This is a genomic window from Paenibacillus sp. J22P90 (assembly GCF_059692195.1).
On sequence record NZ_JCAUAY010000014.1, the window covers coordinates 115,343 to 163,461 of the forward strand.

The 48,119-nt window shown below is 46.8% G+C and carries 33 protein-coding genes (1 of these 33 cut by a window edge); 28 read left to right on the top strand and 5 right to left on the bottom strand.

All coding sequences use genetic code 11. From position 1 onward, the window contains the following. On the top strand, positions 1 to 2,244 hold the 3' portion of the coding sequence (locus tag AC58UX_RS30380; RefSeq protein ID WP_497259816.1) for a golvesin C-terminal-like domain-containing protein. Its footprint begins 633 nt before the window's first position; 2,244 of the gene's 2,877 nt are visible here — the last part of the coding sequence; its start codon lies beyond the left edge, outside the window; it ends in the stop codon at positions 2,242 to 2,244. On the opposite strand, the gene AC58UX_RS30385 is transcribed toward AC58UX_RS30380, so the two are convergent. Both AC58UX_RS30385 and AC58UX_RS30390 read right to left on the bottom strand, forming a co-directional pair. After that, positions 2,241 to 2,546 carry a magnetosome magnetite crystal formation protein family gene (locus AC58UX_RS30385; RefSeq protein WP_497259817.1) on the bottom strand — a complete coding sequence of 102 codons (306 nt, stop codon included), beginning with the start codon at positions 2,544 to 2,546 and terminating at the stop codon, positions 2,241 to 2,243. The genes AC58UX_RS30380 and AC58UX_RS30385 overlap by 4 nt on opposite strands. A 117-nt stretch (positions 2,547 to 2,663) precedes the next feature. Further along, on the bottom strand, positions 2,664 to 3,638 hold the full coding sequence (locus tag AC58UX_RS30390; protein ID WP_497259818.1) for an aldo/keto reductase family protein: 975 nt from the start codon (positions 3,636 to 3,638) through the stop codon (positions 2,664 to 2,666). A 188-nt stretch (positions 3,639 to 3,826) separates the two neighbouring features. Here AC58UX_RS30390 and AC58UX_RS30395 point away from each other — a divergent pair, with 188 nt between their 5' ends. Then, a complete protein-coding gene (locus AC58UX_RS30395; protein ID WP_497259819.1) occupies positions 3,827 to 4,708 on the top strand; it encodes a TolB family protein in 882 nt (293 codons plus the stop codon). A 321-nt stretch (positions 4,709 to 5,029) separates the two neighbouring features. Next, the gene (locus AC58UX_RS30400) at positions 5,030 to 5,533 is read left to right on the top strand and encodes a hypothetical protein (protein ID WP_497259820.1); all 504 of its coding nucleotides are present in this window, start codon (positions 5,030 to 5,032) and stop codon (positions 5,531 to 5,533) included. Positions 5,534 to 5,820: 287 nt separating this feature from the next. Here AC58UX_RS30400 and AC58UX_RS30405 read toward each other — a convergent pair whose 3' ends face one another. Together AC58UX_RS30405 and AC58UX_RS30410 are read right to left on the bottom strand one after the other, a co-directional pair. Further along, positions 5,821 to 6,432, bottom strand: a complete 612-nt coding sequence (locus AC58UX_RS30405) for an SGNH/GDSL hydrolase family protein (RefSeq protein ID WP_497259821.1) — start codon at positions 6,430 to 6,432, stop codon at positions 5,821 to 5,823. 20 nt (positions 6,433 to 6,452) lie between these two features. Next, complete coding sequence (locus AC58UX_RS30410) at positions 6,453 to 7,853, bottom strand: FAD-dependent oxidoreductase (protein WP_497259822.1); 1,401 nt, start codon at positions 7,851 to 7,853, stop codon at positions 6,453 to 6,455. Between the two features lie 151 nt (positions 7,854 to 8,004). Here AC58UX_RS30410 and AC58UX_RS30415 point away from each other — a divergent pair, with 151 nt between their 5' ends. From AC58UX_RS30415 to AC58UX_RS30500, 18 genes are all read left to right on the top strand, one after another. Further along, complete coding sequence (locus AC58UX_RS30415; protein ID WP_497259823.1) at positions 8,005 to 9,048, top strand: LacI family DNA-binding transcriptional regulator; 1,044 nt, start codon at positions 8,005 to 8,007, stop codon at positions 9,046 to 9,048. 117 nt (positions 9,049 to 9,165) lie between these two features. Continuing rightward, a complete protein-coding gene (locus AC58UX_RS30420; protein WP_497259824.1) occupies positions 9,166 to 10,782 on the top strand; it encodes a response regulator in 1,617 nt (538 codons plus the stop codon). A gap of 17 nt (positions 10,783 to 10,799) precedes the next feature. Then, on the top strand, positions 10,800 to 12,659 hold the full coding sequence (locus AC58UX_RS30425) for a sensor histidine kinase (RefSeq protein ID WP_497259825.1): 1,860 nt from the start codon (positions 10,800 to 10,802) through the stop codon (positions 12,657 to 12,659). A 223-nt stretch (positions 12,660 to 12,882) separates the two neighbouring features. Next, on the top strand, positions 12,883 to 14,376 hold the full coding sequence (locus AC58UX_RS30430; protein ID WP_497259826.1) for a carbohydrate-binding protein: 1,494 nt from the start codon (positions 12,883 to 12,885) through the stop codon (positions 14,374 to 14,376). Between the two features lie 97 nt (positions 14,377 to 14,473). Beyond that, positions 14,474 to 15,340 (top strand): AraC family transcriptional regulator, encoded by an 867-nt coding sequence (locus AC58UX_RS30435; RefSeq protein WP_497259827.1) that lies wholly within the window; start codon positions 14,474 to 14,476, stop codon positions 15,338 to 15,340. A 112-nt stretch (positions 15,341 to 15,452) separates the two neighbouring features. Beyond that, the gene (locus AC58UX_RS30440; protein ID WP_497259828.1) at positions 15,453 to 16,712 is read left to right on the top strand and encodes a hypothetical protein; all 1,260 of its coding nucleotides are present in this window, start codon (positions 15,453 to 15,455) and stop codon (positions 16,710 to 16,712) included. A 25-nt stretch (positions 16,713 to 16,737) separates the two neighbouring features. After that, complete coding sequence (locus tag AC58UX_RS30445) at positions 16,738 to 17,631, top strand: sugar phosphate isomerase/epimerase family protein (protein WP_497259829.1); 894 nt, start codon at positions 16,738 to 16,740, stop codon at positions 17,629 to 17,631. Positions 17,632 to 17,695: 64 nt separating this feature from the next. Beyond that, positions 17,696 to 18,970, top strand: coding sequence for an FAD-dependent oxidoreductase (locus tag AC58UX_RS30450; protein WP_497259830.1), 1,275 nt, complete (start codon positions 17,696 to 17,698; stop codon positions 18,968 to 18,970). Between the two features lie 459 nt (positions 18,971 to 19,429). Further along, complete coding sequence (locus AC58UX_RS30455) at positions 19,430 to 20,395, top strand: ABC transporter permease (protein ID WP_497259831.1); 966 nt, start codon at positions 19,430 to 19,432, stop codon at positions 20,393 to 20,395. A 15-nt stretch (positions 20,396 to 20,410) separates the two neighbouring features. After that, entirely contained in the window at positions 20,411 to 21,286 is an 876-nt protein-coding gene (locus tag AC58UX_RS30460; RefSeq protein ID WP_497259832.1) for a carbohydrate ABC transporter permease, read from the top strand. Positions 21,287 to 21,362: 76 nt separating this feature from the next. After that, positions 21,363 to 22,934: an extracellular solute-binding protein gene (locus tag AC58UX_RS30465; protein WP_497259833.1), complete on the top strand. Its 1,572-nt coding sequence runs from the start codon at positions 21,363 to 21,365 to the stop codon at positions 22,932 to 22,934. Positions 22,935 to 23,075: 141 nt separating this feature from the next. Continuing rightward, on the top strand, positions 23,076 to 24,860 hold the full coding sequence (locus tag AC58UX_RS30470) for a cache domain-containing sensor histidine kinase (protein WP_497259834.1): 1,785 nt from the start codon (positions 23,076 to 23,078) through the stop codon (positions 24,858 to 24,860). Continuing rightward, positions 24,857 to 26,353, top strand: a complete 1,497-nt coding sequence (locus tag AC58UX_RS30475) for a response regulator transcription factor (RefSeq protein ID WP_497259835.1) — start codon at positions 24,857 to 24,859, stop codon at positions 26,351 to 26,353. Before AC58UX_RS30470 ends, AC58UX_RS30475 begins: the two co-directional genes overlap by 4 nt. A 162-nt stretch (positions 26,354 to 26,515) precedes the next feature. Further along, positions 26,516 to 27,409, top strand: coding sequence for an ABC transporter permease (locus tag AC58UX_RS30480; RefSeq protein WP_497259836.1), 894 nt, complete (start codon positions 26,516 to 26,518; stop codon positions 27,407 to 27,409). 21 nt (positions 27,410 to 27,430) lie between these two features. Beyond that, positions 27,431 to 28,300, top strand: coding sequence for a carbohydrate ABC transporter permease (locus AC58UX_RS30485; protein WP_497259837.1), 870 nt, complete (start codon positions 27,431 to 27,433; stop codon positions 28,298 to 28,300). 64 nt (positions 28,301 to 28,364) lie between these two features. After that, entirely contained in the window at positions 28,365 to 30,083 is a 1,719-nt protein-coding gene (locus AC58UX_RS30490; protein ID WP_497259838.1) for an extracellular solute-binding protein, read from the top strand. A gap of 53 nt (positions 30,084 to 30,136) precedes the next feature. After that, positions 30,137 to 32,398 carry a glycoside hydrolase family 30 protein gene (locus AC58UX_RS30495; RefSeq protein WP_497259839.1) on the top strand — a complete coding sequence of 754 codons (2,262 nt, stop codon included), beginning with the start codon at positions 30,137 to 30,139 and terminating at the stop codon, positions 32,396 to 32,398. A 94-nt stretch (positions 32,399 to 32,492) separates the two neighbouring features. Next, positions 32,493 to 36,131: a 3-keto-alpha-glucoside-1,2-lyase-like domain-containing protein gene (locus AC58UX_RS30500; RefSeq protein ID WP_497259840.1), complete on the top strand. Its 3,639-nt coding sequence runs from the start codon at positions 32,493 to 32,495 to the stop codon at positions 36,129 to 36,131. Between the two features lie 136 nt (positions 36,132 to 36,267). Here the strand turns inward: AC58UX_RS30500 and AC58UX_RS30505 are convergent, their stop codons facing one another. Then, positions 36,268 to 36,522, bottom strand: coding sequence for a transporter (locus AC58UX_RS30505; RefSeq protein ID WP_497259841.1), 255 nt, complete (start codon positions 36,520 to 36,522; stop codon positions 36,268 to 36,270). 241 nt (positions 36,523 to 36,763) lie between these two features. Between AC58UX_RS30505 and AC58UX_RS30510 the strand changes: the two genes are divergently transcribed. The 7 genes from AC58UX_RS30510 (at position 36,764) to AC58UX_RS30540 (ending at position 47,682) form a co-directional block, all read left to right on the top strand. After that, positions 36,764 to 39,049, top strand: a complete 2,286-nt coding sequence (locus AC58UX_RS30510; RefSeq protein ID WP_497259842.1) for a helix-turn-helix domain-containing protein — start codon at positions 36,764 to 36,766, stop codon at positions 39,047 to 39,049. A 248-nt stretch (positions 39,050 to 39,297) separates the two neighbouring features. Beyond that, positions 39,298 to 40,266, top strand: coding sequence for an ABC transporter permease (locus AC58UX_RS30515; protein ID WP_497259843.1), 969 nt, complete (start codon positions 39,298 to 39,300; stop codon positions 40,264 to 40,266). 12 nt (positions 40,267 to 40,278) lie between these two features. Next, positions 40,279 to 41,166 (top strand): carbohydrate ABC transporter permease, encoded by an 888-nt coding sequence (locus tag AC58UX_RS30520; protein ID WP_497259844.1) that lies wholly within the window; start codon positions 40,279 to 40,281, stop codon positions 41,164 to 41,166. A gap of 57 nt (positions 41,167 to 41,223) precedes the next feature. Continuing rightward, entirely contained in the window at positions 41,224 to 42,861 is a 1,638-nt protein-coding gene (locus AC58UX_RS30525) for a type 2 periplasmic-binding domain-containing protein (RefSeq protein WP_497259845.1), read from the top strand. Between the two features lie 105 nt (positions 42,862 to 42,966). Next, positions 42,967 to 44,850 carry a heparinase II/III domain-containing protein gene (locus AC58UX_RS30530; protein ID WP_497259846.1) on the top strand — a complete coding sequence of 628 codons (1,884 nt, stop codon included), beginning with the start codon at positions 42,967 to 42,969 and terminating at the stop codon, positions 44,848 to 44,850. Between the two features lie 43 nt (positions 44,851 to 44,893). Continuing rightward, positions 44,894 to 45,568, top strand: a complete 675-nt coding sequence (locus AC58UX_RS30535) for a hypothetical protein (protein ID WP_497259847.1) — start codon at positions 44,894 to 44,896, stop codon at positions 45,566 to 45,568. A 62-nt stretch (positions 45,569 to 45,630) separates the two neighbouring features. Next, the gene (locus tag AC58UX_RS30540) at positions 45,631 to 47,682 is read left to right on the top strand and encodes a CBM96 family carbohydrate-binding protein (protein WP_497259848.1); all 2,052 of its coding nucleotides are present in this window, start codon (positions 45,631 to 45,633) and stop codon (positions 47,680 to 47,682) included. Positions 47,683 to 48,119: the final 437 nt, after the last annotated feature.

A 48,119-nucleotide genomic window follows, 5' to 3' on the forward strand; every position in this document is an offset into this window, starting at 1 on the left:
GTTTCGCCGATCATCATTACGAATGGGGATGCGGGTTATACGGAGAGTGGAACGTGGCTGAATAGCTCACTTACTGGTTATAATGGTAGCGCTTCCAGATATTCGACGACCGCGAACAGTACTGCAACATGGAGTCAATATGCCCCGGCTACAGGGAATTATAATGTGTATGCCTGGTACCCGAACAGCAACAATACGACAAGCGTGGACTACACGATTACCTCGTTGAACGGAACATGGGTGAGGACGGTAAATCAGACCGTGAATCCAAACACGTGGAACAAAATTGCTACCGTCAGCGCAACGGTTGATACAGCGCTCACAATTCAGCTTAAAGTAAAATCCGGCAACACGCGTGCCAATGCCGTGAAATTCGAGCCGACAGCGGACGCGGCAGAGCAGATAACACCGCCTGGATCGGGGTCGGATACAACGACGATTGCGGTTTTTGTCAATCAGAGCGGCTATGATCTGGATAAGCCGAAGCGGGCGACAGTTACGAACGTAACGAACGGCACCCCTTTTTATGTGAAAAAGGCTTCAGACAACAGCACTGTATTCACAGGCTCCGTTAACGGGCAAATTGCGGACTTCACAAGCTTTAATCCTGCGAGCATCGGTGAGTACTATGTGCAGAGCAGCGGGCAGAATTCGTACAATTTTTCGATAGGAAAGTATTGGATGCAGCGGATTTCGATCCTCCCAGCCCTGCGCTTTATGGATCAGTCTCGTCAAGATACGTTCGATGTTGGCGGCAATACAGGATATGGCTGGCGCGATAGCCATCAGTTTTCTTTTGAGCTCAATTCCTTGGTGCTGCAATATATGGCCAATCCTAGTAGCTATGACCGGATGCCGTATGGCATTTCCAATCTTTCAACCAGTCAGTATCCAGAGCTTCGTGTGCAAAATGAACCCGATATTATCTGGCTCATGAAATTCGGGGCTATGCGTTATTACGATCTCAAGACGAAAAACGCCAAAGATTTGCATGCGCTTATCAAGGGGCAGCTTGCCTATTTTCTCTATATTTATCCGCAAATTAGCAATTACGTCAGCAGCAGCTTTTACACGCAAATTAGGGATTTTACGATAGGGCAGTGGTCTAATCCGAACTCGAATCTGCAATGGTACGATGTCGGCGGCTCTAGCGATAACAATCTTTTCGCGACGCAGTCGGTCATCGGAACCGTGAAGGGGCAACAGCCGCCTGGCTATGCGATCGTACCGAATTTGCTTATGTATGAAGTGGCAAAACGCGATGGATTAGCCAATTATCAGGCTTATTTTGATGCGGCGTATAACAATTGTTTGTGGTTGATTAACAATGTTGATCTGAATAATCCAGCCAACACCAAAGGTCAGCGCATGAGTGAGCATATTACGATGGAAGCGCTGGCGTATTTTCAGGAAATGTATCCAACCCTTGCCCCACCAGGACTTTCAGCTAAAATCAACACATGGTCTGATCTGATGATCAAACGTTCGAATAATCTCTGGGATTTAAGGAAATATGCCGATCCATCAGATGGAACGGGGATTTTAGATCAATGGACGGGTGGACTAACGACGTATAATGAACCGGGCAGCCCTGCAGGCTTCTTAGCTTCGGCTTATGCGGCTCGAAGGGTGCTCACGAATACGACGATGAAAGATCGACTTCAGCAAATCGGTATTGCGCAGATCGATGATGTCTTCGGGCGTAACCCATTTGGCAGACACTTTAGCTATGATGCAGCGACGGAAATTGCAGGCGTGAACAGAGGTTGGTTTGACTTCTACAATGGCGGCTATGGTCATCTCATGAGTGTGCCCGGCGTCCTAGATGGAGCGCCTAAAGAAACGGCATATCCATTCTCGCCTACGGCGGATCATGGATATACCGAGGGGTGGGTTGCTTTTAACACCGCATGGAATGATTCACTGGCGTACTCCGCAGCGGATGATTTGGAGATCAAGGCATTCAATTCCACCTTCAGCTCGGAAATTAGCTCGGCCTCGGCTGGAACCACCATCGGCATTCGCTTAAAAGCGCCGCTTAATTTTAATGAGAGTGCAGTTGAAACAGGGCAGGTCGTCATCACGGCAAGTACGGGCAGCCAGAGTAAAGTCACGGTGACAGAGGCGAGCAGCAATGACTATTACTTGAGAGCGACCTATACGATTCCAAGCGGTGTAACTTATTTAGATATTTCGTACGGGATTGGATTCTTTAAGAAAACAGTGCGTGTGAATGTGAGCTAACGAGTTAACACCTTAATGCCCATCACAATATTCCAAATAAAGACGACGAAATAGGCAAGCCCGGTTAGTATCAATGGGATGATGAATTGTGACATGTTACTTCCATTGACGATGCTGTTTAAGCCAAATATCCAGGTAAGAACGAAGCCTGCGATGGGCAAGCAGTGTGAGAGGAACGCCCATTTCGCATGATGTTTAACCTCACGGTCTGTAACAACCAAATAAATAACAATGGGCAAAAGGAAAGGAGCAAAAAATACGCTGAAATAGCTTAACGCGGATAATAGTTGTCGGTTATCCATAAAAGCCTCCCATTTTCCAATTTGTTAGTTAAGAAGTAATACGCCACGATTTGGATATTTATTACAAAACTGAAAAGGATAGAGCCATGTGCTGCTCTATCCTTCTATTGCCTTTGACTAGCGTGCTGGAGAGAAGCCAGCGATGCCCTTCAGAATAGCTTCAATTTGCTCAAGTGTTGCAGCGTCTAATTCAACATCCACAGCCTTCACGTTTTCTTCGATCTGTTCAGGCTTGCTCGCGCCGATCAGTGCGGTGCTAACGCCTGGCTGACGAAGTACCCATGCGATAGCCAGCTGAGCGATGGAAACGTCTAAACCCTGAGCTAACTGTTCCAACTCATGAACCGTCTGCAGAACCTCGTCAGTGAGATAGCTCTTGATGATACTATTCACGGAGTCGTTCGCAGCACGACTATCTGTTGGGAGAGGTTGTCCCAGTTTATATTTGCCAGTTAGAATACCTTGCGCAAGCGGTGAAAAGACGACCTGACCGAGCCCTTTCCGCTCGGATACTGGGAGAACCTCGTGCTCGATATAGCGCTCAAACATATTGTAGATCGGCTGATTTGAAATCAGCGGACGTAAACGTAGACGCTCAGCAATGCTAGCGGCTTCGGTAATTTGAGCGCCGTTCCATTCGCTGACAGCGGGGTAAAGGATTTTGCCCTGCGTGACTAAATCGTCCAGCGCGCGAAGCGTTTCCTCCAATGGCGTGTTAACGTCATAGCGATGGCAGAAATAGATGTCGATGTAGTCGACGCCAAGTCGTTTTAAGCTGGCATCACATTGCTCCATGATGTGCTTGCGGGACAGTCCGCGATCGTTAGGGCCGTCGCCCATCGGAAAATACACTTTCGTCGAGAGCACATAGCTCGAGCGCTCGTAGCCTTGGAGCGCGGCACCCATCGCTTTCTCGCCTTCGCCACGATTATAAGCATTCGCGGTATCGAAGAAATTAATGCCGCTTTCAAAAGCTTTCGCGATACAAGCATCCGCGGCTTTTTGCTCGGCAGCTGTGCCGTAGGTAAGCCAGCTTCCTAAGGCGATTTCACTTACTTTTAACCCACTGCGTCCTAGATTTCTGTATTTCATTTGCTGCTACCATCCTCTCATTTCCACTTGTTGCTGTAAGTATAAGCAAGGCGGGAGGGACCGACAAGAAGGCACTATAAGTTCAGTTAGTTACGTGAAGTTAAGTAGCCGGCGGCGAAATGAGTCAAATTAGATGGACAAAACCCAGTTGTTTCGGTATATGATGATTCTAAAAGGACGGTGTATCTATGGATACTTTGCAGCAGCCTCGCAAGCATGAAGAACGCCATGTCATTAGTTTTCTTGAAATTGTGGATGTGGGCACAGGGGAACGCCAAGTGTTGGCTGAATTTGATGATTTAATTGAGGCGCCGAATTGGACGCGTGATGGTAAGCGTCTTATTTATAATCGGAAAGGCCTGCTCTATACCTATGACATTGCTACTAGAGAGAGCAGCGTGATCGACTCTGGGTTTGCCAATTGGTGCAATAATGACCATGTGCTGTCCCCGGATAATTCGCAGATTGCGGTTAGTCATCACACGGAGGAGGACGGGCAGTCACGTATTTATGTGCTTCCGCTAGCAGGTGGACAACCGGTCTTGATTACGCCGATGGCTCCAAGCTATCTTCACGGATGGTCGCCTGATGGGCGTGAATTATCGTATTGCGCCGAGCGAAATGAGGTGTACAACGTGTACACGATTCCGGTTGAAGGCGGCGTGGAGCGGCAGCTCACCGATGTTCCAGGGCTTGATGATGGACCCGAGTACTCGCCTGATGGTCAGCATATCTGGTTTAACTCGACGAGATCCGGCCTCATGCAGGTGTGGCGAATGAACGTTGATGGCAGTGAGCAGACGCAAATGACCGTGGATGAGAGCAATAATTGGTTTCCGCACGTAGCTCCGGACGGGAATACGGTTGCTTTTATCGCTTATCGCAAGGGAGATGTAGAACCTGGTGCGCATCCTCCTAATAAAGAGGTCGAAATTCGGTTGATGGCAAGTGAGGGAGGTCCCTCTCGGACTTTAGTATCTCTGTTTGGTGGACAAGGGACGATCAACGTCAACTCGTGGTCACCGGATAGTCAGCGGTTAGCGTTTGTGAGTTACAGATTGAAAGTTTAGCAACCTACCTAATCCAATCAGTAAAAGCAGCGATAGTCATTTCCTGAGATTTACCTTATAATGACAATTAAGTGACGAAGAACGTCCCGTTCCATTCCATTGAGTGGATGCGGGGCGTTTTTCTATTTTTCAAGAAAGGGATGAGAAAATGAATGTAGATGAAGCACATAAAGCTTTTATTCAAACACATGTGGACAAACGAAGCGGGGAGCGGCGAGGCAGATTGGAGAGGGGCCATGGGCATGGAGAGGCACTCTTTGCGAAACAAATATGGTGGAAGTTGCGAGGCGATTTCGAGAATCTTCACCCTGAATATGTGAGGTGCTTGATTGGCGTGGGCGCTCCTATTTCGCGGATTTGGTGTGGTTGCCAGGTTATGTGAAGCTATTAATAGAAATAAAAGGGTACGCCTCGCATGTTCGTGACCTTGATCGACAGAAGTTTTGCAATGAATTGAACCGCGAGACATTTCTTCAAGCGATGGGATATCAGGTCATTTCTTTTGCTTTTGACGACGTAGAACAAAGACCAGAGCTGTGTATTGCTTTGCTGCGCATGGTGCTAGCAAGATATCAAGCAAGTCCAACACCTGTCCAACGCGCCAACCTGGCTGAAAAGGAAGTACTTCGCCTCGCCTTTCAGCGTGCAGAGCCGATTCGTCCGAAGGATGTGGAGCAGCATTTTGACATTGATCATCGAACAGCGGTTATGATGCTTAAGAAGCTTTGCTCGAAAGGCATGCTCACTCCTGCTTACAGCGGAAAGGGGCAGCGTATCGTGAAGTATGCATTAGCAGGGGAAAGTTTGCTAGCAAACATAGATTAAATGGAAAACATCCAGCTATTTTCGCATGAAATCATGTTTTTATCCAATTAACTGGAAAATATGTAGCTAATTTCAGCGAATACTACGGAATAGGCCTGAAACGCAGAAAATAAATGGACAAAATCCATCAATTTTCAATAATCATGCTAAAACCACTAAATTAGCTGTATAAAATCCAGTTATTTCGGCACACCCGTCCAACTCTCGCCATGCGCGCCACCCAACTCCCCACCAGCCACACAATGAAAAAGCCGCCCCCAGGTCAAAACCCGAGGACGGCTATCACATCACAACCCCAACAAAAACGGCACAACCATATCGGCAATTCGCCGATGGCCAGCCTCATTCGGATGTAGGCCATCCGAAGTGAAGTGCGGCAGCGTCAGCTTGTTCAGTCCGCTTTCCGCGTACAGATTCAGGACTGGCAGCCCATACAGCTGGCCGATCTGCCGAATCGCTTCAACATAATCAAGCAGTCGATGTCCCGCCGCATTGACGTAGAAGATGTCGTATTGATCTTTGTCCCGCTGAAGCGGCGTCCACAGACTTAGCCTGCACGTCGGGCTTTTCGTCAATATATCCTCAATTAATGTGGCATAGGCGCCATGAAACGTAAACACATCCGTGCTGCCCAGCTCCCCGATCGGCTTTTCCAAACGGAAATCATTGACCCCTGCAAAGATGGTAACGCAATCCAAGGAAGTGTCGATTGTCCGGCCAACATGGGTCGTCGCACCGTAGTCACGGTCGCCTCCGGCTGTCATGGGACAGCCGCTTTTGCCATAATTGATCACGCTCGCGAAGCCTAGCGCTTCCTGAACAAGCGGCTGATAGCCGCCGGCTTCCGTAATGCTGTCACCGAGCGTGCCCCACGTTTTTCCCACCCATTTGTTAAGCAAGTTAGTGAGTCCCCTTTCAATCAATTCTCTTCTTCATAATGAACAGAACCCACAGCGACCTCATGATTTGCATACGCTATCCCTGGATCTTCTCCCAGGTAGGCACCTTGCTCAATCAACTTGCGCTGCAGCACAGGGATAGAAACCTCGCGGAAGCCCACACCAGCGACGCTCGCTATGGAAGCAGCGACACCTGCTGCTTCACCCATCGCAAAGCAGTTCGGCATAACGCGAAGCGAACCTTGCACGGGACGATCAGACGAAACGGAACGTCCAGCGACGATGAGGTTCGACTTGCCCTGCGGAAGCATACAGCGGTAAGGGACGCCGTGGGATTTTCCTTTCGGCAGATGCTTAATCGTCATCGTGGAGTTGGCATTCGCCAAATGAATATCGATGAAATAGGAATTGCGCGCAATATCGTCTTCGAACGTACGCATCGAAAGGAAATCCTCGACAACAAGCGTATAGTCGCCTTGAATACGGCGTGTTTCGCGAATACCGATCTGGTCGCCGGAGTGGACGAGGAATATGTTTTCGAAGCCAGGTACGTATTTTTTCAAAAACCGAATCTGTGTATCGATCAATTGACGGCCTTCAATCGCAGCGCGAGTCAAGTCTTCTGCTTTTGTGCCATCGATATTGAAAATATGTCCAAAGTTAAAGCCGACCACGGAGTTGGATATCCAAGCCATTCCTGAAATACGCTTGCGACCTTCAGGCAGTTCACCATTTTGCTGGGCTAAGGTTACAAGTTCTTCAAGCTGCGGATGCTGCCCCGTTTCAGTGAGAAATTGAGAGAAACGCTCCTTATCTGCCCCCGTCACCACATAACACATCGTTCCAGGCTGCAGATCACCGTTGTTACCGCCTACTTGAAAAGGAACCCCTGCCAGCGCCGCAAGATCGGCATCTCCAGATGCATCAATATACAGTTTCGCTTGCACGACAGAGCGGCCGGATTTATTGCTAATAACGAGTCCGCTGATGCGATCGCCATCGAGAATTACCTGATCAGCAACGGTATGGAACAGAATTTGCGCACCGCTGGCTAATACTTCGGCATCATAGACGCGTTTGAGTGTCTCTACATCAATAGGTACCCAGTCCAGAAGCTTCTCATAACGGTTAAGAAAATCAGATCCAGCCGCATGCTTCATTTTTTCAAGCAAATCTAGGCCAATGCCTCGAATAACAGGCTTTTCTCCATCTGTATAAGGACAAAATGCAGGCACAAGCGCAGCCGTACCCATACCGCCGAGATAGCCCCGCTGCTCGATTAAGAGCGTACTCGCACCATTCCGAGCTGCCGCGATGGCAGCAGCGATGCCTGTGGCACCGCCGCCAACGACGACGACGTCAGGGGTGTGACTGACTGTAAGCTTTTGAGCGGGTATCGTAACGCTTAATGTATGATTCATTCGGATTTTCCTCCTAGTGTCTTTGTTTTCATTATAGATCGCTGATCGAAAGGAACTAGTTTAATTTTTGTTTCATCATAAAAGTAAGCGTGTTATGCTGGAGTCAATGATCACCTTTTTCAAAGCAACAGCCTGGAGGTGCACGATCCCCATGACCATCACCCGCAAGTCAGTCACACTCAAAACGATTGCAAATGAACTCGGTTTAACCGTACAAACCGTGAACAAAGCGCTGAAAGGCAAGCGCGGCATGTCGGAGGCGACCCGCCAACTCATCGTTCAAACAGCCGAGAGGCTCGGCTATTACACGATGGATCAGATCCGCAGTCTAAGGCTGGATCATATCGCTCCTTATCCGAGTGAACGACTGCGTTTCCTGCTCGTGCAGACAGCCGAATCCGTGTCGTATAACCGCCTGCTGCTGCAGGGGCTGCAAGATCGCTTTTTTTCCTTCGGTCATCGGATTGAGCTTCTCTTGCTGCCGCAGTATTTAAAACAAGACAAAATGGCCAACTGGCTGGAGGAAGCGGGAATCTTGTATGCGGACGGTGTGTTCATTGCGCCGAGCATCCTGCCGAAGGAATGGGAAACACCGCTCTTTGATCTTCCCATTCCACGCATTCTGCTAAGCTTCCCGCCAACTGGTGTGAAAATAGATAGTGTGATCTGGGATGTCTATGAAGCGACTTGCCAAGCTGTAGCTTATCTTCGAAGTCAGGGGCATGAGCACATCATGTACGTAGGAGATATTCAGCTGCAGCGCGGCTCTATATTACGCTGGCAAGCGTTTAATTACGCCATGCAAGCTTCCGGTATCATTCCTACACCGACGGAGCATTGCATCGGCGTGCGCGAGTCATCCACGCTTTGGCGCGAACAACTCTCCATGCAAATCGCAAACAATAAGCCGACAGCGATCATCTGCGGCATCGATCATGAAGTGCCAGTGGTCTATGACGTTTGTAAGGCACTTCAACTCCGAATCCCAGAAGATATCTCCCTGGTAGGCTTCTTGAACGAGCAGCCAGATACGCTGCCAGAATTTACACGACCGCTGCTGCCGATCTCACAAACCGGATATCGCGCAGCGGATCGGATGCTGTGGCGAATTGCGAATCCGACCTTACCTTTTGAACATATTCGCATTCAAGGTGAATTCCATATTGGTCTTACAACCGCAGGGATTTCATCCTAAAGCCAGTCATCCCTTCCTCACCATAAGATTGCACCAGAAATCATAAGATCCTCCTATGTGTCATCGTTATGTCCAAGCTATAATGAAGAGAACTGCTACTAGGGAGGCCGACACCAGATGTATAAACTTGTCATTGTGGATGATGAACCGACAGTACGTTACGGGTTAAGCAATTATTTTGACTGGAAGGCCTGGGGAATTGAAGTTGTAGGTGAGGCGGATGATGGTGACGTTGCGTTAGAGGTTATAGAGCGTGAGAAGCCGGATATTGTGCTAACGGACGTACGTATGCCTAATATGGATGGCATTCAAATGTCCAACCAATTAAGTGAACGATTTCCTCATATCAAAATTGTGTTCGTCAGCGGTCACGATGATGCTGAATATTTGAAATCTGCGCTGAAGGTTAAAGCGGTTGATTATATGTTTAAGCCCGTCAATTTGGGTGAACTGGAAATCGTTATTGAACGATTAGTAAACTTGCTAAATGCTGAGCAGCAGGAGCGTAAACTCGTAGAGGACATGCAAATTAAGCTGATTCAGAGCATGCCATTGCTGCGGGAAAAATTCCTAATGTCGTTGATCCGTGAAGGGGTTATATACGCAAACCGCGTGCAAGATCGTATCGATTTTCTGAGTTTAAACCTGCCGATGGAGAGCGCCTACTGGGTTATTGCTATTCGTATCGATGATGCAACGGAGGTCGCACAAACGCGGTCCGAGCGAGATCAACAGCTGCTTTCCTACTCCGTTCTGAATATCGTGCAGGAGCTGATTGAGCGAGATATTGGCGGCTATGTGTTTGAAAATCAGATTGGCGAATTCGTAGGAATACTTCGCATGACTCAGGAAGATGATCAGGAAAGCTTACTGTTCACTTTGGCCGAGGAAGTGCGCGAAAGCCTTCACAACTATTTAAAAATCAGTGTGACGATCGGTGTAGGCGAGCGGATTTCTAAGCTTGCCAGCCTTCCGCAATCGTATTCGCAAGCGAAGGAAGCGGCCGACCAACGCTGGTTCCTGGGGAAAAATCAGATCATTTCCATGGACAATTTGGAACAAGATGAGGAAAACGCATACCGCTTCGATGCCTCGCAGCAAGAGCGAATCGTCTCTTCTTTGAAGTCCGCAGATACCTTGAAGGTGCAGGAAGATTTGCATGAGGTGTACAATGCATTATCGCGTAACCGGACGGAAGGCATTGCTTATGGACGTAACATCAGTTTGCAGCTGTTGTTATTAGCGAGCCGAATACTTCTGGAGCTGCATGTACAGAAACAGGATCTCGAGAGCAAAGAGAACGAGCTTCTAGCGAAAGTGTTCCAGCAAGAGACGTTAGGCGCGTTACGCGGGCTTGTTGAGGCACATTTGCTTGAAGTGTGTGAACGCATCGGCGAGAAACGAAATGGCAAATCCAAAAATGTGATCGAACGAACACGGGCGATTATTGATAAACGTTTTGCGGAGAACCTGCAGGTGGGGGATATTGCAACCGAAGTGTTCCTGTCCACGACGTATTTGTGTTTGCTTTTTAAACAGGAGACTGGGGAAACGATTAACGAATATATGACCAAGGTTCGCGTGGAGAAGGCGAAAGCGTTATTGAAGGATCCCGCCAACAAGTTCTATGAGGTGTGCTATGCGGTGGGGTATTCGGATCCAAGCTATTTTAGCAAAATATTCAAGAAATATACGGGATATACGCCGAGCACCTTCCGTGAACAAGTCATGTAGAGAGAGTAGGTTTACGCATGCATTTTAAGCACCGAAGCTTGGCGTTTATTACGATGATTTTTAAAAGCGTTCTAGCCGCAAGGCTTTGGCTGATCGCCTATGTGGTTTTAATTATTCTTCCTGCTTCCATTTTTCTATATGCGTATTCCCAGCGATACTCGCACATTTTGGAAGAAGAAGTGACGCGTTCAATGCTTCAAACGTTGAAGCAGGCTGAGATTAATTTAAATCTTCAGTTCGATTCGCTGCGTGACACGTCAAATACGTTATTTTTGAATCAGAAACTAATGGATTATTTAAGTAATAGAACACCCTACAATGAACAAATTGATGCGTTGAAGGAACTGCGTTATTTAATTGATAATGGCCAGGCAAATACGAATGTGTTCCGTGTGCGTTTATATGTGGACGAAAATAAGCTCTTCTCCCATGAAAAAGTAAATTTCTTCCCGATGGATGTACTCAAGACACGTCCCTGGTATGCCGATGTTGAGCAAGCAGGCGGTCGTCTCGTTTGGACAGGCGTGTATAAAGAAAGCTTTATAAATCGAGATGATGCTTATATTTTCTCGGGTATTCGCCTCCTTAGGGACCCTGATCATTTCGATACCATATCAGGATTCTTATCCGTTGATGTTGATGCTAAGACGCTTGAGAATATTATCGCAAGTATTTCACTGAACAAAGACCAACGTGTCTTCATTGTTGCACCGAATGGCAGTATTGTGTTCCACAGTGATAAATCTTTACTCGGGACGAAGCTGTCAGATGAGGTTCTATCCGTTATAGGTGGCAACATGGAAGGCGTATCACCGATTATTGAAAATGATAATCAGCAGTATGTTGTGTACACAACTGTGGATGAAACTGGCTGGAAGCTCATAGCGGAAGTGCCGAAGAAGGGGATCAGCTCACGTGCCACCTCGTTAAATCAATTTTCGAGCGTAGCAACGTTAACTGGGGTGACGGTGTTATTTCTTATTCTTGTTTTCATTCTTTTAGCTTTTATTGTTCGGGGAATGAATCAAAGGGTTCAGACAGTGATCAGAGTCATTAAGCGAGAAGGTGTTGCTGGACTAGATGAAAGGCCGAATACCCCATATGGTGATTTTAATCTTCTAGAAAAAAGCGTTGATCATCTCATCCATCGTGTGAGGGATTTAATGGAAGAGACCTATAGATCCAAGGTCCAAGAACGCGAGGCACAGTTACGAGCCCTGCAGGCCCAAATCAATCCCCATTTCCTCTATAACACGTTGGATACGATTAACTGGATTGCCATTGGCCATAAGGCGCACGATATTAGCCAAATGATCGACGGTCTAGCGAAATATTTCCGACTTAGCTTGAACAAGGGGAAAGATGTCGTAACGGTGACGGATGAACTGGAGCTTGCCAAGGTGTACTTGGAAATTCAACAGACGCGGTTTCCCAAAAGCTTTGAGTTCGAGTTTCAACTCGTTGGAAAAGATGAAGCGGGCGAGCTACCGAATACAGGGGGTTCTTTGGAATCGTGTGTAATTCCCAAGCTCACCTTACAGCCCATTGTCGAAAATGCGCTGCTCCACGGTATCCGTAAATCCAAAGGGAAAACAGGCAAAATTACAATTCGCGCTGCTATAGAAGGGGATAATCTGCTTCTTTCTGTGACAGATGATGGCATCGGCATGGATCCTGAGTTTGCACAAACCTTGCTGACAGAACCTAGACCATCCATGCGCACAGATGGCTCTGGAAGTTCCTATGGCTTATACAATGTCAATGAACGAATTCGATTGTTCTCAGGTGAAGCTTACGGTCTTAGCATACAATCTCAGCTTGGAGAAGGAACGACGATTACAGCCAGATTTCAGCTTCAACGGCAAGCAACAGAATGAACCAGCTGACGCCCAGAGCATTTCTCGAACTATAAGCCATGTTCTGGGTGGTGTTTTTTCATTAATATCGAAAGATTGCACCAGAAATACAAATATTATCACCTATATCTCATTCTGAGCCCTCGATATAATAATTTCAAGGAGTTGATGTAAGCGTTTACGAATTAGCGGACTGTTAGTAGAGCAACACGCCAATATTTGAAGACAATGAGGAGGATTAGAAATGATGAAAAAAAGACGTATGCTTACAGGCGGTTTGGTGTTGACGTTATCGGCCATGTTTGTTTTCTCGAGCACAGCGATGGCTTATTCACACACGGGGGGTGTTACAACCGAGTACGATCTCTCTTACACACAAAGCAAAGTGACTACGAATCAAGCACCTTGGAATAGCGCCTACACGAGTATGCTCGCAGACGCGAATGCGGGGCTTCTAGTTTCAAGCCATGCCGTCGCTACTTGGAATATTCCAAATGCTTATACGGATGCGACGGGGCACAATGCGGCAAAGCTGCTTATGGAGATCGACGCGAAGGCAGCTTACTCGACGGCATTAGCCTACCGCTACACAGGCGACACAGCTTATGCTAACAAAGCTAGAGACTTGATTAATAGTTGGGCAACGACCAATACGAACATTACGGGATCAGATGCTCCGTTGGTAACGGCTTACTTGGCTGTTGGCTTAATTAAAGCCGCTGAATTGATTAAGGGGTACTCCGGCTGGAGCAGTACGGATCAAACGCAATTTGTTTCATGGGTGACGACAAAATGTTTGAACAAATGGGATGCGATCGGTCAGCGCAACAACTGGTGGGATTGGAGTCTGTATGCCCAATTGTCTCTCTACCATTTCACAGATAACAGCACAGCTTTTGCGGCAGAAGTAGCCAATCTGAAAACACAGATCGATACGTCAATTGATTCGCAAGGCTTTATTACGGATGAGACAACACGTGGAGCTAATGCGATGTGGTATCACTACTTCGCGCTTGCGCCGATGACTGCGGCAGCTGAGATTATCTACAATGATACTGGTGAAGATTTGTACAACTGGACCTCGGCTAACGGCAAAAGCATCAAACTCGCCTTAGATAAATTCTTCTATTATGTCAATGGACATGTGGGAGAATGGCCGTATGGCGGAACGCAAAATTTCGCGAACCCGATGGTTGCCAACAAATGGCCGGTAGATTTGTTTGAGGCTATGGCGGAAGTGTATCAAGAACCGAGTTACGAAAGCTATGTTGCTCCTTACCGTCCGATTACGGCTAACGTTAACAGCAACAGCGGCTATTACTTGTCCTACTCGTGGATGTATCCGACCTTGCTGAAATCCACGACCAAAGTGGAAGCAGAAAGCTATAGCGGACAGTCGGGCATCGTCGTAGCCGCGACTGCCGATGTCGGTGGAGGCAGCAAAGTTGGTCAAACCGCGAATAACGATTATGTGTATTACAATAACGTCAATTTCGGAAGCGGCGTCTCCAATATTCGCTTCAGATACGCAACGCCGAATACGAATGCTGTTCTAGAGCTGCGCAGCGGAAGCTCAACAGGCACATTACTAGGCACAGTCTCCTTATCGAGCACAGGCAGCTGGACGTCTTACCAGACAGCATCCGTGCCTGTGACAGGGGCGAGCGGGACGAAGAATGTGTACGTTGTGTTCAAAGGCGGCACGTCTGTTGCTGATTTGAACTGGTTCACGTATTAATACTTAAACGAATAGGGCTGTCTACCGAGTAGCATCAACTACTTTGGTGGGCAGCTCTTCATCACATCAACCCGGACTATCGAAAGGAGGGAAGGAATTGGCAGCTGAATCGATCCAAAATCAAAATTTGAGACCGTATATTGTGTATGCGGATCAGTTGCATTTTAAACAGTGGAACACGCACTCCAGAATCATCACCGATTATTTGCTGCTGTACGTGCTAGACGGTTCAGCGCAGTTATCCGTTGAGGGGAATACATATCAATTGAAGACCGGGCAGTTCAGTTTCATCCAACCTGGAATCGTTCATCAGCTCGAATCGGCTTCATCTCTGACGGTTCTAGCGCTCCACTTTGTGCTGCTTCCGTCTAATAATGGGGAGCGGCCGCCAATGATTGTGCCGATCGAGCAGATGCTGGGCCCAGTTGTGGCCAATATGCAGCCCAGTCTAACTACATTTGCTGACATTGATATACCTGTCGTTTTTACTTCGTCCAGAAACGAATGGATGGTTGATGTGTTTCGGCAATTACTCGAACACTGGAATCGGAAAAACGCCATCGATTTGCTCCAAGCCAATGTGCATGCCTCAGAAATTATTTTGCAACTATTAAAAGAATATACATCCCAAGACAGCTCAGAACATAAGAGCTTAACCTCTTTAAATTGGGTGCCTGCTTACATGCAGTATCGGCTATCCGAGCCGCTTTCTGTGGAGGAAATGGCACGTAAAGCGTTCATGTCCCGTTCGTATTTCTCGATGGTATTTCGAAACCAATTCGGTATGGCCCCTCATCAATATTTGCTAAAACAAAGGCTAGATTATGCAACGGAATTGTTGCGAGGCACCTCGATGTCGCTGCAAAGCATCTCGGACAGCTGCGGGTTTTCCAGTGTGCATCATTTTTCAAAAATGTATAAACTGCGCTTTGGATGTCCGCCAAGTCATATAAGACGAGAATAATGAAAAAGACGTTTTGATAAATTTATTGCGTTTTTTGATAAAGCCAAACGATGCATTCTCCACCTATAATGGTGCCATATACTTTTATTACTTCAAACTCAGGGAGGCCGTTATGATCTCGTATGCAGGCATTACTAATCCGTTCGGTACTGGCGCCTACAGTGTAGAGCGAAACTCGAAGGTGTTGCGAAGATACAGATACATCCATGAGCAGTTATTTCGCTTAGCTGCGGGGCAGCTTCCCGCGAGAGCCCACTGGCATCTGAAGGCAGCGCTGGGCAAGCATCTTTTCGAGGATGCAGAGGCGACAGGCTCACTTCGTCAGCGCATTCTGGAATTGAGAACTTCCCCTATGCTCTTGCAAAAAGAGCCGAACGCCACACTTGCTTTACTATTTGACGAGATAATTCATGCGGAGAGTGATCTGGAGCTGCTTGTTGGTGTGTACCGAGTGATGAAACCGGCTTTGCTGAGAGCGTATACACAACATATCTCGGAAACCCAGCAGCTTGTCGATTATCCGACGGTTCGCCTGCTGAAGGTGCTTTCCTCCGATCTGCGCGAGCAGATCGAGTGGGGGGAAGCCATGATTGCGGCACTAGAGCAAGAAGGGGAATCCTTGGAGCAGGCTGCGGAATTTGAAAGCAGAATCCGAGGCTATTTAGAGGCAGCCGGAGGCATTAGCGGCGATCAGGGCACTTCCACTCATGTTCCAGCCAGGTGGCGGTCCGGGAAAGTCTACGAGATGCCGAAAAAGGCCATACGGGATGCTAAAAGGATGGGACCACCTGCAATCGGACGTACAGCCATTCCTAACTTGCCTGATGATCCTGTGAAAATCCGATTGATCGAAATGATGAAGGTCAGACAAGAGGAAATGTCGGCTGTTGAAAATTTGGCAAGCGTCATTTATGACCTGAAGCAGATGCCATGGGAGTTTTATCAGGATTTGTCCCGGCATCTGTGGGATGAAGTGCGGCACGCGTTGTTCGGCCAGGCGGCACTCGAGGCAGAAGGGGTCGATTGGATGTCGTTGCGGCAATATGTGGGCGGCTATGATCCTCTGATTGAGAAACTGCCAGCTCAGCGATATGCGCTGTTGAGCATTGGCTTTGAAGAAAAAGCGATGCGGCGTCCTGGCAAAATCGCGGAGTACGAGTTTTGCCGTGACGATGCCAAGCACCCGCTGATGGAGCGGTTCCAGGATTACGACTGGGCTGACGAAGTGACGCATGCTGCGTTCGGGCGCAAGTGGACGCCGGAACTGTTCGGTGAAGACCTGGATTACGTCAGGCAGGTCGCGGATGTGGATATGGCGGAGCGGGAGAAATTTTTCCAAGCTTGGGCGAAGCTGCAAGAGGCGGAGGGTTAAGATGCTGGAACCATTCAGGAATGTCTTGAATGACAAGACCCTCACCCCCCCAGGGATTGACATGCAGATTGCGCTATGGTCCTTGCACCAGTGGGGCAGCGGAGGCAAGGCATGGTCCGTTGAAGAAAAGTTTGAGAAGATCGCCGAAGCAGGATTTACTGGCGTGTTGACGCGTTTTGCAAACTATCAAGAAGGGGAAACGCTGCGGAAGCTGGCAGATCTATATGGACTATCGTTCGGGCTTCCGATAAACGTCAAATCTCAGAAAGAGTTAACGGAGGCAGTCAACATCGCTTGCTCGCTGGGCGTACAGTATGTGAACTGTCATGCCATGGATTATTACGCATCCGATGAGGAGGCGATCCGGCTTTTGATAACGATTGTGGAGACAGCGCACACCTCGCGAATGCCGATCTTCGTTGAAACTCATCGCGGTAGAGTTACGCAAGACTTGAAGCGCACAGCGGCATACGTGAAGGCGTTACCCGAGCTTCGATTGACAATCGATTTTTCCCATTATGTTGTTGCGGGGGAGATTTCCAGTCCTGAAGCTGTATCGATCGAGGAAGAAACGTTGTTCAACATGCTGCTGCAACGCACATCCAGCATCCATGGCCGTGTATCTAACGGACAACAAGTGCAGGTTGAGCTTTCACCGGAAGGTTCTCACCCAATGGCGGCGCGTTTCGGGAGCTGGTGGACACGAGGTATGACGAATTGGCTTCGCGATGCACAGCCTGGTGACCAATTGCCGGTCGTGTGTGAATTTCTTGCTTTCCCATACGCGTTAGCGCATAACGCCTTCCGCGACCCGATCGGAAAGGAATTGGCAAATCGCTGGGCGCAATCACTTTTGATGAAAGAGATGCTGGAAGCCTGCTGGCGTGACGCACAGCATCTGTCACGGTGGACGTGTTAATCGTATGCAAGCATTCATGGACGAATCTCTGAAAATAACTCAAATAAACGAAAGAGGGATGACAATGAGCAACCAACCTACCCAAACTTATGATTTTCAAAGAAAGATCGAAACGTACGATTCAGCGGATGTTGTTGTCATTGGCGGAGGGCCGGCTGGCACAGCGGCTGCTATTAGTGCGGCAAGACTAGGGAAGAAAGTCACGCTGTTGGAAAAATCAGGTCAATTAGGCGGCATGGGCACGCTTGCGAATGTCAGCGTATTTATGCCGATCGGCAACGTAACCGGTATTTACCGTGAGATGATCGCGGAAGCATTGGCGGATCATCTGCCGAAAGATCATGATGTGTCGATCGCCCCGCAATATTCTCCTTTCATAATAAGACAGTATCTAAATGAAAAGATGAAGAAGGAAGGAATCAAGGTCATCTATCATGCGGAGTTTATCGGGACGGTAAAGGAAGACAGAACCGTGAAGGCTGTTATCGTTTCGACGCGTGAAGGCTTAAAAGCGTTCGAAGGTAAGCAATTCATCGACTGTACGGGAGATGCAAGAGCCGCAATTGATGCTGGCGTATCCTTCACGTCAGGTAGAGATGAAGACGGCATGACCCAGCCGATGACATTGATGTTTATGATGCAAAATACAGGTCAGCCCGTGAAGCAATTTTTGCCTGAAGGCTGCTATCATTACGAAGAAATCTCGGATTTACCTCAAGGCCGCCGGTTATATTGGGAGCGAAACAATGATGGCCAATTGCTTGTCAATATGACGCGTGTTAAGGGCAATGGCGCTAAAATCGAAGATGTCAACTTTGCTGAGACAGAGGCATTGAGACAAGTGTTTTCCGTCGTCAATTATTTGCAGCGGAACGGATTTGAAAACTACGCGCTCTCCCATGTTCCGAATCAAGTCGGCGTCCGGGAAACGAACCAGATTCAAGGACTCTACACCCTAACGGAGCAGGACGTGGTGAACGGAACGCGCTTTGCGGACGTGGTCGCACAAACGAACTACGAAATCGACATCCATAGTCCTGATGGCAAAAAAACAACGGATGAGCGGAAAGTCGATGGCTACGATATCCCTTACCGTTGTATGGTGAGCGAGCAGCTGGATAACCTGCTGGTAGCGGGAAGATCGATCTCAGCGACTCATGTGGCGATGTCTTCTATGCGTGTACAGGCGACTTGTTATGCGCTTGGGCAAGCCGCAGGAATCGCAGCATCCATCGCCACAGACGCTGCCTGCCCAGTCCAGGACATTTCAATCGAAGCGCTTCATAGCGCTTTAGGCGCTCAGGATGTTGTGTTTTATAAGCAAGTTTCCTATCAATAAAATTTACAAGATCAAGCCGCCTCTTACGAGAGGTCGGCTTTTTTTGTTAAACACCATAAGATTCTACCAGAAACAGGAATATTACCACCTACAAGTCATATTTCAATCTGATACAATCACAACAGTAACGATAGGAACAAGTAAAATTGATAAAGTCATCGATTCGGAATGAGGGACTACATGAATAATGAACTTCGAATAGAACACAGCATGAAAGGTTATTTCATAATTTTGGTAATTAATGGTAATAAGTATCAATTGGATAAGCGTACTACGTGGGAAGAATCTTTAGCATGTGCTCTATATGTTGCAACAAGAATGGAAATTCCGGTGATGACGAGTGAAGGGGTAATTTTCGAAAGATCATAAGATTGCACCAGAAACAGAAATATTACCATCTACAAGTCGCCTCTTGTCACTTATATAATTAACCTATAAGAACACGGAGGTGAGTCATTCATGAGTGTTACACTAACAGAGGTTGAACAAAAAACAGCTCACGCCAAGCCGAAGACAAAAGGCAGCGGTCGTTGGAAGCTGATCGTAACCAATTATGATTTATACCTATTATTAGTGCCGGGGTTATTAATTCTGTTTTTATTCAAATATGCACCAATGTATGGGATTATTATCGCTTTTCAAGACTTCAATATTTTCGATGGTTTTATGGGAAGTAAATGGGTGGGGTTGGATCAATTTGAAAAGCTCATTCATTCGGAAGAGTTTTATCAGGTATTCATGAATACCTTGTTGATCAGTCTTTATAAAATTGTCCTGCTCTTTCCGATACCGATCATCATTGCGCTTTTCTTAAATGAGGTTCGGAAGGCATTATTTAAGAAGACGATTCAAACGATTATATTCCTTCCGCATTTCTTGTCTTGGGTCATTATTTCCGGATTGTTCATTAATATCTTATCGCCATCAGGCGGCTTAGTGAACAACGTAATTCAGTGGTTCGGAGGGACGCCGATTTCCTTCTTCCTAGACAACGATTTCTTCCGAAGTGTGATCGTGTTTACAGCAGGTTGGAAAGAATCAGGTTGGAACGCAATTATTTTTATCGCAGCGATAGCAGGAATAGAGCAAGAACAGTATGAAGCGGCTTCTATTGATGGTGCAGGACGCATCAGACAAATGATCCATATTACCTTACCAGGAATTGTACCAACGATCGTTCTAATCTTAATTTTACGCATGGGTTACTTGCTTGAAGCGGGTACGGAACAGATTTTGACCATGTATAACTCAGTCGTCTATCAATCAGGTGATGTGATCGGGACTTTCGTTTATCGTCAGGGACTTGGTCAACAAGATTATAGTTTTAGTACAGCAGTTGGATTATTCAACTCTCTTGTTGGGTTTATCTTGATCGTAGCTGGCAATGAACTCAGTAAAAAGCTGATCAAGCGAAGCATATGGTAGGGGGTACTGAAGACCGTGCATAAAAAAACACTAAGCGATTGGACTTTTGATATTTGTATATATCTCGTGTTATTACTTTCTGGTTTAGCTACTTTGCTGCCATTAGCCAATGTTTTTTCCAAAGCCATTAGTGATGAATCAGCCGTAATTTCTGGCAAAGTAGGGATTTTTCCAATTGGCTTCCAGTTAGAAACGATGAAATTTGTTGTATCCTCCAGCCAGTTTCTTCACTCAATAGGGGTTTCAATCCTTATTACGGTGGTAGGGACAGTGCTAGCGATTCTCGTAACAGCAATAACAGCCTACCCATTGTCTAAAAGACATCTTCCGGGCATTTCGATAATCATGGTGCTTTTTATCTTCACGATGATGTTTAACGGCGGTATTATTCCGAACTACTTGCTGATGAAGCAGCTGCACTTGATCAATAGCCTATGGTCGTTAATGTTACCTGCACTCATTAGTGTGTTCAACATGTTAGTGATCAAAAGTTATTATGAATCATTGCCAGAAGCGCTTGAAGAGTCTGCCAAGATGGATGGCGCTCGTAACTTTACGATTTTATTCCGAATCATTATTCCTTTAAGTGTTCCTGTTATCGCTACGATTGCACTTTTCTATGCGGTATATTTCTGGAACGATTACTTTAATCCGATGCTTTACATTAATGATGCTGCTCTTAAACCATTGCAACTCTACTTGCGTGATATCGTCATGGATGCGGACAGCTCCAGTGCGGTAAACAAAAGTGTTGACGATATGATGAACGTATCACCAGAAGGTATTCGTTCTGCAACCGTCGTTGCTTCCATCATCCCGATGTTGCTCGTGTATCCGTATATGCAAAAGCATTTTGTAAAAGGTGTACTTATTGGTTCAGTCAAAGGGTGAATTTGCATTAACGCCCTTGATGTCAGCATCAAGGGTTTAATGATATATTAAACATTAGACTAGGGAGGGTTTATACATGGTAAAAAACAAAAAGAAAGTTATGCTTTTAGCTGTAGCAGCAAGCTTATCCGTATCATCTCTTGTCGCATGCTCTTCAAATGGTACAGGTGCAAAAAGCAGCACAGCTCCTGCAGCTGCAGCCAGTACGGCCCCAGCAGCAACTGCTTCAGCTGGACCAAAGCCAGAATTGAAATCGCTTCAAGTTTGGCAGCAGGAAGATTATAACACGTATCCTGTAGCTAAATTCCTTGAAGATAAGACTGGCTACAAAGTGAAATATGATATGCTGCCACAGGACAAGCCGCAAGACAAGTTGAATATCTTGATTGCTTCCGGTGAACCCTATGATGCCGTTACGACAATTGGTACGACAGATTTCAAAGCATTATATGCAGATTATGCGAAAAAAGGCGCTTTAACAGACCTTGGTCCGTTGATTGACAAATATGGACCGAGAATTAAAGAAGTCGTAGACCCTAAAGTTCTGGAAGCTGCAAAAGTGGATGGGAAATTATATGCGATTCCGACATCAACGATCTCATTTGCAGGACAAAGCTTATTTATACGCCAAGATTGGCTTGAAAAAGTAGGAATGAAAGCGCCTACTACAATCGATGAGCTAGTTGCTGTTCTTAAAGCATTTAAAGAAAAAGATCCAGGTGGAAATGGCGACAAAAATATTCCGTTAACGTTCAGTAACGGTACGTTCGCTGTGCCATTTGTTGACAATATCGTTGGCGCCTTCGGTATGGCGAATTACTGGAACGATGTCAATGGGAAACTAACACCTCGTGTTCTTGACCCTGCTTATAAAGACTATGTAAATTTCATGGCAGACTTGTTCAAACAATCTCTAATCGATAAAGAATTTGCTGCCAACAAAGATGCAACGGGCAGAGAGAAATTCACAAGCGGTAGAGCGGGCATGATCTTGCTTCACTGGGCTGATGTACCTACGATTGTTGATGCATTGGTCAAGAATATTCCTACTGCAAAAGCTGGTTATATTCCAACGTTAAAAGGTAAAGATGGTAAAGCTGGTTTAACTGCTGCAGCAGGATTTGACCGTATCACATTCGTTCCTAAAGCTTCCAAACATCCTGAAGATGCGATCAAATGGATGAACGCTAAGCTTGAGAAAGATACGTTCAGAACAATGGCAATTGGCGAAGAAAATAAACACTTTACAATTAAAGATGGTGCTTATACGCCGATTCAACCCATATTCACGGATGAGCGTAATAGAGCAAACAACTTCTTGACGGGAACAGATGACAAAAACTATCCGACTTACTGGCAAGCACGTGTACGTAAAGATATGCGCTTGTTCGATGCCTTTAACTTCATGAATTTCACTCAACCAGCAAATACGAGAATCGCAGATCCATTAGGCTTAGCTCCTTTTATGCCTGAATTCTCTAAGAACTTTCAACAACTTAACGTGTTAGTTAACGACTACACGACGAAGTTAATCTTTGGCGCTGAACCTCTCACAGGTATTGAAGCCTTCCAAACAAAGTTCAAAACGTCTGGTGGAGACGCAAGCTACAAAGAAGTAAACGATTGGTACGCAACTGCGAAGAAATAGTTTGAAGTAACGAATGCGGCAATGCTCCTGTGTTATTGGGGTGTTGCCGCATTTTTTCTATATATTTTTCGAGAGAAATCGTACGATTTTCGAGGCGGCAGAACCTCCTGTAGGCTATAATACGTGTACGGGGGTGTGTACATGTTCAAGAAGAAGCTTTCCTTTAAACTCATAGCCTCGTTATCTGTTTTGATCATGGTTATCTTCTTGGTGTCCGGGTATGCCACCTATACCGTCTATCTCAAGCTGTTTACGACGGAAATTAGTAAGCAATTCACCAAGGCCAATGAACAAGCGACAGCTCGCGTCGAAACGCAAATTCAGAATTTATATAAAGCGACCAATTATATCGTCTTTCATCCTTATATTGAAGACATTCTTAGGCGCTCAGCGGAACGTGCAGATGATACTTTTTACAACCGCTTACTTGATCAGGACGAACTGACGAAGTTGCTGAATCAGATCTCAATTGATGAACCCAAGCTATCCAGCATGTATGTGTACAATACGAAGGGCTCCGGCTACTTTTTTGAAAATAATGCAGGCACCGTCATCCCGCTCAGTGATGCCAATTATTCGGCTGTTCTTCGCTCCTTGGAGGGCTCTAATGGCGAGCTGGTGTGGCAGCCTTTAAAAATATCGAGCATCGAAAGCTCCGGTTATCGCAACGTCATTTCTGCGGCACGCTATATGAAAAACAAGAAGCAGGAGCTCTACGGCAATCTGATTTTATTTTATGATCAATCCATCTTTGGCTCGATATTGGATGAATTGGCGAAGGGCGAGAACGCACAGGTGATCCTGCTCGATAGCAACAACAAGGTCGTTTACACGAATGCGAAGGCAGATAGCGCGTTTAAGCTGGAAGACCTGCTGCACGTGTCAGATTCACAAATCGTGAAGTCGAATCGGGAATCGATCCTCGTGAGCCGCAATAAGACGCGAGATTCGGGCATGACATTAATCAGCACACTATCGCTGAAGTCCGTTAACGAGAAGAGTCAGGTTATTTTCCAAATCGCTCTCTACTCGGGTCTCGTCAGTATTTTGCTTGCTTCTTTGCTTATTTTCTTCACGGGAAAAAGATTGCTGGGTCCCCTGCACACGTTGGTTTCGGGGATGAAAAAGCTGCGAAGCGGCCGCTTTGACACCCGAATTCGCATCTCCACGCAGGATGAGCTAGCTTTTCTGGGCCATAGCTTCAACGAAATGGCAGCGAACATTGAATCACTCGTTGAAGAAGTGTACGAACGCAAGCTGAATGAGCGGGAGGCGGAGCTCACGGCGCTGCAAGCGCAATTGAATCCGCATTTCCTGTATAACACGCTGGATACGATTCATATGAAGCTGTACCTTGGTGAAAATGACGAACAGGCAGCGCAGCTGGTGCTTTCCTTATCTGGATTGCTGCGCTATGCCTTGCAGAATCCGAATGCGCATACAACTGTGAAAGACGAGATCGAACATATTACGAAATATATTAATATTCAAAGTGTACGAATTGGCGGCAGGCTGGAGACGTTCATCCAAGTTGAGGAGGAAGCGGAGCAGCTTCCAGTCATTCGGCTCATTTTGCAGCCGTTGGTCGAGAATGCTTTCGTACACGCTTTTGCCCAAATGTCCAAAATCTGCATTCTGCGCATTAAAGTATACATGGATCAATCCCTCTTATGTATCGAAATTAGTGATAATGGCCGAGGCATGTCGCAAGAGCAGATTGATAAAATCATGCAGCTGCAGCATCGCAGCCTAGAGGAGCCTACCAGTGCCACTGGAGGCATTGGACTAAAGACCGTCATTCGGCGTGTCAGTCTGATGTACGGACCCCCGTATGGATTAGTTATCCACAGCGAGCCTAACGCAGGAACAACGATGAAATTAATACTACCCGTTCAAACCCAGATGGAAGGAAGTCGGCAGCTATGAAAGGGAAACTGTTAATTGTAGACGACGAGCATCTCATTCGCAGGGGTTTATCTAAAATGATAGAAGCAAGCCATGCCGGCTGGAGTGTCGTTGGTGAAGCAGAGAACGGTGTGCAAGCCCTATCTCTGATTGAGGAGCTTGAGCCGGATCTGGTCATTACCGATATTCGGATGCCTGAAATGGACGGCGTCGAGCTCTGCAGGCGCATCTCCGAGTTAGATCGTGAGATCGACGTGATGGTGCTGACGGCGCATAAAGATTTTGAATTTGCGCAGGCAGCGCTGCGCTATGGGGCGATTGACTTCCTGCTGAAGCCGATCTCTGCACAAGAATTGGCGCCTCCGTTGGAGAAAGCCTATCGCTTATATGCGGAGCGCCAAGAGCAGGCGGAACGCAGTGAGCAGGAGCGGAATCGCCTGCTGGAGCATCATCTCCAGTCATGGCTGCTGGGCCTCCCGATGAATGAAGAGGCAGTAACCCGTTTGAAGTCGACCTGCGACGACCGACAGTTATGGGTATTTACGGTCGATACTTATTTACCTTCTTCTAAAAACTACCGGCGAGAGGATGCAAATCTCCTTCAGTTTGCCCTGCTAAATATGATGAAGGAATGGCTCGTCATTTCAGACGTATCCGGCAGTATTACGAATGTAAAGCATGATGTTTTCGCTGTGCTAGCCGATAACTCATCGACGTTCGCATCCTTCGAGCGTGGACTGGTAGCATCTACACTAAGTCTACTGGGGCTGACCCTGCAGGCAGCAGCTTACGAGAGCATGCGCACGTTATATGGACATTTCGCTTCCTTTGAAAAGAGCGGCAAAGAGGAGATGCAAATCCCCGATCATGCAGCTCGGAGTAAAAGCATTCAAACCGACGTGATGTCCTTCATCGTACAGGGCAAAACCGAGCAGCTGCGTGAATACTTGGAAGGGCTGGTCCGACAGGTCATAGACATGAATGTGAATGATGCCAAAATTGAAGGACTAAGCACCGCATTGGCGCTGGCAGCAGCGAGTAAGCGGGCTTTAGATGGAGAAGATGCCGAAGAGAAGGGGCTTGGCGAGTGGATTGCTGCCCTGCAGCCGATTCGCTTATCCGCCGAAGTTGCGAAATGGCTCTCCAAGCAGATTCAGGCTTTTATGTGGCAGCTGAATTCGTGGTTAGCTGGTAAAAATGTAAATTTACTGGATAAAGCCATCGCCTACATGGAGCGAAATTATGAGGGAGCCTGCTCCATTCATGATGTGGCCCAGCATGTGCATCTCAGTGTGAGCTATTTTAGTAACCTTTTCAAAAAAGAAACGGGCGAAAGCTACACGAATTACTTAACGAAATTCCGTTTGGAGAAGGCGAAGATATTACTGAGTAATACGAATATGAAAATATCCGAAATTGCCGAATCGGTCGGCTATGAGGATCCGAACTATTTTACCACCGTATTTCGAACGTGGGTGCATTGCTCGCCGAGTGAGTTCCGGAAGATGGGCTAGTTTGGCTGTAAGATTAAAGGCATGTAGCGAGATTCGCTGCGTGCCTTTCTCATACACCGAGCCTCTATCAACTCCGTATAATTTTCGAGGTAATGCTCATCAGATTCAAGGTAAGCTTGAAATTTTCCTTCTATAATAAGTAGTAGAAAGGAGAGAGATACGATGCACCTGAGATTGAAGGAAAGCTTGCCGCTTATTCTCATGTTGATTCCCGGCATATTGTTCTATGTGCTGTTTAGATATTTGCCGATGGGAGGGCTAGTCATTGCCTTCAAGGATTACAATTTTACGGACGGTATCCTTCACAGCCCTTGGGTCGGGATGAACAACTTCGAAACGTTGTTTAAACAAGACCAGACGTTGGACATTATTCGCAATACGCTTGTGCTGAGCGGTCTAACGATTATTTGCGGGTTCCCTGTTCCGATTGCGCTAGCGATTATGCTGAATGAAGCTCGCCGAATGTGGTTCAAAAGAATCGTCCAGACGATTCTCTATATGCCTCACTTTTTCTCATGGGTCATTGTGGGCGGCTTGATTATTTCAATCTTGTCGATTGAATCGGGCACGGTGAACAACTGGATTAAGCTTTCAGGCGGAGAGCCCTTCGCATTCTTGTACAACACGAAGAGTTGGATGGCTGTCTTTATCTCCTCAGGCGTGTGGAAGGAAATGGGCTTTAATGCCATCATCTACTTGGCTGCCTTAACCGCCATTGATCCGTCCCTGTATGAGTCAGCGAATATCGACGGTGCGAACAAATGGCAGCAGATTCGTCATGTCACGATTCCGGGGATTAGCACAACGATCGTCCTTCTGCTCATTTTACAATTAGGCAAGGTGATGGAGATTGGCTTCGATCATGTGTATGTGCTGCAAAATTCATTAAACGCCAGTGTCTCCGAGGTCATCTCGACCTATATGTATCGCGTGGGCCTTCAAGGCGGGCAATTCAGCCTGACGGCAGCGATGGGCTTTTTCGAATCGGTTGTCGGCTTTGTGCTAGTGTACTCGGCCAATGCGCTGGCTCGCCGCTTCGGACATGGATTATTTTAAATGTGGAGGTGACATGAGAACATGAGAACGTCCTTTGGAGACCGCCTCTTTTTCGGACTTAATTATGGATTGTTAGCATTAATCGCCTTGACGTGCTTGCTTCCCTTGCTGCATATTGCCTCGCTATCGCTTAGCCATACGCAGGACATCCTTTCAGGAAGAGTGACCCTGTGGCCAGTTGGTTGGAACACGGATGCTTTCACATCGATGATTGAAGGAACTCGGATGCTGTCCGCTTTTCGAAATAGTGTCGTAATCACCGTTGTTGGTGTGTCGCTAAGCATGCTTGTTACGGTGCTGACCGCGTACCCGTTGTCGCGCAAATTATTTCCCGGCAGACGCTATGTGACGTTGGCGCTCATTTTTACGATGATGTTTACCGGGGGAATGATTCCCACTTATCTTATCGTGAAAACATTCGGTCTGGTAAACAGCTACTGGGCGCTGTGGATTCCCGCTTTGGTGAATACGTACAATATGCTGGTGATGAAAACGTATTTTGAGAACATCCCGGATGAGCTGGAAGAAGCGGGTAAAATGGATGGATGCGGGCAATGGCGGCAGCTGCTGCAAATCATTTTGCCATTATCCAAGCCCGTACTGGCAACAATCACGCTATTTTATGCGGTGAGCTACTGGAATTCCTTTTTCAATGTGATGCTCTATATCAATGAATCCGCCAAATACAATTTAGCTGTCCTTGTGCAAAATATGATTCAAAATCAACAGCTTCTGCAGGAGCTCGTGTTAACAGGCGCCCAAGTCGAGGTTGTGCCGGAATCCTTAAAGGCCGCCAGTGTCATGATTATGATGCTGCCGATGATCGTGATTTACCCTTTTCTGCAAAAGTATTTCGTAAAGGGCGTCATGCTCGGTGCTGTAAAAGGTTAGTTGCAGGCAAAGTAGGATTCACCATGCTTATCAAGCTGTTCATATATGAAAGGGGTAAATATTCATGAGAAATATGAAAGTGAAGCTTGCTTTAGCGTCAACGGCTGTACTGGCTTTAACGGTGATCGGCTGCTCCAAAGATGAGGGAACCACCTCTACTGCTTCACCAGCGGCATCTACAGCAGCTACAACCGCACCAACCAAAGCGCCTGAGGTTCGCAAAGACATTACCGTAACCGCTTACGACACGGGGCGTGTCTCCCAGGAAGAAGGGACGAACGAGTCCAATCGTTGGACCAAGTGGATTAACGAGAAGGGACCGGAGAACGTCAAATTCACGGCGGTTTCTTTTGCCCAAATTAAAGAAAAAACGAATGTCATGTTCGCCTCTGGCTCTGCGCCCGACCTCTTGATGGTATTCGATCCCACGATCAGAAACCCATTGTACGAGCAAAAACAGCTGCTGCCTCTCGATGATTTGATTGCTAAGAGCTCCACCGATTATAAAAAGCTGCTTGAGCAAAATCCGCTCCTGCGCAAAGCTGGCACCAAGCCAGACGGTAAGCTCTATGAAGTTGGGCATATTCAATGGGTGAATCCACTTCGTGGCGTCATTATCCGCACAGACTGGTTGAAGAAGCTAGGCCTGGAAATGCCAAAAACAACGGATGATCTGTATAAAGTTGCGAAGGCTTTTGCGGAACAAGATCCAGACGGCAATGGGAAAAAGGATACGTTCGGTATCGCTTTGGCAGGTTCGATGGAATATACGATCAACCAAATGTTCTATGCGATTAAACCTTGGGTCGTGAAAGACGGCAAGCTCACCTATAGCTGGGAAAATATTAAGGCAGCGACTGATTTTAAGAAAAAGCTGTACAGTGAAGGCATCGTAGATAAGGACTTTTTCAATGATAAAAATATGGCGAAAGCCAAGCAGGACTTTATCACAGGCAAAGTAGGCATCATTTCACCGAACTTTAATACGCCGCAGGATATTGTGTCCCAGTTCCTAGATCCGCTGCAAAAGAACGTGCCGACTGCGACAATGACGCTCATGCCGTTCCCGACAAGTCCATTTGGACGCTTTACGCCGTCGCTGGAAAATCCAGTACAAATGACTGGCGCTGTTGCAGCTTCATCCAAAAATCCGGACGCGGTAATGAAATATATTGATTTCATGGCAAAAGATTCAACGGCAGATGTCCTCGATAATGGAACAGAGGGCGTTCACACAAAAACGGTCGACGGTTGTGCTCAAATTATTGATGCTGACAAATTTAAGAAAGAAGTTAGCGACATCACCGTTTATATGAAAATGTTAACGAATACAGGTTTGCGTTTCAATAAATGTTCCACGCCAGCTGTTCAGTATAAGAGCGATCCGCGTGTGCAGGAATACTATCAGCTGCTTCGCGATACGTATTTGACATTTGATCTGCCATACGCAGAGCTGACGCACTCCGAGCATATGCCGCAGCTGCCGAAAGACCTAGCAACGATTGTGACGAACACGGATAAACAAGTGAATAGCATGGTTGGTGCTGGCAACGGGACTGTCTGGGCAAAATCCATCGTGGAAGGGGATAAATACTCCACAGAGGATGCAATGAAGGAAGCGATTAGCATTTGGGAGAAAGCAGACGGCAAAAAGGTTGAAGAATGGATGGCCAACTGGTACGCAACGCAGAAAGACAATGCGTTCCTAGCGAAGGATATGTATGAAATTGCGAAGCAGCAGGATCAGAAATACAAACAAATTATGAGTGAAATTAAAAAATAAGCCTTAGGGGGGCAGACGGATGAGAACGTTCTGCCCAGTAAAGGGGAATCACGATGGAAGATCTGAAGAAAGTGAAGATATGCGTTGATGCCAAACCGGGCCGAGTGTTTGATGGCATCGGTGGCATTACGAGCAATGGGATGTCGAAGCTGCTCATGGATTATCCAGAGCAGCAGCGCAACGAAATCATGGATTTATTGTTTAAGCCGATGTACGGGGTTAGCTTGCAGCATTTGAAAGTGGAGCTGGGCTCCGACGTGAACACTTCGGCTGGTACCGAGCCTTCGCATATGCGGAGCCGTGAGGATTTTAATATTACGCGAGGCTATGGACTTCCTATCGCTAAGCTGGCTAAGGCAATCAACCCGGCGCTGCTGCTCGACGCGCTGCGCTGGGGGACGCCGCTCTGGATTCAGAACGACGAGGATAAGCTGGCGTATTACTTGAATTTCTTGCGCGGAGCGAGGGACGAATACGGACTCGAATTCGATTTTCTCGGTCCGGACATCAATGAGGGCGCTTTCAGTCGCGATTGGACGGTGAATACGCTTGTCCCTGGCCTCAAGCGGGAGGGCTTCGGCCATATCAAGCTCGTCGCCGACGATAGCGACCACGGGTGGGACATTGCTGACCATGCTGCAGCGGATCCGGAGCTGTTCGAGGCGGTGCACGCGTATGGCGTGCATTACCGCCAGGACAGCACGGAGACGGCCAAGGTCAGCGGAAAGTCGTTATGGCTTAGCGAAGATTTGGCGCCATTTCGCCACAGCTTTAGCCGAGGTGCCCTGAACATCGGCAAGCGCATCATCGACATGTATGTCGATGGCAAGATGGTGAAATACGAGCTGCATCCTTTGCTGGAAGCGGAGTATGAGAACACGCCGTTTAACTACAAAGGCATCTTGGTTGCAACTTGGCCTTGGTCTGGGCATTACCGTATTGACCCAGGCTTCTGGGTGATCGCTCATTTTACGCAGTTTATGCAGCCTGGTTGGGTTTATCTCGATGATGCGTGTGGGCAAACGGAGACTGGTGGGTTTGTGACTTTAGAAGATCCGAACACAAAAGATATCTCGATCGTTGTTCTCAATAATGGACCTGAGACTTCTAACTACCAATTCGACACGGGTAATTCGAATCGGAAGCTGTATATCTGGAAAACGACCGAGCATTCTCACTTCCAGTTGGTGGCAACACATCTGGAGTCGGAAGGGCCATACGAATTCACAGCCGAGCCTTATTCGATCTATACAATCACTACGACAACGGGGCAGCGCAAAGGTGACGAGGAGCTCAGCATTTCCGCGGAAACGACGTTTCAGCTTCCGTATAACGATGACTTCACGGACGGTCGTCCAAGCGGAAATCCGAAGTATTTGTCCGATCAAGGCGGCGCATTTGAATTTGAACCGTATACCGAAGGCTGCTTGATTCTTCGCCAGCAAGTAACGCAAGATCAAATTCCGGTCGACTGGACGTATCGCAGAACGCCCGAGCCATATACGCTGCTGGGCAGCTTGGAGTGGACCAACTATCGCGTGTTGGTGGAAGTCCAGCTGGGGCAGCAGGCAGGCTACATCGGCTTAGGCGGTCGTATCAACTATACCGCCAAAAGCAATGAGCCGCCGGAAGGCTACTGGCTGCGCATGCGACACACCGGGCGGTATGAGCTGATGAAGGGGAAATATCCCCTTTTGCAGGGAGATACCACCGCCCTGGACCCAAATGCATGGTACGCCTTAGAGCTGGCGTTCGAAGGCAAAACCATCAAAGCCCAGTGGAACGGTGAGCATTTGTTTGATTATACGGATAGCGAGATTCCGAGCGGTCAAGTAGCTCTGCTCAGCAGCTACCATCGTCATGCCTTCCGTGGCCTGCGCATTGAGCCTATCCGTGAAGCTGCTCCCGTGGATTGCATTCGCTACCTTAATATCGATGCAGCACTTCATTATTCAGGTAATTGGAATAGAGCTGATGGGGATTGGAACGTCTATGCGCGAACGTTGGCCAAATCAGGTACAGCTGGGGCAGAATTGTCGTTCCGATTCAAGGGGGAAGCTGCCAGCATCGTTGGGAAGAAGTGTGCGGAAGGTGGATTCTTCGATGTGTACCTGAATGGTGCCTATCAAGGGACGGTTGATACGTATAGTCCACAAATGAGATTCCGCAAATCACTCTATAGCGTCAATTGCCTAGATCCGGATATTGAGACGGAGATTAGATTAGTTGTCAAAGGGATGAAGCATCCCGAATCCGCAGATACGCAAGTGTACATTAATGCAGTGGAGGTTGTTGCAGGACAGTTGCTGATTTAAAGGAGTACGAAACAAAACGTGGCATAAGCATTGAGCTTTGATGTTTTGCCACGTTCTTTGTGCTTTCTCAAAGTAACCCAAAGGAGATGAATTTATGAGCAAAACGAGCAAAATTAAGAATAGAACTAGCGCCGCACTCGCACTAACCCTGCTGGCCTCCAGCATCGGGGGCATAACCCTGCTTCCTGTTTCGGCTGCAGCAGCACCAACCGTCGTCAACATCAATGGTACGAATGTAGGCAGTACGTATGAAGGGGTTGGAGCTGTATTCAGCAACGGAATGACGAAGCTGCTCATGGACTATCCGGCGAATCAGCGGGACGATATTATGAAGCTGCTGTTCAAACCTAAGTTTGGCGCAGCCTTGCAGCATGTGAAAGTGGAAATTGGAAGTGATGTCAATTCATCATCCGGTACCGAGCCTAGTCATATGAGATCCAGTACGGATTTCAATATTACACGGGGATCGAATTTATGGGCTGCACAACAAGCCAAGGCGTTAAACCCTTTAATCGAGCTGGAAGCCTTACGCTGGGGCACCCCTGCTTGGATTGCCAACGATAACGACCTCTACACGTACTACAAGAAATTTCTGGACGGTGCGCAAGCTAGCTACGGATTGAGCTTTGACTATTTGGCAGCTGATAAAAATGAAAATACGAAAGCAGACGATTGGAGCACAACCGGTGCCAGCCGTAACTTTGTGGTTAATACGCTTCGACCGAAGCTGAATCAAGATGGCTACAGCAACGTCGGTCTCGTGGCGGCGGACAGCAATGTGGGCTGGTTTATCGCAGATAAAGCTGTAGCGGATACCGCGCTGAGGAACTCACTGGAAGCGATGAACATCCACTATAATCAAACGAGCACAGCGAATGCGATCAGCACAGGGCTTAAGCTGTGGGATGGCGAGGATTTGGCGCCTTCGCGCAGAGACTTTGTCACGGGTCCACTGGATGTAGCTTATCGAATTATGAGAATGAATCCTGTCGGGAAATTAACGAAGTATGAGATGCACCCGGGAGTGGAGAGTGCTTATACCAGTACACCTTTTACCTATAAAAGTATGCTCGTTGCCAACACGCCATGGACGGGACACTACGATGTTTTGCCAGGCTTATGGACGATTGCCCATTTCACACAATTTTCTGAAATTGGCTGGAAGTACATCGATAGCGCGAACTATGTGGATGACCGTGGCGGCTACATGATGCTGAAGGACCCGTCCAGCAGTAACTGGAGTCTTATCGTGCTGAATACAAGTGCGGTAGCCAAGGACTACACGTTCAACCTGTCAGGCGGACTTTCTACGGGAACGATCCGTCCATGGAAAACAACAGAGAGTGCTCAATTTATTCAGCAAAGTAATATCACACCTTCTGGCGGATCTTTTACCGTTACGATTGATCCATTCTCCATTTATACGTTCACAACGACAACGGGTCAGCAAAAAGGAACTGCAACGTACGCGAACCCATCATCAGAGGCTTTTTCGCTAGCTTCAGATTATACGGATAATTTTGACAGCTACAGTGTTGGTAAAGAGGCTCTCTATTTCTCCGATCAAGGTGGTGCTTTTGAAATCGCGAACGACGGAAGCGGGAAGGCCTTAGAGCAAGTCATTACCTCTGCTACCAAACCGCTCGATTGGAAATATCGCTCAACACCTGAACCTTATTCGATTATGGGCAGTCTGGATTGGCGCAATTATGAGGTGCAGTCTGATGTGAAGCTAACGGGCTCTCCAGGGTACGTAATGATTGGGGGCCGTGTGAATCACAATCGCAAGACGGTTGCTACAGAAGGTACTGATGTTCCAGCCGATGGCTATCAACTCCAGATGCATGACGGTGGTGCTTGGCAGTTAAGAGCAGGGACGCGATTGCTTGCATCAGGCACTTATAGCGGATTTGCTACAAATACGTGGTACACCATGAAGCTGCGTTTTAATGGTACGAATGTTAAAGCTTATATTAATCCGGTTTCGAGCCCTGGAAGCGTCACCCAGCTAGCTAGTGTCACAGACACAGACTTCCCTAGCGGTCAGATTCAGCTCGGCAGTGGTTATAATACGGCGCGCTTTGATAATCTGGCTGTTCGTAAGCTTGATTCCACGACGCAGGTAGATGTGAAGCGCTATGACAATGAAGATCCGAATTTGACCTTTGTTGGTGCCTGGGAGTATGTAGCCGCTGATTATGAGAATTACTATCGTAGTCAAGTCGGATCTCGCACAGCTAACGATAAGCTGCAGTTCAAATTTAATGGAACGACGGCTATTTTGGTTGGAACACGCGATGTGGACGGTGGTCAAGCGGACGTGTTCTTGGACGGCAGCACGACGCCGACTGCGACGATCGACTTGTATGCCGCACAGAAAGAAGATCGCCGAGCGATCTACACGATTTCAGGCCTGACCGCCGGAGACCATACGCTTAAACTCGTAGCCAAAGGGACACATGCTACAGGCTCTATCGATGATTTTGTGCGAATTGATGCGGTAGAAATTATTGGCGGTACGAATTCGATTAGCAAAATGGATTACCAATTCATCAATGATACCTTTGGTACCGTTAGCCCGGGTCAACTGCCTCCTTTCTGGGCGATCGCCGCTGATTCTGGTGTGACCGCGACCGTTGAGCTGGATGGTACAGCACAAAAGCTTCGCTTGAACGACACCATCCAGACGAATAAAGCCGCACTGGAGCGCAAAATCTCCCCAGCAAGCGGCACCGTTACATGGGAATTCGAGTATAAAAGAACGACCTCAACGGGCAGCTGGAATCGCTTTTTATTGAGTAATAACAGTACGAACGGCATTGAGCTTTACGATACCGATGTATTTGGCTTAGCCTATGCGAAGCCAGATGGCAGCAAGGTATCATTAATGAACCTTACAGCTGGCACCAATTACGCGATTAAAGTTGTGGCGAATACAGCGACACAAACGTTTGAAGTTTGGGTCGATGGGGTCAAAAAATCACCGACGACTGCACCCGTCTTTACGAACGCGGTTTCGCAATTTGATCGCATGCGCGTCCAAACCGCAACCTCGAATACAGCAACTACGACAGCCTATCTGGATAACGTGAGTATTACAGCTCCAGGGGGAACGAGCCAAATGGTCATCAGAGATATATTTGATGGCTATGCGAATGGCACCTTAGCGGGAGATCCACTTACAATCGTCGGTACGAGGGATATTCAGGTGTTGGATTGGATAGTAGAAGGTGTGGATGCTTCACAAACGTGTGTAGTAGATACTTCTCAACCGGGAAGCGGCAATAGCAGCTTCAAGTGCACAGACACATTGTCGACCGACCATGTGGAAGCAACGCGTGATTTTAAACGTACGAATGCAGGTACGGTGACCATAGAATATAAATTCAGACAGGATGCAGTAGGCAAATGGACACGGTTTTTCGTATCGAATGGCTTGGATAGCGCCATTGAAATTTATGATTCCACTTCTGCAGGCGGCCTAGCATTCAAAGATGCAGCGGGCAGCGAAATCCTGTTAGGTTCAATCGCGGCTAACACGTGGTATACAGTCCGACTGGTTATTGATGTCGATGATAAGAATTTCGATGCTTATCTGGATGGCGTACCGAAGCTGATGAATCAATCCTTCACGAACAGCATCTTTACGGGCATTGATCGCGCACTGTTCAAAACAGCAGACAGCGCGAGTGTGAATGTGTGGCTCGATAATGTGAAAGTCACCTTGCAATAAAGATGGAGGGCCAAGGGTAATTCTTGGCTCTCTTTTTGTTCGAATCTCTAGAACACAGTTGCTTTAAAATGTTGCAAGTATATATGAACCTAAAAAAACCGTCAGGATGATTCTCCTGACGGTTTTTATTGTAAGATCAATAAAGGGTAGGAATAGGTGGACAGACTACGGTATCGATAAACCGTGAATCGATGCCATAATACAACCAAAATGATCCAGTCCATCTAAAACCTGATGTTCCGAAGGACTCTACACGAATCGGGTAAAACCAAAAGCTGTCGCCATTTTTTAGCCATACATAGGTGTACTGATTCACACAATCGATCATATACGAACCAGAAGCTTTTGAAGGAGTATATACTGGCGGAGGAGGCAGTTGTTGTAAACTCATCGTTTTATTCCACTCCTTTAAAAGTAGGTATTTATCATGCATGATTCATACTATGTAGGTGAGTGACCAGTTGTTTGTGCGGATGCCTACCTTTTCTCCTTCGCTTTTCCCCTCCCCCCATGACAAGCCACAAATTTATGATATAGTAGAAGAAGTGATTTATGAAAACGCTTTATAAATTTCGCGCTAACTCTCATCATATCCAGCCCTTCTATCATCCCACCTTGCAAGGAGATGTTCCATGTTCAATATCCGAGCCAGGATGAGCACTATCTACTCACGAATCCTCTTGTTTAACATCTTGCTCGTGATCATTCTCTCATTAGCTCCGCAGCTCATCTATATCCATTATTTCTCTACCGCGTATAATCAAGAAATCAATAGACAAAGTACGCAAGATGTCAACAAGCTGAAATATGCCGTAGATGAAACGATCCTAGATCGCGTTATTCGTTTGGTGAATATTTATTTCTCGGATATCCCTAGCAATGAAGTGCTCGCGTATCCGCTCACGCACGATATTAGCGGCAACGGCTACAAGATCGCTGAAGTTAGCAACTTTTTGACGGATATCCCTTACAAACTGAACTTCTTACAATCTGTGGAAGTCTGGTACACAGCTGGGAATGTCTACATTAATGATAAGTATAATTCATACTTGGATTCCGCAGGCTCTATCAAGAGTGTAGATGAAGCATGGATTAATGTCCTGCGTACTATGACCACCCCGAATCGGTGGCTGCCTCCTCGTGTAACCATGCCATCGAATACGTCGGTCATTACATATCTTTCTAATATTCCGCTGATCGATAGCCTTGCGAATCGGCAAGCTGTCGTCGCTATCAACATCAAAGAAAGCGCAATACACAATCTCATCCAGTCCTCTCCAACAGATGGCGAAGTTTTATTTATTGTAGATGAGACAGGAAAAGTGCTCGTCCATAGTGATAGCCAACTCGTAGGTCAGAATTTTAGCCAGAAGGACTACATCACAACGCTCCTGCAACATACAGAATCAGGTACGTTTGAAGCATCCGTCGATGGAGTTCAAAGTGTCGTTTCCTACGCCAAGTCTAAATATAACAACTGGAAATACGTGTCTGTCATTTCAATCGATACCCTGTATCAAAAATCGAAGCAGCTCAAGCATTATTTGCTGATCACCACAATTATCCTGCTTACTGTTAGCTTACTATTCTCGATTTATATGACTCATTGGGCCAATAAACCGTTGCGCAGCATCATTCAAACGATTCGCAAACTGGGAAGCTCAGACGGCCAAGAGAAGCAGGCTAAGAACGAGTATACGATGCTTCATCAGGTGATCGATCGTGTGTCCCATACTATCACCGATTTGAATCATCAAATGGAGACAAATAAGCCGATCATTCGCGATAAGTTTATCATGCGGTTACTGCAAGGCGACCTCGATCAGACCGATCCGCAAGTAGCAAATATGGAGAAGGTGCTGCAGCTGCATTTTGACCGAGAGAAGACGGCCTGTATGGCGCTCAAGGTTTTTGGGACAGAGGGGATTGGCCTGAAGAACGAGATGATGATTCAATACAGTATGCTGCAAAATGTAGAAAATCTCGGTGAGTATTCGCTCTGCTCAACGATGGACAATGCGGGGCATATTATTGTGATTCTTAATTACTCGCACGTTCTGGACAAGGAGCAAATTCATGCGAGCATCAGTCAGCAAATGAAAGGAAAGTTCGTTCTCGGCTTTGGCTCTGAATACACCCATGCCTACGTCAACATCGCACAGTCTTATAAAGAAGCATGTGAGTGCTTAAACTACGCCTTTATTATGCCAACGGAGTCATGTATCTCTTATGATGACCTCGCGATCTCGCAGCGTAAGGATCATGGAAGCGGACTGCAAGTGATCGAGCAGCTTTCTGTCGCCGTGCGAAATCGGAATCAGGAGATGGTGTTCTCGATTTTGGATATTTTACGCAAAGGGCTTGTTTCTGGGCGCTATCACATCGATTTCTGCCGTAATACGGTGTTTGATGTAATTTCGATCATCCGTACAACCGCCATCTTGATGGATATTGATCTAGAGCGATTCCTTGGTTATGACATTCGGGATTATGGGCGGAAAATGGACAATGTTGCTGATTTAACGGACTGGCTCACCAGTGTAGCTGTTCAAATCATGGAGTACCACACCACCGATGTGATTGACGATGACCCAGGTACCGCACTGGAACGACAGATCCTCGCCTACATTGAACAAAATATTTATAACGAAATTTCCCTTTCCTCCTTGAGCGAGGGCATTCATATGAATTCAAGTTATGTCAGCCGGATTTACAAATCGGTGATGGGATCAAATTTCTCCGAGCATGTGGCCGGTATCAAAATGAAGCATGCCGAAAGTCTCCTTCGTGAGTCGGACTTATCGATTAAAGAGATTGCAGCGAAGCTCGGCTATACGAGCCCGCGTTATTTTGCGAATGTGTTCAAAGAGCATTTCGGCTGTACGCCAAAAAGTTATCGAGATAGCCTCGGGGGCTAGTTACTTGTCTATAGAAGCTGCGGTGTGTAATCACTGCAGCTTTTTCATATTTAAAAGCAGCAAAAAAACAACACAGGTAAAAAAAGATGTCATCTAACAGCCCAAACACAGCAATAATCAGCTATTTCGCGCAAGAAGTAAAAAAAACAGCACTTCAGTAAAGTTATTAGGCGTTGTCGATCTCACCGTATAGGCCGTACGATAAGGGCATCAAATCGCACACAAGATTTCGGAACAGGAGGCATGGCATGGAAAGTAACGCAATCATCGCAGCACGAGAAGTGAAGGAGCGCGTGCAGCCGCAACTCAATAAAGAACGTGCAATTAAGCTGTACTGGAAACAGAAGTACTTTTTCTTCATGCTAATACCCGTCATCGCGTATTACCTGATCTTCCATTATGCCCCCTTATATGGGATTGTCATTGCCTTTCAGAATTATTATCCACTAAAGGGTGTTGCAGGTAGCGAATGGGTAGGGCTGGATCATTTTAAGGAGTTGTTCACGGGACTTTATTTCTTACCAGTATTAAAAAACACCCTTATCATCTCCACGTATAAATTGATTTTCGGTTTCCCGGCACCGATCATTCTCTGCCTTATTCTGAATGAGGTTCGCCTTGTATTCTTTAAAAAAGCAGTTCAGACTATCACCTACTTGCCGCATTTCATTTCCTGGGTAATTCTCGGTGGTATCGTCATCGAATTTCTGTCACCGACACGAGGATTAATCAATGCCATCATCATGGAATTTGGCTACAAACCGATTCTTTTCGTTACGAGTGAGACGTACTTTCGGTCCATCCTAGTCCTCTCCTCGATTTGGAAGGAAGTCGGTTGGTCGACGATCATCTACCTAGCAGCAATCACAAGTGTGGATCCAGAGCTTTATGATGCGGCGGATATGGATGGGGCGGGACGACTTCGGAAAATATGGAACATCACGATGCCATCGATTATGCCGGTCGTAACCATCATGTTCATTTTTGCGGTAGGCGGCATCATTAATGACGATTTTGATCAAATTTACAACTTGCTGAATGCCTCCGTTCTCTCGGTGGGGGATGTTATTTCCACCTATACGTATCAGATTGGGCTTGTGAAAGGCGATTACAGCTTCGCAACAACAGTCGGTTTGTTCAAAAATATCATTGCTTTTTTCTTAATTCTTCTCACCAATTATGTCGCTAAGAAAACCAATGACTATTCCCTATGGTAGGTGATCGCCGAAATGGCAACGAAACGCAAGAAAAAGAAACGAACTTTTGAAGATATCTTCGTTGACACGATTGTCTATACGACACTCATTCTGCTAAGTTCCCTGACGATTATCCCCTTCATGCAGGTGGTCACGGTGTCGATGAGCCCGCCTGCTGTCGTTAGCAGTTACGGCTTCCACTTGATTCCCCTGCAATTTGATTGGGATGGTTATCGCAAAATATTCGCCTATCAGCAAATATGGATCGGATACCAGAATACAATCGTCCGAGTCATTCTAGGTATTGTCGTCTCCATGACGTTAATGATTTTAGCGGCGTATCCTTTATCGAAAAAAAATCTTGTACATCGCAAGTTCTGGACGATTTTCATGGTATTCACGATGTTTTTCAGTGGTGGATTGATCCCATCCTACCTGATTGTCAAAGGCGTCGGGCTCTATAACAGCGTATGGGCGCTAGTGCTGCCTGTAGCGATTAACACGTTTACGATGTTGATCATCCGTAATTACTTCATGTCTCTGCCCGAGGAAATTCAAGAGTCAGCCCGCATCGATGGCGCGAACGAATTCGTCATTTTAACTCGCATTATTCTGCCCATTTCCATCCCGATCCTCGCCACTGTTGGTCTATGGACGATGGTTTATCACTGGAATGAATGGTTTAATGCCATGATTTATCTCAAAGATTCGAAGAAAGCTGTTCTGCAGCTTGTGTTACGAAAAATCATGTTCGAAGGCTCCGAGCCACAGGCTGTCGAGGCAGCGAATACGATCTACGCCAACACCGACACGATGAAAATGGCAGCACTCATGGTATCTCTAATTCCGCTGCTTGTTGTTTACCCGTTCCTGCAAAAATATTTCGTCAAAGGTGTCATGATTGGCTCATTGAAAGGTTAACCCCAGCCCCCTCACAGGGGATGGTTCACTAACATACATGTCTAGGAGGGTCTAAAAATGAAGCGAAAAGCAATTCGTCATGTAGGCAGCTTGGTGAGCGCAGCTTTGTTAGTAGGTAGTTTGGCAGCATGCAGCAGCGGCACAGAGAGCAGTACGACAAGTACCCCAGCACCCGCAGCTACAGGTGCAACGGCAACAGCAGCAGCTAAGAATGAAACACCAGTAACTATTGAATGGGCTGGCTATAACATCAACGATGTAGCTCCTGATGCGAACTCAGAGATCATTCAGGAAGTATCCAAACGCTTTAATGCGAAAATCAACGTCTGGACCGCTGACTCCCAGAAATACGCCGAAGTGTTCAACGTCCGCATGGCGTCGGGAGAAATTCCGGATATTATGAGACTGAAGGGCTTCGAATTATCCAAACTGGTGGATAGCGGGGTAGCAGCGGAAATTCCAGTGGATACGATTAAGCAGAAGGCGCCAAATTACTACAAACTCATCATGGATAACGATACATCAGGGTCTGCTTTCCGTACCAGTATGTACAAAGGTAAAAACTATGGACTCTCGGCCTTCCAATTGGATGGCACGTATCCGACCAGCCTCGTATGGCGCACGGATTGGCTCAAAAATGTCGGCATCACCAAAGTACCTGAAACATTGACTGAGTTTGAAGATGCCATTTACAAATTTACGAATAATGACCCTGACAAAAATGGCAAAAAAGACACCTATGGCCTGTCCAGTACAGCTATGCAAACAGTTCTAGGCGCATTTGGACCGATTCCGACAGATAATATCAAAGGCACGACGCCTTACTCAAACCTGTGGTATACCGTGAAGGATAACAAAGTGACGATGGATGCGATTCAACCTGAAATGAAAGAAGGCCTCAAGCTATTGGCCAAATGGTACAAAGACGGCGTCATCGATCCTGAGTTTGTAACGGGTGAGAATAAAGGTGGCTATTGGGCAACTTCCCATGCCTTCATTAACAATCGCGTTGGTGTAACGGGTAACGTGATGTACTACCACTGGACGCCGCCGCTTACAGAAGGAGATAAAGGTGGCCCGGTTTATCAAGAATTCCTGAAAGTAAAGCCGGATGCCAAATTCGACGAAACATGGTCACTCGGCAAAGCCATTAAGGGACCTGACGGCAAAGCCTACGGCGCGAACATTTGGGGCTATAACAACGAAACACTAGTGATTACCAAGAATGCGACGAAAGATCCGAGAAAGCTGGATACCATTTTGAAAATGCTGGATACACTGGTCACCGATAAAGATTACTACATGCTGGCTAACTACGGTGTCAAAGGGAAGGACTATGTCATTAACGCAGACGGTTCTGTCGCTTCCAATCTCAAAAATCCAACAGAAACAGCGCAACGCGGTGTCTCCACCTTTGGCATGTACACAAACAATCCGGATGTGGTGAAGCAGATATTCAAAGCGAAATATGCCGTTGCAGATAAAGTGAAAGGCACAGGCACACCGCCATCTTACCTGCCGAGCGTAGAGGCTTCCGGCAAGTTCACAGCTGATTTACAGAAGCTGACGACAGAAAATTACATCAAAATCATTACAGGCGAACAATCCATTGATACGTTTGATGAGTATGTCAAAAAGGCTAGAGCTGCCGGTGCTAACGAGATTGAGAAGCAGTACACCGATGTCATTAAATAGGTCGTAAATGAATCCATCTCCCTAAATTTGAAGACTGTCACATTCGTAGCCAAACTGCAAATGAGGCAGTCTTTTCTTTATCCGTACAAGGAGGAACTTAGCTATATGAAGCTGACAGATTTCATTACCATTTCCGATGTGGAAAATCATATTTTAGGCAAAAGCATGGAGGGCCGCATTTTCCCTGCACGGGATGATCGCGAGGCATGGGCGAGCGTACCAGAGACCTTACAGCAAGCATGGGTTACGCAAGCAGAGTCTTATCTGAACTATGAATGGCCTGTTTTGCGTGCTACCGCATTCATGGCCTATTTCGAAGAGGGAAGTCGTAAGCCGTACGATTCGGTTGAAACAGAAAGACGGAATGCGCTTTGTACACTTCTGATCGCAGAGTGCATGGAAGCCAAGGGGAGATTCCTTCGGGAGATACTTAACGTCGTTTGGCTCTTCTGTGAGCAGACGACGTGGTGCGCTCCGGCTCATCATTATTTATCTCTTCGACCCGAAGATGTTCTTTCTGACTCAGAAGAACATTTGTTCGATCTATCCGCAGGTGAAAGCGCTGCATTGCTCGCCTGGACATCTCACTTGCTGAAGTCACCGCTAGATGAGATTTCTCCCCTCATTCGAGCGCGAATTCAGATGGAGTTGGAGCGGCGAATAATAGTTCCTTATATGAAGCGGAATGATTTCTGGTGGATGGGCTTTGGCGAAAGAGAAGTTAACAACTGGAACCCATGGTGCAATGCGAATATGTTGACCGTCTTGCTTCTGCAGGAGTTGGAGCCAGAACGGAAGGTCCTGATCTTCGATAAGGTGCTGCGCAGCTTGGATCGGTACATAGAGGTACAGTTCGAAGATGGCGGCTGCGACGAAGGTTCAACGTACTGGGCTAGAGCGGCGGGAATGCTTTTGGTCAATCTTGAACTAATGTACCGAGCATCGGACGGAGTGCTGCAGGTTTACGATCAACCCTTGATTAGAAAGCTAGGGCAATTCGTCTACAAAATGAACATTGTCGGTAATTACTTTGTAAACTTCGCAGATGGTTCCGCGATCGCTTCACAGGATTACAACATGATTCACTTGTATGGCTCGCGTATTCAGGATGATCAACTGCGCGCATTGGGGCAGATTGGCTTCCGCACCTATCAAGTTCCTGATCGCAGAGGGAAGGGGATTTCCTTTTTCCAAGAAATGATTAGCTTGCATAGCTTCGCAAGTATTCATGCGGAGGTTGCATTAAAAGCGCCTCTGGTTCAAGACGTATGGCTGCCGAATCTGCAAGTAATGGCCGCTAGGGAATCGGAAGGCTCGTCACAAGGCCTATTTGTGGCAATCAAAGGCGGTCACAATGACGAAAGCCATAATCATAATGACATCGGTCACTTCGTGGTTTATATGAATGGAAAGCCGTTCTTAATTGACATCGGGGTGGAGACGTATACCCAGAAGACATTTAGTCCTCAGCGATATGAGATATGGACGATGCAATCTGGTTATCACAGTGTTCCGGTTATTAATGGTTTTGAGCAAAAGGAAGGCCGTTCCTTCCGCGCGGAGGACGTAACCTATGAGAACAGTAATGATTCTGTTCGTTTTGGTGTAGACCTGGCGAGCGCTTATCCCATTGAAGCTGGAGTACGGAGCTGGCATCGCAGCTTAACGCTGCATAGAGGGCAGCACCCTGCCATTGAGCTGAGGGAGTCGTGTTTTCTCAACAGTCCTACCGATCAAGTGCTGCTTCACATCATGTCCAGCCAACTACCCCAGATGCAAGATCAGGGCAGCATCCGTTTGCAGGATAGCGATAAGAATCAGCTACTGATTCATTATGATAATGAGCAATGGGAAGCAGCTTTTGAACACATCGCGATAACAGACGAAAGCTTAACACGCGTGTGGGGCGACAGTCTGTATCGCATCCAATTTAAGCTCCTGCATGCCGTGCAGCAAGGAGAATGGGTGTTTCGATTTGCTGAGGAATAGGTTCATGTATAGATAACCAAATGTGTTCATGGAGGAGGGAAGTATGAAGCAATTCGTGATTATGCTATTTCTGTCTATCTTGGTGTGCACAGGCTGCTCTGAGTGGCAAAATGATTTATCAGCACCCGTATACACTACGGTTGCTTATATCAACGATTCCGCGATTGATGAGCGCGAGTTTCAACTTTTTTTAAATGACGTGAAAGCTCAGACTGCTAGCTACTTTAAGCAAACATATAATGCGGATGACTCATCCTCCTTCTGGACAACGAGCTTTCAGGGAGAGGTGCCGATCGAGAAAGCGAAGCAATTGGCGCTAGACCGATTGAAAGAGGTCAAGGTGCAACAACTTTTAGCCCAGCAATACGGCCTTATTGATGTTAATGATCTTAGCTATTCAACCTTTCTCGAGAATTGGTCAAAGGAAAATCAGCGCAGGGAGATGGCAATCAAGAATAACCAAGTCATTTATGGTCCTAAGCAGTATGACGAACGAGGCTATTACACCTATATATTTTCTAATTTAGTTTTGAAAGTGAAAGCAGTTTTTAAAGAACAGACAGCACCGAAGGGAGGTGACACAGACCCTAGAGGGTTAACGGATGATCAAAAGCAACGCGAACTAGACGCCAGTTACGCAGAGAAAGTGAAGCAAATGGTGGCAGCTGCGCAAGTGAGGCTTGTAGACCACAGTTACCAAAAAATGATGCTGCAATAAGCCGTCTTCTTTTAGGCTCACACAGGTAAGCAATTATATTCCATTATAGAGGAGAATGATTGATGAGAAGTTCAAAGGCATTTCGATTGTGCCTATCGGTTAGCTTGATTTTCACACTCCTATTGACGGTCGTAGTATCCCTGCCTGCATTATCGACTACAACGTATGCAAACAATACAACCTACTATGTAGATTCGGCCGGAGGCAGTGATAGTAACAATGGTTTGAGCACTGGTGCACCATGGCAAACGTTAGCCAAAGTCAACAGCACGACCTTTTTACCTGGGGATAAAATCCTTTTCAAATCAGGCTCTGTCTGGACGGGACAATTGCACCCGCTAGGGTCAGGGGCTTCGGGGTCACCCATCATCATCGATAAATACGGCACAGGTAATAAACCGATTATTAATGGGAATGGATTAACCGGGGGCACGGTATATTTTTACAATCAGCAGTATTGGGAACTCAATAATTTGGAAGTAACGAACACTTCCGCTTCGGCAGGTGACCGTTACGGGGTCAAGGTTGAGGCGCAAGATGTGGGAACCTACAACCATTTTTACATCCGAAATATGTATATCCACGATGTCACAGGAACGAATACGGATGCGCTAAAAGTGACCGGCGGTATCTTTGTGACCGTGTCGGGAACCGCTGTAAGAACGAAATGGAACGACGTTCTTATTGATGGCAATACCATTGAGCGCACGGATCGCACGGGAATTAGCAACGGCAGTTCATGGGGGAACAATGACGGGGCAGGCAACTTTGAGCCCTACACGAATCTCGTTATTAGCAATAACACGCTGAATGATATCGGCGGAGATGGGATTGTTATGCGGGCTTCTATTAATGGTTTGATTCAATATAACGTTGTCAACACAGCTCATGCGCGAGATACCCATTATAATGTGGCGATCTGGGCGATCAATAGTACGAACCCCGTCATGCAATATAATGAAGCCTATAATACCAAAACAACGAATGACGGCCAAGGCTTTGACTGCGACTTTAACTTGACGGGCTGTACGGTTCAGTACAATTATAGTCATGACAATGAGGGTGGATTCCTATTGATCATGGGGAGTGGGACAAAGCGTAACGACAATATGATTGTTCGCTATAATATCAGTCAGAACGACCGGGCGCGTATCTTCCAATTCGATAGCAGCTACACACCGTTAAACAGCCAAATTTATAATAATACGTTCTATATTGGTTCTGGCTTAAGCACAAATATCACAACAGGGATTGGCGGAAGTAATCCGCTCTCTTTCAAAAATAACATCGTTTACAACGCAGGTAGCGGCGGTTATGCCGTCAAAGCGAATGATGTGTATGATTACAATGTCTTCTATGGTAACCATCCGACCAGTGAGCCAAGTGATCCGCATAAATTAACGAGCGATCCACTTTTGGCTGGAGCGGGCAGCGGCGGTATTGGATTAAACACGGTGAATGGCTATAAGCTCGGAACAGGTTCGCCAGCGTTGTCTTCCGGGGTCTTAATCAGCAGTAATGGAGGCAAAGACTACTGGGGGAACACCGTCTCATCGTCGACTGCACCGAATCGCGGCGCATATAATGGTGCAGGTATCGTTCTGACGACTCCGAATACGTGGATTGCTGTAGATGACGCGAATGTGAGAGATGGCACTTACGCTACAACGAACCAAGCTGGAACAACGGCTGTTACGGTTGATACGAAGAACGATTTAACCAGCTACAAACGCGATGGCTATTTTAAATTTGATTTTAATAGCTACAGCGGGTCAGTGACTTCAGCAACAATCACGCTTAAGCCAATTGTAGCTGCGATGAGCGGTATTCAGAATGAAGTCGCACTTGTTAGCGATAATACTTGGACAGAAGGGGGCATCACTTGGAATACGAAGCCTTCTTCCAGCACCGTGCTCGGTACTTATACGATCGTTGCAGGCACGCCGATTACGATTAATGTAACTTCTCAGGTGCAAGCGGCTATGTCCACTGGCAAAAAGCTATCTATCCGCGTATACAGTACATCACCAGTGAATTCAAATGGGAATGTTTCTTTTGCATCAAGCGAGAGTATCACCAGCACGGATCGACCTAACTTAACTATTACACCGTAAGCATGTAAAAGGGCTGAGTGCTTGGACGAAGATAACGACAATTCGTGTCGTGACGTCTGAGCATTTGGCTTTTTTTTGATCGTATAATTTATTTTTGAATTGGAAAAATAAAACATTGCTATGTGTTCAATATCCATGCTATATTATCAATCCGGCCGCAAGACAGACAGGCTGGTAACGAAAAAAGAAGTAAAAAAAGAAATAAAAAAAAGCTTGCAATTAAAAAATGAACATGGTATATTACTTCTCGCTGCTTCGGTAACACGGCAGTGAACGAAAGAAATTGATCTTTGAAAACTGAACAACGAGTGAGTAAGCAAGTCGAGTAATCGACTATAAATGAGATTATTAATCTCGCTAGCATCAAAATGAGCAAGTCATCTTTCTATTATGGAGAGTTTGATCCTGGCTCAGGACGAACGCTGGCGGCGTGCCTA

What these genes read in the sequence shown, in the direction of transcription:
- AC58UX_RS30535 (WP_497259847.1), top strand. Translation starts at nt 44,894, where the DNA reads ATGAAGCAATTCGTGATTATGCTATTTCTGTCTATCTTGGTGTGCACA.
- AC58UX_RS30390 (WP_497259818.1), bottom strand. Translation starts at nt 3,638, where the DNA reads ATGAAATACAGAAATCTAGGACGCAGTGGGTTAAAAGTAAGTGAAATC.
- AC58UX_RS30425 (WP_497259825.1), top strand. Translation starts at nt 10,800, where the DNA reads ATGCATTTTAAGCACCGAAGCTTGGCGTTTATTACGATGATTTTTAAA.
- AC58UX_RS30480 (WP_497259836.1), top strand. Translation starts at nt 26,516, where the DNA reads ATGCACCTGAGATTGAAGGAAAGCTTGCCGCTTATTCTCATGTTGATT.
- AC58UX_RS30485 (WP_497259837.1), top strand. Translation starts at nt 27,431, where the DNA reads ATGAGAACGTCCTTTGGAGACCGCCTCTTTTTCGGACTTAATTATGGA.
- AC58UX_RS30395 (WP_497259819.1), top strand. Translation starts at nt 3,827, where the DNA reads ATGGATACTTTGCAGCAGCCTCGCAAGCATGAAGAACGCCATGTCATT.
- AC58UX_RS30510 (WP_497259842.1), top strand. Translation starts at nt 36,764, where the DNA reads ATGTTCAATATCCGAGCCAGGATGAGCACTATCTACTCACGAATCCTC.
- AC58UX_RS30455 (WP_497259831.1), top strand. Translation starts at nt 19,430, where the DNA reads ATGAGTGTTACACTAACAGAGGTTGAACAAAAAACAGCTCACGCCAAG.
- AC58UX_RS30410 (WP_497259822.1), bottom strand. Translation starts at nt 7,853, where the DNA reads ATGAATCATACATTAAGCGTTACGATACCCGCTCAAAAGCTTACAGTC.
- AC58UX_RS30490 (WP_497259838.1), top strand. Translation starts at nt 28,365, where the DNA reads ATGAGAAATATGAAAGTGAAGCTTGCTTTAGCGTCAACGGCTGTACTG.
- AC58UX_RS30415 (WP_497259823.1), top strand. Translation starts at nt 8,005, where the DNA reads ATGACCATCACCCGCAAGTCAGTCACACTCAAAACGATTGCAAATGAA.
- AC58UX_RS30495 (WP_497259839.1), top strand. Translation starts at nt 30,137, where the DNA reads ATGGAAGATCTGAAGAAAGTGAAGATATGCGTTGATGCCAAACCGGGC.
- AC58UX_RS30540 (WP_497259848.1), top strand. Translation starts at nt 45,631, where the DNA reads ATGAGAAGTTCAAAGGCATTTCGATTGTGCCTATCGGTTAGCTTGATT.
- AC58UX_RS30450 (WP_497259830.1), top strand. Translation starts at nt 17,696, where the DNA reads ATGAGCAACCAACCTACCCAAACTTATGATTTTCAAAGAAAGATCGAA.
- AC58UX_RS30420 (WP_497259824.1), top strand. Translation starts at nt 9,166, where the DNA reads ATGTATAAACTTGTCATTGTGGATGATGAACCGACAGTACGTTACGGG.
- AC58UX_RS30505 (WP_497259841.1), bottom strand. Translation starts at nt 36,522, where the DNA reads ATGAGTTTACAACAACTGCCTCCTCCGCCAGTATATACTCCTTCAAAA.
- AC58UX_RS30475 (WP_497259835.1), top strand. Translation starts at nt 24,857, where the DNA reads ATGAAAGGGAAACTGTTAATTGTAGACGACGAGCATCTCATTCGCAGG.
- AC58UX_RS30500 (WP_497259840.1), top strand. Translation starts at nt 32,493, where the DNA reads ATGAGCAAAACGAGCAAAATTAAGAATAGAACTAGCGCCGCACTCGCA.
- AC58UX_RS30520 (WP_497259844.1), top strand. Translation starts at nt 40,279, where the DNA reads ATGGCAACGAAACGCAAGAAAAAGAAACGAACTTTTGAAGATATCTTC.
- AC58UX_RS30385 (WP_497259817.1), bottom strand. Translation starts at nt 2,546, where the DNA reads ATGGATAACCGACAACTATTATCCGCGTTAAGCTATTTCAGCGTATTT.
- AC58UX_RS30430 (WP_497259826.1), top strand. Translation starts at nt 12,883, where the DNA reads ATGATGAAAAAAAGACGTATGCTTACAGGCGGTTTGGTGTTGACGTTA.
- AC58UX_RS30525 (WP_497259845.1), top strand. Translation starts at nt 41,224, where the DNA reads ATGAAGCGAAAAGCAATTCGTCATGTAGGCAGCTTGGTGAGCGCAGCT.
- AC58UX_RS30440 (WP_497259828.1), top strand. Translation starts at nt 15,453, where the DNA reads ATGATCTCGTATGCAGGCATTACTAATCCGTTCGGTACTGGCGCCTAC.
- AC58UX_RS30465 (WP_497259833.1), top strand. Translation starts at nt 21,363, where the DNA reads ATGGTAAAAAACAAAAAGAAAGTTATGCTTTTAGCTGTAGCAGCAAGC.
- AC58UX_RS30530 (WP_497259846.1), top strand. Translation starts at nt 42,967, where the DNA reads ATGAAGCTGACAGATTTCATTACCATTTCCGATGTGGAAAATCATATT.
- AC58UX_RS30515 (WP_497259843.1), top strand. Translation starts at nt 39,298, where the DNA reads ATGGAAAGTAACGCAATCATCGCAGCACGAGAAGTGAAGGAGCGCGTG.
- AC58UX_RS30470 (WP_497259834.1), top strand. Translation starts at nt 23,076, where the DNA reads ATGTTCAAGAAGAAGCTTTCCTTTAAACTCATAGCCTCGTTATCTGTT.